Source organism: Micromonospora sp. NPDC048930, from assembly GCF_043197935.1.
In the GTDB taxonomy this organism is placed as follows: domain Bacteria; phylum Actinomycetota; class Actinomycetes; order Mycobacteriales; family Micromonosporaceae; genus Micromonospora.
The window spans coordinates 94,419-151,030 of sequence record NZ_JBICUB010000004.1 but is presented as its reverse complement, the minus strand read 5'-3'; the positions used below and the strand labels follow the sequence as shown (position 1 = coordinate 151,030).

General features: G+C 73.9%; 56 protein-coding genes (2 of these 56 cut by a window edge). 15 read left to right on the top strand and 41 right to left on the bottom strand.

What is annotated here, in order from left to right; all coding sequences use genetic code 11:
• From rlmN to ACGFI9_RS12835, 7 genes are all read right to left on the bottom strand, one after another.
• On the bottom strand, positions 1–256 hold the beginning of the coding sequence (gene rlmN / locus ACGFI9_RS12865) for a 23S rRNA (adenine(2503)-C(2))-methyltransferase RlmN (RefSeq protein ID WP_393178125.1). It extends 890 nt beyond the left edge of the window; 256 of the gene's 1,146 nt are visible here — the first part of the coding sequence; its start codon is at positions 254–256; its stop codon lies beyond the left edge, outside the window.
• Positions 257–360: 104 nt separating this feature from the next.
• Entirely contained in the window at positions 361–1,890 is a 1,530-nt protein-coding gene (locus tag ACGFI9_RS12860; protein WP_393178124.1) for a phosphatidate cytidylyltransferase, read from the bottom strand.
• Between the two features lie 366 nt (positions 1,891–2,256).
• On the bottom strand, positions 2,257–2,814 hold the full coding sequence (gene frr, locus ACGFI9_RS12855) for a ribosome recycling factor (RefSeq protein WP_148794906.1): 558 nt from the start codon (positions 2,812–2,814) through the stop codon (positions 2,257–2,259).
• A gap of 86 nt (positions 2,815–2,900) precedes the next feature.
• Entirely contained in the window at positions 2,901–3,668 is a 768-nt protein-coding gene (pyrH, locus tag ACGFI9_RS12850; RefSeq protein WP_091190591.1) for a UMP kinase, read from the bottom strand.
• Positions 3,669–3,834: 166 nt separating this feature from the next.
• A complete protein-coding gene (gene tsf, locus ACGFI9_RS12845; RefSeq protein WP_393178123.1) occupies positions 3,835–4,662 on the bottom strand; it encodes a translation elongation factor Ts in 828 nt (275 codons plus the stop codon).
• Between the two features lie 134 nt (positions 4,663–4,796).
• On the bottom strand, positions 4,797–5,624 hold the full coding sequence (gene rpsB / locus ACGFI9_RS12840) for a 30S ribosomal protein S2 (protein WP_393178122.1): 828 nt from the start codon (positions 5,622–5,624) through the stop codon (positions 4,797–4,799).
• Between the two features lie 377 nt (positions 5,625–6,001).
• Positions 6,002–6,892, bottom strand: coding sequence for a hypothetical protein (locus ACGFI9_RS12835; protein ID WP_393178121.1), 891 nt, complete (start codon positions 6,890–6,892; stop codon positions 6,002–6,004).
• Between the two features lie 197 nt (positions 6,893–7,089).
• On the opposite strand from ACGFI9_RS12835, the gene ACGFI9_RS12830 reads away from it, so the two are divergent.
• From ACGFI9_RS12830 to ACGFI9_RS12820, 3 genes are read left to right on the top strand one after another with little or no spacing between them, the layout of a single operon-like run.
• Positions 7,090–7,449, top strand: coding sequence for a YraN family protein (locus ACGFI9_RS12830; protein ID WP_393178120.1), 360 nt, complete (start codon positions 7,090–7,092; stop codon positions 7,447–7,449).
• 1 nt (position 7,450) lies between these two features.
• Positions 7,451–8,971, top strand: coding sequence for a YifB family Mg chelatase-like AAA ATPase (locus ACGFI9_RS12825; protein ID WP_393178119.1), 1,521 nt, complete (start codon positions 7,451–7,453; stop codon positions 8,969–8,971).
• On the top strand, positions 8,968–10,152 hold the full coding sequence (locus ACGFI9_RS12820) for a DNA-processing protein DprA (protein WP_393178118.1): 1,185 nt from the start codon (positions 8,968–8,970) through the stop codon (positions 10,150–10,152). The genes ACGFI9_RS12825 and ACGFI9_RS12820 overlap by 4 nt, the downstream gene beginning before the upstream one ends.
• Position 10,153: 1 nt before the next feature.
• Here the strand turns inward: ACGFI9_RS12820 and ACGFI9_RS12815 are convergent, their stop codons facing one another.
• On the bottom strand, positions 10,154–10,495 hold the full coding sequence (locus ACGFI9_RS12815) for a hypothetical protein (RefSeq protein ID WP_393178117.1): 342 nt from the start codon (positions 10,493–10,495) through the stop codon (positions 10,154–10,156).
• A 663-nt stretch (positions 10,496–11,158) separates the two neighbouring features.
• On the opposite strand from ACGFI9_RS12815, the gene ACGFI9_RS12810 reads away from it, so the two are divergent.
• Both ACGFI9_RS12810 and ACGFI9_RS12805 read left to right on the top strand, forming a co-directional pair.
• Positions 11,159–12,193: a tyrosine-type recombinase/integrase gene (locus tag ACGFI9_RS12810; RefSeq protein ID WP_393178463.1), complete on the top strand. Its 1,035-nt coding sequence runs from the start codon at positions 11,159–11,161 to the stop codon at positions 12,191–12,193.
• A gap of 236 nt (positions 12,194–12,429) precedes the next feature.
• Entirely contained in the window at positions 12,430–13,611 is a 1,182-nt protein-coding gene (locus ACGFI9_RS12805; protein ID WP_393178116.1) for an aminotransferase class V-fold PLP-dependent enzyme, read from the top strand.
• Here ACGFI9_RS12805 and ACGFI9_RS12800 read toward each other — a convergent pair.
• Positions 13,545–14,267: a murein hydrolase activator EnvC family protein gene (locus ACGFI9_RS12800; protein ID WP_393178115.1), complete on the bottom strand. Its 723-nt coding sequence runs from the start codon at positions 14,265–14,267 to the stop codon at positions 13,545–13,547. The two genes, ACGFI9_RS12805 and ACGFI9_RS12800, sit on opposite strands and share 67 nt — an antisense overlap.
• A 131-nt stretch (positions 14,268–14,398) precedes the next feature.
• Here ACGFI9_RS12800 and ACGFI9_RS12795 point away from each other — a divergent pair, with 131 nt between their 5' ends.
• Together ACGFI9_RS12795 and ACGFI9_RS12790 are read left to right on the top strand one after the other, a co-directional pair.
• Complete coding sequence (locus tag ACGFI9_RS12795) at positions 14,399–15,049, top strand: methyltransferase domain-containing protein (protein WP_393178114.1); 651 nt, start codon at positions 14,399–14,401, stop codon at positions 15,047–15,049.
• A gap of 58 nt (positions 15,050–15,107) precedes the next feature.
• On the top strand, positions 15,108–16,214 hold the full coding sequence (locus tag ACGFI9_RS12790; RefSeq protein WP_393178113.1) for a sulfite oxidase: 1,107 nt from the start codon (positions 15,108–15,110) through the stop codon (positions 16,212–16,214).
• 49 nt (positions 16,215–16,263) lie between these two features.
• Here ACGFI9_RS12790 and ACGFI9_RS12785 read toward each other — a convergent pair whose 3' ends face one another.
• The 12 genes from ACGFI9_RS12785 to proS all read right to left on the bottom strand — a co-directional run bounded on the left by ACGFI9_RS12785 (position 16,264) and on the right by proS (position 24,621).
• Positions 16,264–16,587, bottom strand: coding sequence for a DUF2469 domain-containing protein (locus tag ACGFI9_RS12785; RefSeq protein WP_007075222.1), 324 nt, complete (start codon positions 16,585–16,587; stop codon positions 16,264–16,266).
• Positions 16,584–17,498, bottom strand: a complete 915-nt coding sequence (locus tag ACGFI9_RS12780) for a ribonuclease HII (RefSeq protein ID WP_393178112.1) — start codon at positions 17,496–17,498, stop codon at positions 16,584–16,586. The genes ACGFI9_RS12785 and ACGFI9_RS12780 overlap by 4 nt, the downstream gene beginning before the upstream one ends.
• A complete protein-coding gene (locus ACGFI9_RS12775; RefSeq protein ID WP_393178111.1) occupies positions 17,492–17,983 on the bottom strand; it encodes an NUDIX hydrolase in 492 nt (163 codons plus the stop codon). Before ACGFI9_RS12775 ends, ACGFI9_RS12780 begins: the two co-directional genes overlap by 7 nt.
• A 48-nt stretch (positions 17,984–18,031) precedes the next feature.
• Entirely contained in the window at positions 18,032–18,664 is a 633-nt protein-coding gene (gene lepB / locus ACGFI9_RS12770) for a signal peptidase I (RefSeq protein ID WP_393178110.1), read from the bottom strand.
• Entirely contained in the window at positions 18,661–19,542 is an 882-nt protein-coding gene (lepB, locus tag ACGFI9_RS12765) for a signal peptidase I (protein ID WP_393178109.1), read from the bottom strand. The genes lepB (ACGFI9_RS12770) and lepB (ACGFI9_RS12765) overlap by 4 nt, the downstream gene beginning before the upstream one ends.
• Before the next feature lie 193 nt (positions 19,543–19,735).
• Positions 19,736–20,095, bottom strand: coding sequence for a 50S ribosomal protein L19 (rplS, locus tag ACGFI9_RS12760; RefSeq protein ID WP_393178108.1), 360 nt, complete (start codon positions 20,093–20,095; stop codon positions 19,736–19,738).
• Between the two features lie 170 nt (positions 20,096–20,265).
• On the bottom strand, positions 20,266–21,054 hold the full coding sequence (gene trmD, locus ACGFI9_RS12755) for a tRNA (guanosine(37)-N1)-methyltransferase TrmD (protein WP_393178107.1): 789 nt from the start codon (positions 21,052–21,054) through the stop codon (positions 20,266–20,268).
• A 15-nt stretch (positions 21,055–21,069) separates the two neighbouring features.
• Positions 21,070–21,612, bottom strand: coding sequence for a ribosome maturation factor RimM (gene rimM / locus ACGFI9_RS12750; RefSeq protein WP_393178106.1), 543 nt, complete (start codon positions 21,610–21,612; stop codon positions 21,070–21,072).
• Positions 21,612–21,872, bottom strand: a complete 261-nt coding sequence (locus ACGFI9_RS12745; RefSeq protein ID WP_030500803.1) for an RNA-binding protein — start codon at positions 21,870–21,872, stop codon at positions 21,612–21,614. The genes rimM and ACGFI9_RS12745 overlap by 1 nt, the downstream gene beginning before the upstream one ends.
• Positions 21,847–22,305 (bottom strand): 30S ribosomal protein S16, encoded by a 459-nt coding sequence (gene rpsP, locus ACGFI9_RS12740; RefSeq protein WP_393178105.1) that lies wholly within the window; start codon positions 22,303–22,305, stop codon positions 21,847–21,849. Before rpsP ends, ACGFI9_RS12745 begins: the two co-directional genes overlap by 26 nt.
• Positions 22,306–22,544: 239 nt before the next feature.
• Positions 22,545–23,165 carry a DUF402 domain-containing protein gene (locus ACGFI9_RS12735; protein ID WP_393178104.1) on the bottom strand — a complete coding sequence of 207 codons (621 nt, stop codon included), beginning with the start codon at positions 23,163–23,165 and terminating at the stop codon, positions 22,545–22,547.
• 49 nt (positions 23,166–23,214) lie between these two features.
• Positions 23,215–24,621, bottom strand: a complete 1,407-nt coding sequence (proS, locus tag ACGFI9_RS12730; protein WP_393178103.1) for a proline--tRNA ligase — start codon at positions 24,619–24,621, stop codon at positions 23,215–23,217.
• Between the two features lie 126 nt (positions 24,622–24,747).
• Between proS and ACGFI9_RS12725 the strand changes: the two genes are divergently transcribed.
• Positions 24,748–25,359 (top strand): TetR family transcriptional regulator, encoded by a 612-nt coding sequence (locus tag ACGFI9_RS12725; RefSeq protein ID WP_393178102.1) that lies wholly within the window; start codon positions 24,748–24,750, stop codon positions 25,357–25,359.
• A gap of 107 nt (positions 25,360–25,466) precedes the next feature.
• Here ACGFI9_RS12725 and ACGFI9_RS12720 read toward each other — a convergent pair whose 3' ends face one another.
• From ACGFI9_RS12720 to ftsY, 11 genes are all read right to left on the bottom strand, one after another.
• A complete protein-coding gene (locus ACGFI9_RS12720) occupies positions 25,467–26,546 on the bottom strand; it encodes an amidohydrolase family protein (RefSeq protein ID WP_393178101.1) in 1,080 nt (359 codons plus the stop codon).
• A 150-nt stretch (positions 26,547–26,696) separates the two neighbouring features.
• Positions 26,697–28,247 (bottom strand): signal recognition particle protein, encoded by a 1,551-nt coding sequence (gene ffh, locus ACGFI9_RS12715; protein ID WP_393178100.1) that lies wholly within the window; start codon positions 28,245–28,247, stop codon positions 26,697–26,699.
• A gap of 171 nt (positions 28,248–28,418) precedes the next feature.
• Positions 28,419–29,075 carry a response regulator gene (locus ACGFI9_RS12710; protein ID WP_393178099.1) on the bottom strand — a complete coding sequence of 219 codons (657 nt, stop codon included), beginning with the start codon at positions 29,073–29,075 and terminating at the stop codon, positions 28,419–28,421.
• 22 nt (positions 29,076–29,097) lie between these two features.
• On the bottom strand, positions 29,098–30,225 hold the full coding sequence (locus tag ACGFI9_RS12705) for a sensor histidine kinase (protein ID WP_393178098.1): 1,128 nt from the start codon (positions 30,223–30,225) through the stop codon (positions 29,098–29,100).
• A gap of 20 nt (positions 30,226–30,245) precedes the next feature.
• Entirely contained in the window at positions 30,246–31,067 is an 822-nt protein-coding gene (locus ACGFI9_RS12700) for an ABC transporter permease (RefSeq protein WP_393178097.1), read from the bottom strand.
• Positions 31,057–31,959 (bottom strand): ABC transporter ATP-binding protein, encoded by a 903-nt coding sequence (locus ACGFI9_RS12695; protein WP_393178096.1) that lies wholly within the window; start codon positions 31,957–31,959, stop codon positions 31,057–31,059. The genes ACGFI9_RS12700 and ACGFI9_RS12695 overlap by 11 nt, the downstream gene beginning before the upstream one ends.
• A gap of 80 nt (positions 31,960–32,039) precedes the next feature.
• The gene (locus ACGFI9_RS12690; protein ID WP_393178095.1) at positions 32,040–34,331 is read right to left on the bottom strand and encodes a [protein-PII] uridylyltransferase; all 2,292 of its coding nucleotides are present in this window, start codon (positions 34,329–34,331) and stop codon (positions 32,040–32,042) included.
• A 17-nt stretch (positions 34,332–34,348) separates the two neighbouring features.
• Positions 34,349–34,687: a P-II family nitrogen regulator gene (locus tag ACGFI9_RS12685; protein WP_007456507.1), complete on the bottom strand. Its 339-nt coding sequence runs from the start codon at positions 34,685–34,687 to the stop codon at positions 34,349–34,351.
• Positions 34,688–34,712: 25 nt separating this feature from the next.
• On the bottom strand, positions 34,713–36,107 hold the full coding sequence (locus ACGFI9_RS12680; protein ID WP_393178094.1) for an ammonium transporter: 1,395 nt from the start codon (positions 36,105–36,107) through the stop codon (positions 34,713–34,715).
• Positions 36,108–36,340: 233 nt separating this feature from the next.
• Positions 36,341–37,207, bottom strand: a complete 867-nt coding sequence (locus tag ACGFI9_RS12675) for an aminoglycoside phosphotransferase family protein (protein WP_393178093.1) — start codon at positions 37,205–37,207, stop codon at positions 36,341–36,343.
• A gap of 7 nt (positions 37,208–37,214) precedes the next feature.
• Complete coding sequence (gene ftsY, locus ACGFI9_RS12670; RefSeq protein WP_393178092.1) at positions 37,215–38,408, bottom strand: signal recognition particle-docking protein FtsY; 1,194 nt, start codon at positions 38,406–38,408, stop codon at positions 37,215–37,217.
• Positions 38,409–38,555: 147 nt separating this feature from the next.
• On the opposite strand from ftsY, the gene ACGFI9_RS12665 reads away from it, so the two are divergent.
• The 5 genes from ACGFI9_RS12665 (at position 38,556) to ACGFI9_RS12645 (ending at position 43,552) form a co-directional block, all read left to right on the top strand.
• The gene (locus tag ACGFI9_RS12665) at positions 38,556–40,268 is read left to right on the top strand and encodes an alkaline phosphatase D family protein (RefSeq protein ID WP_393178091.1); all 1,713 of its coding nucleotides are present in this window, start codon (positions 38,556–38,558) and stop codon (positions 40,266–40,268) included.
• A gap of 14 nt (positions 40,269–40,282) precedes the next feature.
• Positions 40,283–40,720 carry a MarR family winged helix-turn-helix transcriptional regulator gene (locus tag ACGFI9_RS12660; RefSeq protein ID WP_393178090.1) on the top strand — a complete coding sequence of 146 codons (438 nt, stop codon included), beginning with the start codon at positions 40,283–40,285 and terminating at the stop codon, positions 40,718–40,720.
• 121 nt (positions 40,721–40,841) lie between these two features.
• Entirely contained in the window at positions 40,842–42,461 is a 1,620-nt protein-coding gene (locus tag ACGFI9_RS12655; protein ID WP_393178089.1) for an MDR family MFS transporter, read from the top strand.
• Between the two features lie 3 nt (positions 42,462–42,464).
• On the top strand, positions 42,465–42,956 hold the full coding sequence (locus ACGFI9_RS12650) for a universal stress protein (protein ID WP_393178088.1): 492 nt from the start codon (positions 42,465–42,467) through the stop codon (positions 42,954–42,956).
• A gap of 65 nt (positions 42,957–43,021) precedes the next feature.
• Positions 43,022–43,552: a DinB family protein gene (locus ACGFI9_RS12645; protein WP_393178087.1), complete on the top strand. Its 531-nt coding sequence runs from the start codon at positions 43,022–43,024 to the stop codon at positions 43,550–43,552.
• 65 nt (positions 43,553–43,617) lie between these two features.
• Here the strand turns inward: ACGFI9_RS12645 and ACGFI9_RS12640 are convergent, their stop codons facing one another.
• The 3 genes from ACGFI9_RS12640 to ACGFI9_RS12630 form a co-directional block, all read right to left on the bottom strand.
• On the bottom strand, positions 43,618–44,235 hold the full coding sequence (locus ACGFI9_RS12640; RefSeq protein ID WP_393178086.1) for an HAD family hydrolase: 618 nt from the start codon (positions 44,233–44,235) through the stop codon (positions 43,618–43,620).
• The gene (smc, locus tag ACGFI9_RS12635; protein ID WP_393178085.1) at positions 44,232–47,831 is read right to left on the bottom strand and encodes a chromosome segregation protein SMC; all 3,600 of its coding nucleotides are present in this window, start codon (positions 47,829–47,831) and stop codon (positions 44,232–44,234) included. The genes ACGFI9_RS12640 and smc overlap by 4 nt, the downstream gene beginning before the upstream one ends.
• A gap of 316 nt (positions 47,832–48,147) precedes the next feature.
• Positions 48,148–48,342 (bottom strand): hypothetical protein, encoded by a 195-nt coding sequence (locus tag ACGFI9_RS12630; RefSeq protein WP_393178084.1) that lies wholly within the window; start codon positions 48,340–48,342, stop codon positions 48,148–48,150.
• Positions 48,343–48,713: 371 nt separating this feature from the next.
• Between ACGFI9_RS12630 and ACGFI9_RS12625 the strand changes: the two genes are divergently transcribed.
• On the top strand, positions 48,714–49,826 hold the full coding sequence (locus tag ACGFI9_RS12625; RefSeq protein ID WP_393178083.1) for a CAP domain-containing protein: 1,113 nt from the start codon (positions 48,714–48,716) through the stop codon (positions 49,824–49,826).
• 221 nt (positions 49,827–50,047) lie between these two features.
• Positions 50,048–50,842 (top strand): endo alpha-1,4 polygalactosaminidase, encoded by a 795-nt coding sequence (locus tag ACGFI9_RS12620; RefSeq protein WP_393178082.1) that lies wholly within the window; start codon positions 50,048–50,050, stop codon positions 50,840–50,842.
• Between the two features lie 122 nt (positions 50,843–50,964).
• Here ACGFI9_RS12620 and ACGFI9_RS12615 read toward each other — a convergent pair whose 3' ends face one another.
• The 6 genes from ACGFI9_RS12615 to ACGFI9_RS12590 form a co-directional block, all read right to left on the bottom strand.
• A complete protein-coding gene (locus ACGFI9_RS12615; RefSeq protein WP_393178081.1) occupies positions 50,965–53,169 on the bottom strand; it encodes an MMPL family transporter in 2,205 nt (734 codons plus the stop codon).
• A 250-nt stretch (positions 53,170–53,419) separates the two neighbouring features.
• Positions 53,420–54,277, bottom strand: coding sequence for a bifunctional DNA-formamidopyrimidine glycosylase/DNA-(apurinic or apyrimidinic site) lyase (mutM, locus tag ACGFI9_RS12610; RefSeq protein ID WP_393178080.1), 858 nt, complete (start codon positions 54,275–54,277; stop codon positions 53,420–53,422).
• Positions 54,270–55,058, bottom strand: a complete 789-nt coding sequence (gene rnc / locus ACGFI9_RS12605; protein ID WP_393178079.1) for a ribonuclease III — start codon at positions 55,056–55,058, stop codon at positions 54,270–54,272. The genes mutM and rnc overlap by 8 nt, the downstream gene beginning before the upstream one ends.
• Positions 55,055–56,029, bottom strand: a complete 975-nt coding sequence (locus ACGFI9_RS12600) for a phosphate acyltransferase PlsX (protein WP_393178462.1) — start codon at positions 56,027–56,029, stop codon at positions 55,055–55,057. Before ACGFI9_RS12600 ends, rnc begins: the two co-directional genes overlap by 4 nt.
• A 111-nt stretch (positions 56,030–56,140) precedes the next feature.
• Entirely contained in the window at positions 56,141–56,314 is a 174-nt protein-coding gene (rpmF, locus tag ACGFI9_RS12595) for a 50S ribosomal protein L32 (RefSeq protein ID WP_091268767.1), read from the bottom strand.
• A 5-nt stretch (positions 56,315–56,319) separates the two neighbouring features.
• Positions 56,320–56,612 carry the 3' portion of a YceD family protein gene (locus tag ACGFI9_RS12590; protein WP_393178078.1) on the bottom strand. 271 nt of this gene lie beyond the right edge of the window, so the window shows 293 of its 564 coding nt (coding positions 272–564); the start codon falls outside the window, past its right edge; its stop codon occupies positions 56,320–56,322.

Below are 56,612 nucleotides of genomic sequence, written 5' to 3'. Positions count from 1 at the left end.
TGAGCAGGGTGGGCAGCAGCGACCCGGCCAGCCGCTCGCGGGTGGCGGCCGGCAGATCGGTCATCTGCGCCGGATCGCGCACCAGGCGACCGAAGTAGTGGTTGGAGACCTGCTTCGCGCGGAACCCCGGCTCGCCGAGCTCGGTGACGAGCGCCCGCCGGCCCGGCAGGTCCAGGTCGGCGAGGTGACGGGGCGGCATCGCGGGCCGGCGGCCGCGGGCGTCGGGGTCCACGGGGATCAGGGGGAGGCTCGTCATGGCGCGTCCAGTCTGACACGCCCGGGCCGGGACGCACCCGTCCGTAGGTGCCGAATCGGCCCCGACCGGCCGGTGGATGCGCCCCCGCCCACGTGATTCATCCCTCAGCCCGCCGGTGGCACGATGACCGCCAGCAGCAGGTACGCCGTCGGCACCGCGAAGAGGATCGAGTCGAGCCGGTCCATCAGGCCACCGTGCCCGGGGAGCAGGTTGCTCATGTCCTTCACCCCGAGGTCCCGCTTGATCATCGACTCGGCGAGGTCGCCGAGGACCGCCGCGCAGGAGATCGCCACCCCGAACAGCGCGCCCCACCAGGGGGCGACGTCGAGGAGCAGCCAGAGCAGCAGGGCGCTGCCCGCGGCGGCCGCGGTCACCGACCCGGCGAAGCCCTCCCAGGACTTCTTCGGGCTGATCGTGGGGGCCATCGGGTGCTTGCCGAAGGCGACGCCGGCCGCGTACCCGCCGGTGTCGGAGAGCACCACGGCGACCAGGGTGGCCAGGACCCGCAGGTGGCCGTCCCCGGGCGCGGCGGCCAGCATCGCCGCGAAGCCGCCGAGGAAGGGCACGTAGACCGCGATCAGGGTGGCCGCGGTCAGGTCGCGTTGGTAGTTGCCGGGGCCGTCACCGAGCCGCCAGATCATCGTGCCGAGCACGGTGACCAGCAGGCCGAGGCTGAGCGCGTCCGGACCGGCGAACCAGCCCAGCCCCACGGTGATCACACCACCGGCCATCAGCGGCACCAGCGGCGGACGGGCGCCGCTGCGGCGGACCGCGCGGGCCATCTCCCAGACGCCGATCGCCACCGCGGCGGCGATCACGCCCAGGAACGCCGGCAGGTAGAAGAAGAGCGGCACCACGATCGCCGCGCCGAGGGCCACCCCGACGCCGATCGCGGCCGGCAGGTTGCGGCCCGCCCGGCCGGTCGCCGGCTGGGCGGTCGGCGGGCGGTCCGCGCTGGCCCGGCGCCGGCCCCGCGGGCGCCGGCCGGCCGGCGGTTCCGGGTCGGGCTCGTCCCGGATTGCCGCGAGCTGGGCGGTGGGTTCGTCCCGGACCGGGGGGATCTGGGCCGTCTGGTACTCCTCGTCCGGCCCGCCCGGACGGCCACCCCGCCGGTCGGCGTCGTAGCCCCGGCCACGCGGGTCGGGCTCGTAGCGCCGCTCGCGCGGGTCGGGTTCATGGTGCCGCTCGCGCCGGTCGCGGTCGTAGCCACGGTCTCGGGGGTCGTCGTAGCCACGCTCGCGAGGGTCGTCGTAGCCACGGTCTCGGGGGTCGTCGTAACCGGGGTCGCGGGGGCCGCCGCGGCCCGGGAAGCCCCGGTCCGCGTCCCGGCGGCCGCCGTCGCGGGGGCTCCGCTCGTCGTGGTGGCGCGGCTCGTCGCGCCAGCCGCGGTCGGGACCGGGGGATTCGTCGTACGGGCGGCGGTCGCGCGGGCCGGCGTACCCGTCAGCCGGCCGCCCGTACGGGTCGGCGAGCGGCTGGGGACGGCCGTGCGGTCCGGCGTACGCCTCGGGGCCGGCCGGTTGACGCCAGGGCCCGGGCTCGAGATCGGTCTCCGGCCAGGGCAGCGGGCCCCGGCGCTCCGGCCGGTCCCAGCCGCGCGGCTCGGCGGTGCCGTAGGGGTCGGGGTGGGACATCACGCACCGAGAGACGGTACGAGTGCCACCACATGACGCAAGATCAAGACCATCCCCTACAGGCGCGACTGCTCCGGTTGACCGGCCCGACGGCCGGCCGATTCCCGTCGTTCACCCGGTGGTGGGCGGGAATCGTGCCGAGCCTACTGCACCCGGGAACCCGGCACGGCGGACGATGGCCCCGGGACGACGACGGCACCGGGCCCCGCCACCCCCCGACGGCTCCAGGTCGCGGCGCGGCCTCGGACCGGTCCTCATCCGGTCGTGAGCCCCGCCGAGGCCGGATCGTGGCCGTCGGCCGGGCTGGAGTTGTCGTAGGCGGGGGCGGCGGCACACCGGTGCCGTGGCGGGTACGCGACGGGCCGCTCAGACCTCGAGCAGCTCGTTCTCCTTGTGCTTGACCAGCTCGTCGACGGTGGCGACGAAACGCTGGGTCAGGTCGTCCAGCTCCTTCTCGGCGCGGCGGCCCTCGTCCTCGCCGACCTCGCCGTCCTTGACCAGGCGGTCGAGCTCTTCCTTGCCCTTGCGCCGGATGTTGCGGACGGCGACCTTGGCCTCCTCGCCCTTGTGCCGGGCGACCTTGATCATCTCGCGACGCCGCTCCTCGGTCATCTGCGGGAGCAGGATGCGCAGCTGGTTGCCCTCGTTGTTCGGGTTCACCCCGAGGTCGGAGTCGCGGATCGCCTTCTCCATGGCGCCCAGCTGCGAGTTGTCGTACGGCTTGATGATCACCATGCGCGGCTCGGGAACCGCGATGGAGGCCATCTGGGGCAGCGGCGTCGGGCTGCCGTAGTAGTCGATGACGATCCGGGAGAACATCGCGGCGTTGGCGCGACCGGTACGGATCCCGCCGAACTCCTCCTTGGCGTGCTCGATGGCACGCTCCATCTTCTCCTCGGCCTCGAGGAGGGTGTCGTCGATCACCGGTCTCCTCGCCTCCTTCTGTCGCTCGTCGTGGCTGTGCTGGTGCTGCTGGGTCGGAGGACCGCTGCCGGCTCGGACCGGGCCGTTCAGGCGGTGATCAGCGTGCCGATCTTCTCACCGCCGACGGCCCGGACGATGGTGTCGTCGCCCTGGGCGCCGAAGACCAGCATCGGCAGGCCGTTCTCCATGCAGAGGCTGAACGCGGCGGCGTCGGCCACCCGCAGGTTGCGACGCAGCACCTCGGAGAAGGTGATCGAGTCGAGCTTGCTCGCCGTCGGGTCGATCCGGGGGTCGGCGGTGTAGACCGCGTCCACGCCGTTCTTGCTCATCAGCACCACGTCGGCGCGGATCTCCAGCGCCCGCTGGGCGGCGACGGTGTCGGTGGAGAAGTACGGCATGCCGGCGCCGGCGCCGAAGATGACCACGCGGCCCTTCTCCAGGTGCCGGATCGCGCGCAGCGGGATGTACGGCTCGGCGACCTGGGCCATGGTGATGGCGCTCTGCACCCGGGTCTCGATGCCCTCCTTCTCCAGGAAGTCCTGGAGGGCCAGGCAGTTCATCACCGTGCCGAGCATGCCCATGTAGTCGGCCCGCGCCCGGTCCATGCCGCGCTTCTGCAGCTCGGCGCCGCGGAAGAAGTTGCCCCCGCCGACCACCACGGAGACCTGCACGCCCCGACGGACCACGGTGGCGATCTGCCGGGCGATGCCCTGCACGACGTCCGGGTCGACGCCGATGGCGCCGCCGCCGAAGACCTCACCGGAGAGCTTCAGCACCACCCGGCGGGCCCGGCCGGGCGGAGGGGCGGTCGGATCATCCGCCGCCAGACTCCGGTCACTCACAACCTGCGTCATCCGCCCCGCCCTTTCCGTCGCGCACCCCGTGGGCGCCGCGTACCGCGTAACTGCCGTTGCCGACCCTATGTGACGAGGAGGCCGCGGTGCCTGTCACGTACACCGGCGGCCTCCTCGTCGACGTTTTTCCCTGCCTCCGGGCGCGTCATGCGCCCGGTGGCGCGGCTCAGGCCTGGCCGACCTCGAACCGCAGGAAGCGGGTGACCTCGATGCCGGCCTCGGCCAGCACCTGCTTCACCGTCTTCTTGTTGTCGGCGACCGAGGCCTGCTCGACCAGGACGAAGTCCTTGAAGAAGGCGTTCACCCGGCCCTCGACGATCTTCGGCAGCGCCGCCTCGGGCTTGTTCTCCTCGCGGGCGGTCTGCTCGGCGATGCGCCGCTCCGACTCGACGACGTCGGCCGGGACCTCGTCGCGGGTCAGGTACTTCGGCCGCATGGCGGCGATCTGCATGGCGACACCGCGGGCGTCGGCGTCGGCGGCCTCGTCGGTCTTGCCGGCGTACTGCACCAGCACGCCGACGGCCGGCGGCAGGTCCTGGCTCTTGCGGTGCAGGTAGACGGCGGTGGTGCCGTCGAGCTTGGCGAAGCGGTTGAGCACCAGCTTCTCGCCGATCTTGGCGGACTGCTCCTGGATCAGGTCGGCCACCGGCTTGCCGTCGATGGTGCTGGCGAGCAGCTCCTCGGCGTTGCTCACGCCGCTCTTCTCGCCGTGCTCGACCAGCTGCTGGGCCAGGGCGATGAAGGCGTCGTTCTTGGCGACGAAGTCGGTCTCGCAGTTGAGCTCCAGCAGCGACGTGCCGGAGTGCGCGATCAGCCCGTTGGCGGCGGTGCGGCCGGCCCGCTTGCCGACGTCCTTGGCACCCTTGACGCGCAGGATCTCGATGGCCTTGTCGAAGTCGCCCTCGGCCTCGGTCAGCGCCTTCTTGGAGTCCATCATGCCGGCGCCGGTGAGGTCGCGGAGCTTCTTGACGTCCGCGGCGGTGAAGTTGGACATGACTCTCTCTTCGGTGATTGAGACTGCGTGGGATGGTCTGGCTGCCGGTTACCCGGATCCGGGCCGGTTGTGCCCGGCGTACCCGTCGCGCCCCACCGGCCGGGAAATCGGACGGTGGGGACGCGACGGCGCGATCACTCCGCGGCGGCGGTCGCCGGCTGCTCGTCGGCCTTCTTCGGCTCCTCGAGCAGCTCGCGCTCCCACTCGGCCAGCGGCTCGTCGGCGCCGACCTGACCCGGCTCGGGCTTCTCGTCGGTGCCGCGGCCGCGGCCGGAGCGGGCGATCAGACCGTCGGCGACGGCGGCGGCGACGACCTTGGTCAGCAGCTCGGCCGAGCGGATGGCGTCGTCGTTGCCCGGGATCGGGAAGTCGACCTCGTCCGGGTCGCAGTTGGTGTCGAGCACGGCGATCACCGGGATGCCCAGCTTGCGGGCCTCGTCGACGGCGATGTGCTCCTTCTTGGTGTCGACCACCCAGACCGCGGCCGGGAGCTTCTGCATGTCCCGCAGACCACCGAGGGTCTTGGTCAGCTTCTCCTTCTCGCGGGAGAGCTGCAGGGTCTCCTTCTTGGTGTAACCGGCGGCGGTGCCGCTCAGGTCACCCAGGGCCTCCAGCTCCTTCATCCGCTGGAGCCGCTTGTACACCGTCTGGAAGTTGGTCAGCATGCCGCCGAGCCAGCGGTGGTTCACGTACGGCTGGCCGACCCGGGTCGCCTGCTCGGCGATGGCCTCCTGGGCCTGCTTCTTGGTGCCGACGAAGAGGATGCTGCCACCCCCGGCGACGGTGTTGCGCACGAAGTCGTACGCCTTCTCGATGTAGTCGAGGGTCTGGCGCAGGTCGATGATGTAGATACCGTTGCGCTCGGTGAAGATGAAGCGCTTCATCTTCGGGTTCCAGCGGCGGGTCTGGTGCCCGAAGTGGACACCGCTCTCCAGCAGCTGGCGCATGGTCACGACGGCCATGGTGGGTACTCCTAGTTTGTCCCTGGTTGTCCCGTCCGACCGGCGGCCGGACGCCTGGCGCCCGGTCGCCGGCCATGGTGGGCCCGACCAAGATCGGGACCAGGGAGGCCGTCGCCCCACGAGAGGTCCGTGGAGAGGGCACGCGAGGTCGACCGCGCGAGGCGGTCGCCAGTCGACCAGTGTACGCCCCTTCTCCGCGCCCCGGTCCCGGGGTGCGGGAACGCCCCATTTCGGGCACCTCCGGCGACCGCCGCCGGGCCGGCTTCGTGATCGACTCCGGCTCCCGCAGGCCGGGGCATCCGGACCGCGGCGACACCGCTACCTGCCGCGGAGTGGATCATCACCCCATCCGGCGCTCGCCGGCCCTGGGAAGCAGGTCAGCGGGCCGCGAGCGCCGCGGCGACGAAGAGCACCAGACCGACGGTCAGGTACGCCGTCGGGGGCCGGAGCCAGCCCCGGCTGCCGTCGGCGAGCGCCAGCCCGCCGGTGCGCAGCCCGTACAGCCCGGCACCGAAGATCGGCAGCCCGACCACCAGGAAGGTGCCCACCACGACGTGCGACGCGGAGACCGGGTCGCCCGTGACGCCGTGCGCCAGCACCCGCAGCGCCGGGATCTCCAGGACCAGCACCAGTACGGCCAGCAGCACCGCGAGGGCCGGGCGGCGGGTCCGGTAGACCCCGTCCCCCGGGGGCGGCGCGTCGAACCGGGGCGGCACCGACGGCATCGGGCCGGTCGGCATCTCCAGCGGGTGCGGTACGACGGCCGGATCAGTCGGCTGCGGGCCGGGCCGCTCCCCCACGGTCAGCGAGGTGGGCCTGCCGTTGCCCGGGCGGTCGGGGATCGGGGGCGGGGCGGCCAGGGTCGGTTCGGCGGGGCGGCCCGGATCGACGATCGGGTAGCCGCCCACCGACCCGGGCCGCAGCGGATCCACGCCGCCGTCCCGCGCCACGACGCCGTCGCCGGCCTCGTGGGCAGCTCGGCGGCCACCGTGCTCGCCGGGCAGTTCGCCGGAGATCTCCGCCGGGTCCGCCGCGCGGCGCGCCCGCCAGCCCTCGCGGTCGTCGCCCAGCGGGTCGGCCGCGCCGAACCGCCCGGCGTCGCCGTACCGCCCCTCGCCGGAGCCGCGCTGCTCCGGCGTGCGGAAGTCGTCGTCGCGGTAGCGCGGCTCGCCGGCCGCGCGCCAGTCCGGCTCGGCGTACCCGTGGTCGCCCCAGTGCGACCCCTGCTGGTCCTCGGGAAAGCTCCGTCGTCCGTCCACGACCGGCACGGTATGCGACCGGCCCCACCCGCACCATCCGCCCCCCGGGTCGCGTCGGCGCTGGTCAATGCCGGTCGGCGGGTCCGGGCGCGGTTGACTAGCACGGCAGCCTCATGATCGTCCGCCCGTCCACAACCGGCCCCGTCGTCCACAGGTGGTGCGCCGGGGGCGGTGGCAGCGGTCCGGCCGAACGCACCCTGGCCGGCATGACGAAGCGGAACCAGGCCGTCGGCGCGTACGGCGAGCGGTGCGCGGTCCGGCACCTCATCGAGGCGGGACTGCGCCCGGTCGCCCGGAACTGGCGCTGCCCCGACGGGGAGATCGACATCATCGCCTGGGAGGGTGAGGTGCTCGCCTTCTGCGAGGTGAAGACCCGCCGTACGGACGACTTCGGCACCCCGGCGGAGGCGGTGGTGCCGGCGAAGGCGCGGCGGCTGCGCGGCCTCGCCGCGCGCTGGCTGGCCGAGACCGGCACCAGCGCCGACGAGGTCCGCTTCGACGTGCTCGCCGTCCGGCTCCCCGCCGCTGGCCCGGCCCGGGTCGAGCACCTGAAGGGCGCGTTCTGAGATGAGCTACGCGAAGGTGCTCTGCGTCGGCCTCGTCGGGGTGACCGGACACGTCGTGGAGGTGGAGGCGGATCTCGCCCCGGGACTGCCGGGCGTGGTCATCTCCGGGCTGCCCGACACGGCCCTGCACGAGGCCCGCGACCGGGTCCGCGCCGCCATCGTGAACTCCGGCCAGAAGTGGCCGAACCGGCGGATCACCCTCAACCTGCTCCCGGCCACCCTGCCCAAGTACGGATCCGCGTTCGACCTGGCCATCGCGGCGGCCGTGCTCGGCGGCTCGGGCGAACTGCCGCTGCTGCCGCTGGACCGGACGGTGGTCCTCGGCGAGCTCGGGCTCGACGGCACCGTCCGCCCGGTCCGGGGCGTGCTGCCGATGGTGGCCGCGGCCGCGCGGGCCGGGCTGGACCGGGTGGTGGTGCCGGTGGGCAACGCCGCCGAGGCGGCGGTCATCCCCGGTGTCCGGGTCCGGGCGGTCGACACCCTGCACCGGCTGGTCGGGTTCGTCCGCGACGGCAGCCCGCTGCTGCCGCCGCCCGATGCCGAGCCGATCCCCGCCGGGGACGGGCCGGACCTGGCCGAGGTGGCCGGGCAGCGGCTCGGCCGGCGGGCCGTGGAGGTGGCGGCCGCCGGCGGTCACCACCTGGCCCTGCTCGGCCCGCCCGGCGCCGGCAAGACCATGCTGGCGGAACGACTCCCGTCGATCCTGCCCGAGCTGGACGACGAGGCCGCCCTCGAGGTCACCGCGCTGCACTCCATCGCCGGCCTGCTCCCGCCCGGGGGACGGTTGCTGCGCCGGCCGCCGTTCCAGGCGCCGCACCACACCGCGACGGTGCCGTCGCTGGTCGGCGGCGGGTCCGGCCTCGCCCGCCCGGGGGCGGTGTCGCTGGCCCACCGTGGGGTGCTCTTCCTCGACGAGGCGCCCGAGTTCAGCAAGGCGGCGCTGGAGGCGCTGCGCCAGCCGCTGGAGAGCGGCCTGGTACGGGTCGCCCGGACCCGGGGCGGCACCGAGTACCCGGCCCGGACACAGCTGGTGCTGGCCGCCAACCCCTGCCCCTGCGCGAAGCCCTCCGGCGACGCCGACTGCGAGTGCACTCCCCTGGCCCGGCGGCGTTACCTGGGCCGGCTCTCCGGGCCCCTGCTGGACCGGGTCGACGTGCAGGTCCGGCTGCTGCCCGTACGCGCCGCGGAGCTGCTGGAGACCGGCACGCCGAGCGAGTCGTCCGGGATCGTGGCCGCCCGGGTCGCCGCCGCGCGTCGGGCCGCCGCGACGCGCTGGGCGGACACCGGTCGCCGGGTGAACGCCGACATCCCTGGCCCGTACCTGCGCCAATCGCCCTGGCGGCTGCCCGGACGGGACACCCGGGAACTGCGCAAACGGCTGGACTCCGGGTCGCTGTCGGCACGGGGGTTCGACCGGGTGGTCCGGCTCGCCTGGACCATCGCCGACCTCGACGGGCGGGACCGCCCGGACGGCGGGGACATCGCCGAGGCCATCCACCTGCGCATGGGAGACGGCGCATGACCGCCACGGAGGACGTACGGCTGGCCCGGGTCGCGCTGACCTGGCTGGCCGAGCCGGGCACCTGGGCGGTGCACCGGCTGGTGGACGAGCTCGGTCCGGTCGCCGCGCTGGACCTGCTCCTCGACGGCGGGGCACCGGACCGGGCGCTCCGGTCGGCGGTCGCGGTCCGGTCCGCCGGGGAGGACGTCCGGGCGGTCGCCGAGCAGGCGCTGGCCCGCACCGAGCGGCTCGGCGCACGGCTGGTCACCCCCGAGGACGACGAGTGGCCCGTCCGGGTCGCCGAGCTGCGGCGGCTCCGGCTGGCCGGGACCAACCGCAAGGTCGACCTGGAGACCGCACCGCCGCTCTGCCTCTGGGCGCGGGGCGCCTGGCCGCTGGCCCAGGCGTTCGACCGGTCGGTGGCCGTGGTGGGTGCCCGGGCCGCCACGCCGTACGGCACGCACGTCGCCACCGAGCTGGGTTACGGGCTGGCCGACCGCGGCTGGACCGTGGTGTCCGGCGGGGCCTTCGGCATCGACTCGGCCGCGCACCGCGGCGCGCTGACCGCCGGCGGGCTCACGGTGGCGGTGCTGGCGTGCGGACTGGACCGTCCCTACCCGATGGGCAACACGGCGCTGTTCGACCGGATCGCGGAGACCGGCCTGCTGGTGAGCGAGTGGATGCCGGGCGCCGAGCCGCTGCGGCCCCGGTTCCTCATCCGCAACCGGGTCATCGCGGCTGCCACCCTCGGCACGGTGCTGGTGGAGGCGGCGGCGCGCAGCGGCGCCACCCAGACCCTGAACCGGGCGATCGGCGTGCTCCGGCCCGGGATGGTGGTGCCGGGCCCGGTCACCTCGGCCATGTCCGTCGGCGCGCACGAGCTGCTGCGCGAGGAGCCCAAGGCACGGTTGGTCACCGGGATCGCCCACGTGCTGGAGGAGGTGGGTCGGATCGGTCACGACCTCGCCCCGCCGGCCCGGGCGCCGGAACGTCTCCGGGACCGGCTCGACGACGAGGCCACCCAGGTGCTGGAGGCGCTGCCCCGGCGCAAGACCCTCGCCCTGGAGAGCGTCGCCACGCGCGCCGGGGTGGAGCTGCGCACCGCCATGCGGAAGCTGTCCATGCTGGAGGAACTCGGCTTCGTGGTCCGCCGCGACGACGGTTACGCCCTGGCCCCGTCCGGGGCGAGCCGACCGGCCTGAGTCAGTCCACCTCGAAGCGGATCTCGACGTCCCGGGTGTTCAGGCACCGTCGGGCGAGCAGCCCGAGCCGCCGGACCTGCTCGACCTCCGCCGGCGTCCGGGCCACCTCGGCGAGGCAGCGCAGCTCGGCGAGCAGCTGCGTGGCGGAACCGGCGCCCACCACCAGTTCGCCGAGCGGGTCGACCCGGTCCAGCAGCGGCGTACGTCCCCCGCCCCGCACCCGCTTGAGCAGGTCCAGCAGCACGTCGTCGGGGTCCGCCACCACCTCGGACGCGACGTACGACGGCCGGCGGCGGGCGGGTCCGGCGCGCACCAGCCGGTAGAGGACGGCATCCACACCCACGTCGGGTCCCCCTCCTCACGTGGGCGCCGCTTCCCCGGGATCGACGCCCGTTCCGTACGACTCGCGGTATCACCCTTCCGCGCCACCGCCCCGGGGCGCATGCCGTCGGTCACCACCCCGACTGCTCCCACGCTGCGGGAGGCACCTGTGCCGCTGGCGCCGGCAGCCGGGGGTCCGTCGTACCCGGCGCGGCCGCCACCGTCCTTTTCGTATGAACAGTTTCCCCTGTCCAGCCCCGGTTCGGCCACCCCGCACGGCGCGCCGCTCCGCGGCGACGACGCGGACCGGCTCCCGGGCGTCCGGCGGCGGTCATTGAACGGTCAGTCCGCCCGCATCGCGGGACATGCTCCGGTGGCGCACGGCCGCCCGGACCGAGCCTTCTTGCCGCGTCGATCTCGATCAGGATCGGCCGACCAGGTGTCCGACGGCAACGGGAACCGGCAGCCGGGCGGACTGGCGGCGCCGGCGACCAGCCGAGCCGGCACCCGCGCCGTAGGCTGGGCCAATGCCCGCCGACAGCAGCACGCGCCCCGGCACCGCCGGGTGTCACCGGCGGCCCGGCCACGGCAAGCCACTTCCCGGGGCCGGCCGGTACGCACGACAGGCCGGCGGGGCGGGCCGGTGAGCGGCACCCGGGCCGTCCACGAGGGGCTGCCGCCGGCGATGCGGGAGGCGGTGGACGACTTCGCCGATCACCTCGCCCGGGTTCGCAACCGGTCGGCGCACACCGTGCGGGCGTACGTCACCGATCTGGTCTCCCTGCTCGACCACGCGGTGCGGATGGGCTGCGCCGACCTGTCGGAGCTGGACCTCACGGCGCTGCGGAGCTGGTTGGCGAAACAGCGGACGATGGGCGCGGCGCGGACGTCCCTGGCCCGTCGGGCCGCCTCGGCACGGGCATTCAGCGCCTGGGCGCACCGCGCCGGCCTGCTCCCCACCGACGTGGCCGCCGCCCTGGCCAGCCCCCGGGCCCACCGGGAGCTGCCCACCGTCCTGCGGGCCGACCAGGCTGCCGCGCTGATGGACGCCCCGCGCCGGGCCGAGGAGCGGGCGCCGGGCGACGCGGACAGCGGACCGAACGAGGCCGCCGGCACGGACTCCGGCCGGCAGCCGCGAACCCCGCCGGACAGCGGAACGGGACACACGCCGGACGGCGGGGCGGAGCACGCCTCGGACGGCCCGGCGGTCGAGGAGGCGGTGCTGCTGCGCGACCGGCTGCTGCTCGAGCTGCTCTACGGGACCGGGGTGCGCGTCAGCGAAGCGTGCGGCCTCGACCTCACCGACGTCGACCACGCCCGCCGGGTGGTCCGCGTGCTCGGCAAGGGCGGGCGGGAGCGGGCCGTGCCGTACGGGGTGCCGGCCCAGCGCGCGCTGGACGGGTGGCTCGGCCGGGGCAGGCCGGCCCTGGCCGGTCCCGGCTCGGGATCGGCGCTGCTGCTCGGGGCGCGAGGCGGGCGGCTCAACCCGACCACCGCCCGCCGGATCGTCGCCGGGTACGCCGAAGCCGCCGGCCTGCCCCGGACGACCCCGCACGGGCTGCGGCACTCGGCCGCCACCCATCTGCTGGAGGGCGGCGCGGACCTGCGGGCCGTACAGGAGCTGCTCGGCCACTCCTCCCTGGCCAGTACCCAGATCTACACGCACGTGTCGGTGGAACGGCTGCGCACGGCGTACCGGCAGGCGCATCCGCGGGCCTGACCGGCGACATCGAGCGCCGAGCCGGGCGAGCCGGGGCGGCAGGTAGTCGGGCTGGTCGGTGAGGCCGGCGGCGTCCGGGACCGCGGGCGGCCGGCACCGGCGATCCGGCGTCCGCGTCGACGCCGTCCCGCTCCGGCGCGAACCCTCGGACCATGCGCCCGGCGCCTGGCTGCGGGGCGGGTGGGCGAGGCGGCGGAACCGCGAGTTGATGATCCACGACGGGCTACGATCGGCGGATGACGGTCCCGCAGCCGCCCGAGCCGATCCCCGGGGCTCGGCTGCTCTTCTCCCTCGACCCGTCGGTCAGCCACCTCAACCACGGATCGTTCGGCGCGGTACCGATCGGCGTGCAGCGCGCCCAGCAGCGGCTGCGCGACGAGATGGAGGCGAACCCGCTGCGCTTCTTCACCCAGGGCCTCGTCGACCGGATCACCCACACCCGGCGGCACCTGGCCGCGTTCCTGGGCGCGGACCCGGACGGCACGGCGCTGGTGGGCAACGCCACGACGGGCGTGGCCGTGGTGCTCCAGTCGCTCGGCCTGCGCCCCGGCGACGAGGTGCTGACCACCGACCACGGCTACGGCGCGGTCGGCTTCTCGGTGGAGCGGGAGTGCCGCCGGACCGGGGCGGTGTCCCGGTTGGTGCCGGTGCCGCTGGCCGCCACGGACGAGGAGGTGGTCGAGATCATCCGGGCCGGCCTGCGGCCGGGGCGTACGAAGCTGCTGATCGTCGACCAGATCACCTCGCCCACCGCCCGGCTCTTCCCGGCCGCCGCGATCGTCGGCGTGGCCCGGGAGCACGGGGTGCCGGTGCTGGTCGACGCGGCGCACGCCCCGGGCATGCTGCCGATCACGGTCGCCTCGATCGGCGCCGACTTCTGGGTCGGCAATCTGCACAAGTGGGCGTACGCGCCCCGGGGCACCGCGGCGCTGGTGGTGGCCGAGCCGTGGCGGGAGCGGATCCAGCCCCTGGTGGTCTCCTGGGAGCAGGGCAGCGGCTTCCCGACCCGGGTCGAATGGCAGGCGACGCTGGACTACACCTCCTGGCTGGCCGCCCCGGTCGGGCTGTTCACCCTGCGCAGCCTCGGCCTGGACCGGGTACGCGCGCACAACGCCGCGCTGGCCGCGTACGGGCAACGGGTGGTCGGGGACGCGCTCGGGGTCTCGCCGGCCGACCTGCCCGATCCCGGCGGACCGGCGGTCGCCATGCGGCTCGTTCCGCTGCCGCCCGGGATCGCCACCACGATCGACGCGGCGCGGGTGCTGCGTGCCCGGATCGCGGACCAGCTCGCCGCCGAGGTGTCGGTGGCCGGCTGGAACGGCCGGGGCTGGTTGCGCCTCTGCGGTCAGGTCTACAACAAGCCGGACGAGTACGACCGGCTGGCCGCCGGCCTCCCCGCGCTGCTCGCCCAGGCCTGATCCGCGGCGGCGCCCCCGATGACGCCGGGCGCCACGTCGGCGCCCGCGATGACGCCAGGTGCCGAGCCGACGCCGCCGGGTGCCGCGCCGGGCGGGGTGAGGTCGTCCGGGTCGAGTGGGAGCAGCCGGACCGGGCCGAGGCCGAGCAGGGCGAGCGGGTCGAGGTACTCCTCGCCCCGGCGCAGCCCCCAGTGCAGGCACGCCGCGGTGGGGCAGCCGGGGTGGCCGGCGAGCAGGGTGCCGATCGGCGTGCCGGCGTCCACCCGGGCGCCGGCGGGCAGCCCGGGGCGTACCGGTTCGTAGGTGGTCCGCAGCCCGTCGGCGTGCCCGACGGTGACCACCGGGCGCCCGGCGACCGGGCCGGCGAAGAGGACGACGCCGGGGCCGGCGGCGTGGACCGCGGTCCCCGGGCCGGCGGCGAGGTCCACGCCCCGGTGACCGGGCAGCCACGGCTGCGGCGGCGGGTCGAAGCGGCGCACCGGTCGGGGCGTGCCGGCAAGCGGCCACCGGAACCGGGTGGCCGGGCCGCCGGCGGCAAGGCCGGCCGCGGCGCGGCCGCTCGGCGCAGGACCGGCCGACGCAGGCTCGACGGACACCGGGACGACGAGCACCAGGGCACAGGAGACCGGGACGAGCCGGCGCAACAGGTTCCGCACGCCCGGCACCCTGCCGCAGGCCCACCACCCCTGGCCAGCGCGGAAGAGAACCACTGTGGACAGGGATCCCGCTGTGGACGGCCCCCCGCGCGGGAAACCGATCTGGTAGGCGGCCCACCTATGCTGGCCGCGTGACGAAGGACTGGTACGCCTGGCACGCCGACTACGACCAGCCGGAATCGGCCCTGTCCCGAAGGGTGGCCGAGCTGCGGCACCGGATCCGCGAGGCGCTGGACCAGGCGCCGCCCGGTCCGCTGCGGGCGATCAGCCTCTGTGCCGGCCAGGGGCAGGACCTGATCCCGGTGCTCGCCGCCCACCCGCGGCGCGACGACGTGACCGCCCGCCTGGTCGAGTTGGACCCGCGCAACGCCGAGGTGGCCCGCCGGGCCGCCGCCGAGGCCGGCCTGACCGGGGTGGAGGTCGTGGTCGGGGACGCCGCCCGGACCGACCGGTACGCCGACCTGGTGCCGGCGGACCTCGTGCTGGTCTGTGGCGTCTTCGGCAACATCGTCGACGCGGACATCCGGAACACGGTCCGGCACTGCGCCGCGCTCTGCGCCACCGGCGGCACGGTGTTCTGGACCCGGCACCGACGCGAGCCGGACCTGGTGCCCGCCATCTGCGACTGGTTCGCCGAGGAGGGCTTCGCGCCTATCGCGGTGAGCAGCCCCGCCGACTGGGTCGGGGTGGGTGTGCACCGCTTCACCGGCCCGCCCCGCCCGCTGGAGGCCGGCGCGACCATGTTCGAGTTCGTCGGCTACGACCGCCTCACCCACCCCTGAGCCTCGAACCGCCGCACCCAGCCCTGATCACGACCGCGCCACCCGGAGGAGCAGCGACATGACCACTGTGGACGACATCAGCCGGCCGTCCCGGGTCGCCGGGCCGGACGAGGCGATCAGTGCCGAGGAACTCCAGCTCGCCGCGCGCAACCACGGCATCCCCCTCGAGGCCCTGCGTTACGACGTGACCCCGGCCGGCCTGCACTATCTGCTCATCCACTACGACATCCCGGACCTGGACCCGGCGACGCACGTGCTGACCGTGGACGGGGCGGTGGAGCGGCCGCTGCGCCTGGACCTCGCCGCCCTCCGGGAACTGCCCCGGGTCACCCACCGCGTGGCGCTGGAGTGCGCCGGCAACGGGCGGGCGCTGCTGCACCCGCGCCCGGTCAGCCAGCCGTGGCTGGTGGAGGCGGTGGGCAACGCCGAGTGGACGGGCACCCCCCTGGCGCCGTTGCTGCGCGCGGCCGGGCTGCCCGCCGACGCGGTGGACGTGGTCTTCACCGGCGCCGACCACAGGGTGGAACGCGGCATCGAGCAGGACTACCAGCGGGCCCTGCCGGTCGCGGACGCGCTGCGCGACGAGGTGCTGCTCGCGTACGAGATGAACGGCGCTCCGCTGCTGCCACAGCACGGCGCCCCGCTGCGGCTGATCGTGCCGGGCTGGTACGGGATGGCGCACGTGAAGTGGCTGCGGAACGTCCGGGTGTGCACCGAACCGTTCGACGGCTACCAGAACGCGGTGGCGTACCGGCTGCGCCGGGACGCCGACGACCCGGGTGTGCCGGTGCCCCGGATCGAGCCCCGCGCCCTGGTGCGCCCGCCGGGGTTCCCGGACTTCATGTCGCCTACCCGGGTGCTACGGCCGGGGCCGTGCACGGTGGACGGCCGGGCCTGGTCCGGTCACGCGCCGGTCACCGCCGTGGAGGTGACCTTCGACGGCGGCGCGACCTGGGTGCCGGCGAGGCTGGCGGAGCCGGCCGGGGGTGAGTGGGCCTGGCGGCGGTGGCACGTCGAATGGCACCCGACGCCGGGGCGGCACGTGCTCGGGGCGCGGGCAACCGACGCCTCGGGGCGAACCCAGCCGGTCGAGCAGCCGTGGAACCGGGGTGGCTTCGCCAACAACCTGGTGCAGCGGGTCGAGGTGGTGGTGCTGGCGGAGTGATCCGCCACCGGCGGCCGGGGCGCGGAGCCGTCCCGGCGCCGGGATCGAATCAGCCGCCGAATCCGGAATCTGCGGGAAGCGAGATGTCGGGCTTTTCGAGCTCTTCGACGTTGACGTCCTTGAAGGTCATGACCCGGACATTCTTCACGAAGCGCGCGGGGCGGTACATGTCCCACACCCAGGCGTCGTGCATCTCGACCTCGAAGTAGACCTCGCCGTCCGAGTTACGGACGTGCAGGTCGACCTGGTTCGCCAGGTAGAACCGGCGCTCGGTCTCCACCACGTAGGAGAACTGGCGGACAATGTCGCGGTACTCCCGGTAGAGCTGCAGCTCCATCTCGGTCTCGTACTTCTCGAGATCTTCCGCGCTCATCGCACTCCGCCTTCCATGACCACATCTTCCCCCACCGGCGCCGGGGGTCGCGGCTGCTCGCCCAACGCCACGCCGACGGTACCCCCTGACGCGCCGGAGCGCTCCATCGGCTCGTCCGGGCCGCCGGGCGGCACCTCATCCTCGTCACCCGGCGCAAGCCCGTCCGGGACCCCGAGCGGAAGCTCGCCCGGCACGGACGCGGGACCGCCCGCATCCGGGCCGCCGCCGAGGACCGGCCGGCGGGCGCGCGGGGGCGCGCCGTCCCGCCCGGAGACGGCGGCCACGTTGACGTACGAGAAGCGGTGCTCCCGGCACGGCCCGAGCTCCCGCAGCGCCGCGGTGTGCTCGGGGGTGATGTAGCCCTTGTGCTCGGCGAAGCCGTAGCCCGGGTACCGCTCGTCCAGCTCCACCATGATCCGGTCCCGGGTGACCTTGGCCAGCACGCTGGCCGCCGCCACGCAGGCGGCCACCCGGTCCCCCTTCCAGACCGCCAGGCCCGGCACGTCCAGCCCGTCGACACCGAAGCCGTCGGTCAGCACGTACTCCGGGCGGGTGGTCAGCGAGGCCAGCGCCCGGCGCATGGCGGCCAGGTTGCACACGTGCAGCCCGCGCGCGTCGACCTCCTCGGCGGGGATGACCACCACCGCGTACGCCAGGGCCCGCGCCACCACCTCGTCGTAGATCCGCTCCCGGCTGGCCGGGGTGAGCAGCTTCGAGTCGGCCAGCCCCTCGATCTCGCCGCGCCGCCCCTCGGGCAGCACCGCCGCGGCGGCCACGAGCGGGCCGGCGCAGGCGCCCCGGCCGGCCTCGTCCGCCCCGGCCACGTGCCGGAAGCCGCGCCGTTGCAGGGCCCGTTCGAGGGCGTACAGCCCGCCGTCGCGGCGCACCACGGTGCGCGGCGGCGTCAGCACGCGGCACCGCCGTCGGTCGCCGACGCCGTGCGGGGGCCGAGCACCCGGGCCAGGCGGTCCGGCAGGTCCGGCGGGTAGTACCGCTCGGTGGTCGCGGCCAGCTCGTCGGCCGACCACCAGCGGTGCCCGTGCACGCTGGCCCGCTCCACCTCGTCGAACCCCGTCGTGTCGACCTCCCAGGACGCCACCCGGACCAGGAAGAACTCCTGCTCCTGGCGGTACCAGACGCCGTCGAACGGGAACTCGACCGTCTCGGACCACACCGGCGCGCCCAGCTCGGTCGGGGCGAGCCGCAGCCCGGTCTCCTCGGCCAGCTCCCGGGCCGCGCCCTCGGCCGGGGTCTCCCCGGCGTCGAGCCCGCCGCCCGGGGTGAACCAGTAGCCGTGGTCGGGGCGGCCCGGATCGGTGCCGGCGAAGAGCAGCACCCGGTCGGACGCGTCAACGAGCAGCACCCGGGCCGCGCGACGAGGGGTGTAGACGGTCACCGCCCAAGCCTGCCAGACGCCTCCGACGAACGCCCACGCCCTCCCGGGTCAGGGATTCGGGATGCCGTCGAACTGCTTCGGCACGGTGAGCCAGGTCGCCCGGCTGACCGGCCAGAAGATCGTGAAGGCCCGGCCGACCACCTGGTCCTCGGGGATGGTGGCCTCGTTGATGTCCTCGCCGGACTGCTGCCAGTGCTCCAGCGAGTCGCCGGAGGCCTCCCGGTGGTCACCCATCACCCAGAGCCGGCCCTTCGGCACGGTGATGTCGAAGTCCTGGTCCGCCGGCTTGTTGCCCGGGTAGATGAACGGCTCGTCGATCGGCTTGCCGTTGATGACCAGCCGCTCCTGGCCGCCGGTGCGATCGCAGCAGACCACGTGGTCGCCCCCGACGCCGATCACCCGCTTGATGAAGTCCTCGCCCTCCGGGTTGCCGCTCCAGTCGGTCGGCGCCTTGAAGACGATCACCTCGCCGCGGTGCGGCGAGCGGAAGTCGTAGACCAGCTTGTTGACCAGCACCCGATCGTCGATCTTGAGAGTGTTCTCCATGGACGGGGACGGGATGAAGAAGGTCTGCAGCACGAAGGCACGTACCAGCACTGCGACCAGGATCGCCACGCCCAGGAGAATGGGCAGTTCCTTCCAGAAGGAGCTGCGTGGCTTTTCGGTCTGCTCGTCAATCACGGGAGGAGCCTACGTCCCCGGGCGCGGCGCAGTCGCCCCGAACGCGCGAGAACGGAAGCCGCGGCCGTGACCGGGAGGATCAGCACCACACCGCCCACCGGATCCGGATCGACCGGCACGGGCCGGGCCGGCGCCGCGTTGGGTGACGGCAGGTCCGCGAAGGTCTCCGGTACGGGCAGGGTGGTCCACCGCTGCTGCGGCCACACGATCATGAAGGCCCGGCCGATCACGTTGTCGATCGGCACCGGACCCTGGCAGCGGGCGTCCTGCGAGACCAGCCGGTGGTCGCCCATCACGAAGATCTGCCCCGGAGGTACGACCACCTCGGTGAACTGCCGGGAGCGGCACTCCTTCGGGTTCGGCGGCAGCTCGACCGGCGAGTCCTCGGAGACGTACGCCGACTCGTCCAGCGGCACGCCGTTGACCACGACCCGGCCGTTGTCGCAGCACCAGACCTTGTCCCCGGGGACGCCGATCACCCGCTTGATGAAGTCCTTCTCCCCGGGCCGGCTGACCCCGACCAGGTCGCCGAAGGTGCGCCCGACCCTGCCGGCGAAGTTGGTCGGCGGCGCCGGGGCCTCCTGGGCGACCCACTTGTCGGTGCCGCGGAAGACCACCACCTCGCCGCGTACCGGGTCGCGGACGTCGTAGACGACCTTGTTGACCAGCACCCGGTCGCCGATGAGCAGGGTGTTCTCCATCGACCCGGAGGGGATGAAGAAGGCCTGGAGCAGGAAGGTGCGGATGAGCACCGCCAGGCAGAAGGCGACGATCAGGAGCAGCGGCAGCTCCTGCCAGAGAGGCATCTGGCGGCGGGTGCGCCGGGCCCGCCGGCGCCACGGGTCGACGGTGCCGTCCTCGTCAAGCATCTGCACCATGCCACTCTCCGGTTCGCGGAAACGACACTACCGCCCGGGAGCCTCGGCGTGAGGCCCCACGGGCGGTAGTGGACCGCTGTGCCACCGCGTCGAGCGACTGCGGTGCGCCGCCCTGCTGCGCCCGTACGACCAGAGTAATGGGAACTGGTCGATACGACATCCGCGCAGGTCAGGCGGCGTGGCGAGGAAAAATTCAGCTCGCCGGCTGCTTCTCGCGCAGCTCCTTGATCTTGGCCTTCTTGCCGCGCAGCTCGCGCAGGTAGTAGAGCTTGGCGCGACGCACGTCACCGCGGGTCACGACCTCGATCCGGTCGATCGCCGGGCTGTTGAGCGGGTAGGTCCGCTCCACGCCCACACCGAAGCTGACCTTGCGGACCGAGAAGGTCTCGCGCAGACCGTCACCCTGGCGGCGGATGACGACGCCCTGGAAGATCTGGACCCGGGACCGGTTGCCCTCGACGACCCGCGCGTGCACCTTGACGGTGTCACCGGCACGGAAGTCGGGCAGGTCGGCGCGCTTCGACTGGGCGTCAAGGGCGTCCAGGATGTTCATCGCTGCGTCCTCGTGAGGCTCACGGCGCATCGTCAGTCGATGCGCGGATGGGTGATTCTGACCCCCGGGTGGTGGCCGACCGATGCCGACCCCCGGCGGGGATCCACACAGCCGACCCCGGTCGAGGGTCCTCGCAGCCGGCCACGGCGTGGTCGGATGCGGCAACCCCTCTACTTTGCCACATCCCCCGACGGCGGCTGAAATCCACCCCGGTCCAACGCCGCCCGGTCCCGCTTGTCCAGGCTCTCCGGGGGCAGCGCGGCGAGCATGTCGGGGCGGCGGGCCGCCGTCCGTAGCAGCGCCTCGTCGCGCCGCCAGCGGGCGATCTTCCCGTGGTCGCCGGAGCGGAGCACCTCCGGCACCTCGTGCCCGCGCCAGGTCGCCGGCTTGGTGTACATGGGCGCTTCCAGCAGCCCGTGGGCGTGCGACTCCTCCTCCAGCGACCCGGCGTTGCCGAGCACCCCGGGCAGCAGCCGGGTGACCGCCTCCAGGATCACCAGCACGGCCACCTCGCCGCCGAAGAGCACGTAGTCACCGAGGGAGACCTCGGTCACCCGCATCCGGGTCGCCGCGTGGTCGAGCACCCGCTGGTCGATGCCCTCGTACCGGCCGCAGGCGAAGAGCAGGTGCGACTCGGCCGCCAGCTCGTGGGCCATGGCCTGGGTGAATCGCACCCCGGCCGGCGAGGGGACCAGCAGCCGGGGCAGGGTGGGCCCGTCCGGGCCGAGCTCCTCGGGGGCCAGGGCGTCCAGCGCCTCGCCCCACGGCTCGGGCCGCATCACCATGCCGGGACCGCCGCCGTAGGGCGTGTCGTCGACCGTGCGGTGCACGTCGTGGGTCCAGGTCCGCAGATCGTGTACGGCCAGCCGCAGCGTGCCGGTCGCGCGGGCCTTGCCGATCAGCGACAGGTCCAGCGGGGCGAAGTACTCGGGGAAGATCGACACGATGTCGACGCGCATGAAGGATGGCTCCCGTCAGAGGTCGAGCAGCCCGCCGGGCAGCTCCACCACCACGCGCCCGCCCGGGACATCGACCTCGGGCACGATCGCCTTCACGAACGGGATCAACGCGGTCCGTCCCTCGGGGCGGCGCAGCACCAGCAGGTCCGACGCGGGGGCGTGATCGATCCTGGCCACCTCGCCCAGGTGCTCGCCGGCCGGGGTGACCACGGCGAGGCCGACCAGCTGGTGGTCGTGCCACTCCTCCGGGTCCGCCGGCGGCGCGACGTCACCGCTGTCCACGCCGACCAGCGTGCCGCGCAGCGCCTCGGCGACGTTGCGGTCCAGCACGCCCTCGAAGGCGACCAGCAGCCGCCCCTGGTGCCAGCGCGCGGACTCGACGGTCAACTCCTCGGGCACCCGGTAGGCGCCGGGCTCCGGGGGCGCGACCGCCCCCGGCTCGGTGCGCAACACCGACCCGGGGGCGAAACGTGCTTCGGGCTCATCGGTCCGCACCTCGACGGTGACCTCACCGCGGATGCCGTGCGGCTTACCGATCCGGCCGACGATGAGAAGCATCAGTACGAGTCGACGATGTCGACGCGCACCCCGCGCCCACCGATGGAGCCGATCACCTGGCGCAGCGCCTTGGCGGTCCGGCCGGACCGCCCGATCACCGTGCCGAGGTCCTCCGGGTGCACGCGGACCTCGAGCCGCTTGCCCCGACGGGAGTCGACCATCCGCACCCGGACGTCGTCCGGGTGGTCGACGATCCCCTTGACCAGGTGCTCCAGGGCGGGACGCAGCGCCATGTCAGGCCTGCTCGCCGGACTCGGCACCGGTCTGCTCCTCGGCCTGCGCCGGAGCCTCGGCGGCCGGGGCCTCGGCCTTGGCGGCCTTCTTGGCCGGCTTGGCCGGGGTCTCCGCCAGGCCGGCGGCGGCCTTCGCCTCGGCCTCGTACGCCGCCTGGCGATCGGCCCGCTCGGGGGCGACCTTCAGCGGCGGCGGGGCCGGCAGGCCCTTGAACTTCTGCCAGTCACCGGTCTTCTCCAGCAGACGCTGCACGGCCTCGCTCGGCTGGGCGCCGACGGACAGCCAGTACTGCACCCGCTCCGACTTGACCTCGATCACCGAAGGGTCCTCCTTCGGCTGGTACACACCGACGAACTCGATCGCGCGACCGTCACGCTTGGTGCGCGAGTCGGCGACGACGATGCGGTACTGCGGGTTGCGGATCTTGCCCATCCGCAGGAGCCGGATCTTTACGGCCACAGTTGTTTCGCTCCTGTTGCGATCTCACCGGCCCGGTACGGGCGGTGTGCGGGTGAGCGCCGACCGGCACAGTGGGGTTGGGCCGGAGACTGCTCGGTGGACTGGCGACGTGCCCGGGTTAGAGGGCGCCGGACGCGCGCCGGATACCAGCGAACCATTCTGCCAGATCCGGCCCGGATCTCTCACACCGGACCCGGACACGTCACCCAGGCCGGGCACGAGGTGACGTACGCCACGGCTCAGCGGACCGGCGGACGATCCCAGCCTGGCGGCAGTTCATCCGGTACGTCCCATTCGGCGGGCGGGGCGAAGTCGCACCAGGTGCCGTCGAACGGGAACGCACCGGCCTCGGCGAGCCGGATCACCCGCTCCCCCTCGGCCCGGACCGCCTTCTCGTCGGCCACCCAGTAGTGCTCCGGGAAGGCGAGGCGCTCCACGAACTCCTCCTCGTCCTTCCACTCCCAGCTCAGGTCCGGGTGCACCACCACGTCCAGGTCCTGGTCCACCATGTCGACCCCGGCCACCGCGCCGTCGTCCCAGCGGACTCCGGGCTCCTCCAGGTTGACGTACCAGTTCTTGAACCTGCCCCGGTCGTCCCGGAACCACCAGACCGAGTGGGCGGCGCCGGTGGGCAGGAACTTCAGCACCGGCGGCCCGTTCCAGCGGCCCTGGGCCAGCCGGTAGGACGAGGTGATCCACTCGGCGAACGGCATGGCGCGCATGCCCAGCCCCGCCGCGGTCACCTCGTGCGCCACCGGCGCGCCCCGGGCGATCCACAGCAGCAGCCCACGGTCGTCGTCGAGGACGACGCGGGCCGACCGGACCCAACCGATCCGGCCGTGCCGCACGTTGCGGTGCATGATCAGCCGACCCGGCGCGAACCGGTCGACGGGACCGCCCGGGCGCACCTCAGTAGGCGCGGGCGAGGATGGCGACCAGGTCCGGCTCGTCCTCGGAGTCCGGCACCGAGCCGTCGGCCCGGAGCAGGCACCGGACGGTGACGCCCTGCCCGTTCGCCTCGGCCTCGCCCTCGACGCCGACCGCCGACCACGGCACCTTGGCCCAGCCGGTGGCCGCCGCCTCGATCGCCTCGGCCAGGGTGGCCACGTCCTGCGTGCGGGACTCACGGTTGGCGAGCGCCTGGTCGTGCAGCGCCTGCTGGTCCGCCTCGAGCGCGGCGAGGACCGCGCCGACCACGTCGGCCACCGGCGTGGCGGCCTTCGAGCCGTCCGTACGCCGGACCACCACCGCGTTGCCGGCGGCCAGGTCACGGGGGCCGACCTCGACGCGGACCGGGTAGCCGCGCAGCTCGGCGTCGACGGCGCGGCGGCCGAACGCGGTGTCGGTCCGGTCGTCCAGCGCCACCCGGACGCCGGCGTCGCGCAGCGCGTCGCGGAGCTTGGCCGCCGCCTCGCCGACCCCCTCGCCGTCCTTGACGATCATCACGTACGCCTGGACCGGCGCCAGCTTCGGCGGCACCCGCAGGCCGTTGTCGTCGCCGTGGCACATGATCAGGCCGCCGAGCATCCGGGTCGAGGTGCCCCAGGAGGTGGTCCAGGCGTGCTCCCGGCCGCCCTCGGCGGAGGAGAAGCTGATGTCGAACGCCTTGGCGAAGTTCTGGCCCAGCTCGTGGCTGGTGCCCATCTGCAGCGCCTTGCCGTCACCCATCATGCCTTCACAGGTGTACGTGGCGGTGGCTCCGGCGAAGCGCTCCCGGGCGGTCTTCAGGCCGACCACCACCGGAATGCCGAGCACGTTGACCATCAGGTCCTCGTACGCCTCGTGCAGGATCCGCCGGGCGTAGGCGCGGGCGTCCTCGCGGGTGGCGTGCGCGGTGTGCCCCTCCTGCCAGAGGAACTCGCTGGTGCGCAGGAAGATCCGGGGGCGCAGCTCCCAGCGGACCACGTTGGCCCACTGGTTGAGCAGCAGCGGCAGGTCCCGGTACGAGTCGATCCACTTGGCCATGAACTCGCCGATCACCGTCTCGCTGGTGGGGCGCACCACCACCGGCTCGGCGAGCTGCTTGCCGCCACCGTGGGTGACCACGGCCAGCTCCGGCGAGAAGCCCTCGACGTGCTCGGCCTCGCGCTTGAGGTAGCTCTCCGGGATGAAGAGCGGGAAGTACGCGTTCTCCGCGCCGGCCGCCTTGATCCGGGCGTCCATCTCGGCCTGCATCCGCTCCCAGATGGCGTAGCCGGCCGGTCGGATGACCATGGTGCCCCGCACCGGGCCGTTGTCGGCCAGCTTCGCCTTGGCGATCAGGTCCTGGTACCAGCGGGGGAAGTCCTCCGCACGGGGAGTGAGCACGCGTGCCATGACCGCACATCCTATGCGCCGCCCGCGCCCCCGCTGCGCTCGGGCGCGCCCGTGCCGCACGGCGCCGGACGGCAGGGCGATCGGTCGCCGCCCGGTGCGGCCCGACGGCCGTAGACTTCCGGCACCATGGACGAACCCCGGGACCTGGCCCGCCGACGGTTGCGGGACACGATCGTGGACGCCGCCCGCGCGCAGACCGTGGCCTCCGGCTGGGACGGCGTACGGATGGGCGGGGTGGCGACCGCCGCCGGGGTGAGCCGGCAGACCGTCTACAACGAGTTCGGCAGCAAGGCCGGCCTGGCCGAGGCGCTGGCCCGCCGGGAGGTGGACCGGTTCGTCGGCGAGGTCCGGTCGGCGCTCGACGCGCACGGCGCCGACGTGCGCGCCGGGGCGTACGCGGCGATCCGGCACACCCTGGCCGCGGCGGCGGACAACCCGCTGATCAAGGCGATCCTGACCAGCGCCCGGGGCGGCTCCGACGAACTGCTGCCCTACCTGACCACCCGGGCCGGGCTGGTGCTCGCCGAGTCCACGGCCGCGCTGCTGGAGTGGGCCGGGCGGTACCTGCCCGAGGCCGACCCGGCGGCCCTTTCCTTCGCCGCCGACACCATCGTCCGCCTGGTGGTGAGCCACATCGTGCTCCCCCAGGCCCCCGTCGACGACACCGCCGAGCAACTCGCCGACCTCGCCGTCCACCTCTTCCTCACCGCCACCACCCCACCCCAAGATCCGCGCTGATTCACGGAAAGAGTGCCTTCTCCGCGCTGGATGACCACCATTTCCGTGAATCAGCGCCTTCCACGGGCGGGGGCGGCGGCGGGTGGGTGGGTGGGTGGGTGGGTGGGTCAGCGGAGGATGCGGCCGCGGAGGACGATGCGGGACGGGGTGCGGACCACGCGCAGGTCGCGGCGGGGGTCCTCGGGGTAGACGACGAGGTCGGCGAGGCCGCCCTCGACCAGGCCGGGGAAGCCCAGCCACTCCCGGGCCCGCCAGGAGGCGGCGGCGAGCACGTCCTCGGTGGACATGCCGGCCCGTTCGTGCAGCAGCAGCATCTCCTCGGCGGCCAGCCCGTGGTCGATGCCCCCGCCCGCGTCGGTGCCGACGTAGATCGGCACGCCGGCCTCGTACGCCGACCGGACCACCTCGGGGAAGTGGTCGCGCAGGGCCAGCATGTGGTCGGCGTACCCGGGGAACCTGGCGCGGGCCTGGTCGGCGATGCCGCCGAAGGTCTGGATGTTGATCATCGTGGGCACCAGGGCGGTGCCCTGCCGGGCCATCAGGTCGATCAGGTCGAGGCTGAGCCCGGTGCCGTGCTCGACCGAGTCCACCCCGGCCCGGACCATGATCTCCACCGCCGACTCGCTGAAGGTGTGCACGGCGGCGCGGGCCCCGGCGGCGTGCGCGGCGGTCACGGCGGCCGTCATGGTGTCCGCGTCCCAGGCCGGCGCCAGGTCGCCCACCCCCCGGTCGATCCAGTCGCCGACCAGTTTGACCCAGCCGTTGCCGGCCGCGGCCTGCGCGGCCACCGTGGCGGCGACCTCGGCGGCGCCGACCTCCACCCCGATGTCGCGCAGGTAGCGCTTGGGCGGGGCGACGTGCCGGCCGGCGCGGGCCAGTCGTGGCAGGTCCGGGTCGTCGTCGAGTTCGGGGTACGGGTACGGGGAGCCGGCGTCCCGGATGGCCAGCACCCCGGCGTCCCGGTCGGTGCGGGCCAGCTCGCGGGCCTGGTCGAGCGAGGTGATCGGGGCCCCGCCCCGGGCGATGCCGATGTGGCAGTGGGCGTCGGTCAGGCCGGGCAGCACGAAGCCGCCGTCGGCGACGGTCTCCGCGCCGGGCACCGGTTCGAAGGTGACCCGGTCCTCGACCAGCCAGATGTCCCGGACCTCGTCATCGGGCAGGAGCACACCGCGCACATGCAGAGCCATGTGCACAGTCCTACCCGATCACTCGCGGCCCCGCGCCGGGAGCCCCGCCCTGCTCGTCGGGCGCGGGCACATCAGGGACCGTCCGGAGCCGCCCGGCGAACGACGACGGCCCCGCCACCGGCAGCGGTGGCGGGGCCGTACGGTACGCGGTCAGCGGGGGCGGTTGTCGCCCTTGCCGAGCTTGTTGAAGTCGATCTTCGGGAGCTTGAAGCCGGGCGGCAGGCCCTGGCCGCCGGCCAGGTCGCCCGGGTCCAGCCCCGGCGGAAGCTGCGGCATGCCGCCCGGGAAGCCGCCCGGCACGCCGGCGCCGGTACGCGGCCGGCCGCCACCCTTGGTGCCCTTGCGCTTGTTCTTCGGCGACTTGGTCGCCTTGCGCCGTCCACCGCCGGGCAGCCCCATCATGCCGCCCATCTGCTTCATCATCTTCTGCGCGTCGGCGAAGCGGTTGAGCAGCTGGTTGACGTCCATCACGGTGACGCCCGAACCGTTGGCGATGCGGGCCCGCCGGGAGCCGTTGATGATCTTCGGGTTGGTGCGCTCGGTCGGGGTCATCGACCGGATGATCGCGGTGACCCGGTCGAAGTGCTTGTCGTCCAGCTCGGCGAGCTGGTCCTTCATCTGCCCCATGCCGGGCATCATGGCCAGCACGTTGGCGATCGGGCCCATCCGCCGGACCGCGATGAGCTGGTCGAGGAAGTCCTCCAGGGTGAAGGTCTCGCCGCCCATCAGCTTGGCGGTCATCTTCTCCTTCTGATCGGCGTCGAAGGCCGCCTCGGCCTGCTCGATCAGAGTGAGGACGTCGCCCATGCCGAGGATCCGGCTGGCCATCCGGTCGGGGTGGAAGACGTCGAAGTCCTCCAGCTTCTCACCGGTGGAGGCGAAGAGGATCGGCTGCCCGGTGACCTCCCGGACCGACAGCGCGGCACCACCGCGGGCGTCGCCGTCGAGCTTGGAGAGGACCACGCCGGTGATGCCGACGCCGTCCCGGAACGCCTCGGCGGTGCGGACCGCGTCCTGACCCACCATCGCGTCGATGACGAAGATGACCTCGTCGGGCTGGACGGCGTCGCGGATGTCCGCGGCCTGCTGCATCATCTCGGCGTCGATACCGAGCCGACCGGCGGTGTCGACGATCACGATGTCCCGGCCGACCCGCTTGGCGTGCTCGATCGAGTCCCGTGCCACCTGGACCGGGTCGCCGACGCCGTTGCCGGGCGCCGGGGCGTACACCTCGACGCCGGCCCGGCCACCGAGCACCTGGAGCTGCCCGACGGCGTTCGGGCGCTGGAGGTCGGCGGCGACCAGCATCGGCTGGTGCCCCTGGGCCTTGAGCCAGCGGGCCAGCTTGCCGGCGAGGGTGGTCTTACCGGAACCCTGGAGACCGGCCAGCATGATCACGGTGGGCGGGTGCTTGGCGTACTGGAGCCGCCGCCCCTCGCCACCGAGGACGTTGATCAGCTCCTCGTTGACGATCTTGATGATCTGCTGGGCCGGGTTGAGCGCCTGGGAGACCTCTGCGCTGCGGGCCCGCTCCTTGACGTTCGCGATGAAGCCCTTGACCACCGGCAGGGCGACGTCGGCCTCCAGCAGCGCCATGCGGATCTCGCGCGCGGTGGCGTCGATGTCGGCGTCGGTGAGCCGACCCTTGCCGCGGAGCTTGGTGAAGATCCCGGAGAGGCGGTCACTCAAGGTGTCAAACACACGAACATCCCGTTTGTCGTTTTCGGCGGGCACGATCGGCCGGCACGCACACGGCCGGCTACCCGCAAGGGTAACGGTCCCGCTCTCGCGCTGCTTCCCACCGGCCCGACCCCCGCCGCGAGATCACCGATGGTCAGCGGCATTCCCCGGCAGCGCCGCCCGGCCGGACGGTCAGGACGCCACCAGGCCCGACTGGTACGCGAAGACGACCAGTTGCGCGCGGTCCCGGGCGCCCAGCTTGACCATCGCCCGGCTGACGTGGGTACGCGCCGTGGCCGGGCTCACCACCAGCCGCTCGGCGATCTCGGCGTTGCTCAGCCCCTCGCCGACCAGCCCGACCACCTCCCGTTCCCGGTCGGTGAGGGTGGCGAGCCGGGGATGCGGCCGGGGCACCCGGGCCGGCCGGGTGGCGAACTCCCGGACCACCCGCCGGGTCACCGAGGGCGACAGCAGCGCCTCCCCCTCGGCGACCAGCCGGATCGCCCGCAGCAGCTCGGCCGGGCGGGTGTCCTTGGTCAGGAAGCCGCTGGCGCCGTGCCGGAGCGCGTCGAAGACGTACTCGTCCAGCTCGAAGGTGGTCAGCACGACAACCCGGGTGGCGCTCAGCTGCGGGTCGGCGACGATCCGCCGGGTCGCCTCGATGCCGTCCACGCCGGGCATCCGGACGTCCATCAGCACCACGTCGGGGCGTTCCCGGCGGGCCAACTCGACGGCGTGCAGCCCGTCGGCCGCCTCCCCCACCACCGCGAGGTCGTCCTCGCTCTCCACCAGGGCACGCAGCCCGATCCGGACCAGGTCCTGGTCGTCCGCGAGCAGCACCCGGATCATGTGACCTCCTCGGCGGCGAGCCTCATGGAACACGCTCCAGCGGCAGTGTGGCGGACACGCGGAAACCGCCGCCCGGGACGGGGCCGGCGGCGAACGACCCGCCCAGCGCGGTGACCCGCTCCCGCATGCCGGCCAGGCCGAAGCCGCCGGTCCGGGCGGGACCGGCGGCGGCCCCGCGGCCGGTGTCGGTGACCTCGACGGTGACCTCGGCGGGCGCGTACCGGATCCGGACGGTGGCGGTGGCCGGGCCGGCGTGGCGCAGCACGTTGGTCAGCGCCTCCTGCGCCACCCGGTACGCGGCCAGGTCCACCGCCACCGGGAGCGCGCGCGGTTCCCCGTCCACCTCGACGGTGACCGGGACCCCGGCGCCGGCCAGCCGCTCGCGCAGCTGCGGGAGCTGGGCGAGCCCGGGGGCGGGGGCCCGTTCGTCGGCCGCCTCGTCCCGGCGTACCACGGTCAGCGTGACCCGCAGCTCGTCCAGGGCCTCCTTGCTGGTGCGGCTGATCGCGGTGAGCGCCGCCTCGGCCTGCTCCGGCTTGCGGGCGAGCAGGTGCAGGGCGATCTCGGCCTGCATGTGGATGGCGGCGAGGCCGTGCCCGACCACGTCGTGCACCTCCCGGGCGACCCGCAGCCGCTCCGCGTCGGCCAGCCGGCGGGCCTCGTCGACCCGGGTGCGCGCCGCGTTCTCCCGGACCAGCCGGACGGTGGTGCCGATCGCGAACGGCACCACCACCCACGCGGCCGCCGGCATCAGGCCGAGCAGGCCGGGCGAGCGCGTGCCGACGAGCACGTGTGCCAGCACCGCCACCAGCGCGGCACCCCCGGCCACCGCCGCGGTCCGCACCGGCCGGTACGCGGCGACCGTGTAGACCGCGACCAGGAAGGAGAGCAGGATCGGCCCGTACGGGTAGCCGAGCACCAGGTACGCGGTGACCGCCGCGGTGACCACCGCCAGGGTGGCCGGCGGCCAGCGCCGGCGCACCGCGAGGGCCAGCGCGGCGACCGCGACCAGCGGGTACGTGGCCCGGCCGGTCGGCACCCCCTCGTTGAGCCCGGCCGGCGCGGTGCCGACCAGCCCGATCGCGAGCAGCGCCAGGGCGAGGGCGGCGTCGAGGGCGACGCCGCTCCACCCGGTCCGGTCCCGCGCCACGCGTGCCTCCCCCACCCGGCTCAGCCGATGTCCCGCCGCCGCAGCAGCGCCGCGCCGACCGCCGCGAACACGATCAGGTACGCCGCGACGACCACCGCCGCCTGCCCGCCGCCGACGGTCGACGCGACGCCGGGGGTGTCCCCGGGCGCGCCGAGCGCGGCGGCCAGCGACCCGGCGTTCGGGCCGGGCAGCCCCTTCTGCACCTGTGCCACCCAGTCGAGCAGGGGCGCGGCGATCGCGGCGAGCAGGTTCTGCACCGCGAGCATCCACACCAGGCCCAGCCCGACCGGCAGGGCCACCGCACGGAGGGCGACGGCGAGCACGGCTCCGAGCATCGCCCACATCGTCGCGATGAGCCACCCCGCCCCGATGCCGGTGAGCAGGTTGCCCAGGGCGGGCCAGTGCACCGGCTGGGACTCGGCGGCCGCGATGAGCACGCTGGCGACCGCCCCGACCCCGAAGATGGCGAGCACCACGGCCAGCGCGGCGGCGGCGAGGGCGAGCAGCTTCCCGGCGTACACCTCCAGCCGGGACGGGCCCTGGGTGAGCACGGTCTTCCAGGTGGCCCAGCCGTACTCACCGCCGACGGTGAGCACGCCGAGGATCAGCACGATCGAACCGAGGAAGACGGGCAGCCCGCCGAGCGAGTTCCCGACCAGGTGGTCGGGGAGGAGCATGGGCAGGGTCCGGTCGTCGTTCGGCCCGTCGGTGCCGCCGGCGATGCTGGCGTACGGGAACAAATAGGTGAAGATCAGCGCGAGGGCCACCGCGATGGCCAGCAGCAGCCAGCTGGCCGGCCGGCGGACCAGCTTGATCGTCTCGGCGCGGAAGCTACGCGACATCGGCCGTTCCCTTCTCGATGAGGTCGAAGAAGACCTGTTCCAGGTCCCGTTCCCGGGGGCGCAGCTCACGGACGGCGACCCCGGCGCCGACGAGTTCGGCGTTGAGCCAGGCGGCCCGGTCGGGCGTCACCGCCAGCTCCAGCCCGCCGTCGACCACCCGGACGCGGTCCGCGCCGACCAGCTCCCGGGTCCGCGCCGCGGCCTCGTCCAGCGGGTCGGCGAGCACCCGCAGTCCGGCCGTGCCGCGCAGCTCGGCGACGGTCCCCTCGGCGATCAGCCGCCCCCGGGAGATCACCCCGACCCGGTCGCAGATCTGCTCGACCTCGCCGAGCAGGTGGCTGGAGACCAGCACGGTGCACCCGCCCGCGCCGAGCCGGCGGATCAGCGTGCGCATGTCCGCCATGCCGGCCGGGTCGAGGCCGTTGGTCGGCTCGTCCAGGATCAGCAGGCGCGGGTCCTTCAGCAGGGCGGCGGCGACCCCGAGCCGCTGCTTCATGCCCAACGAGTAGCCGGCGTACCGGTCGCCGGCCCGGTCGGTGAGATCCACCAGGTCGAGCACCAGCGCCACCCGGTCGGCGCCGACCCCGGCGTAGCGGGCCAGCACCCGCAGGTTGTCCCGACCGGAGAGGTACGGGTAGAAGGCCGGCCCCTCGATCAACGCGCCGACGCCGGTCAGCCGGCCGGCGCCGGGCGGGCGGCCGAGCAGCCGGACCGTGCCGCCGGTGGGACGGACCAGCCCGAGCAGCATGCGCAGGGTGGTGGTCTTCCCGGCGCCGTTCGGGCCGAGGAAGCCGTACACCTCCCCGGCCCGGACGGTGAGGTTGAGGTCCTGCACGGCGGTCAGCCCGCCGTACCGTTTCGTGAGCCCTTCGGTCTGCACTGGCAGGTTCATGCTCCGAGGGTCCCGCCGGGCACGGGTTCGCACGTCGGCCCGGCAGCGGCTCCCCGGCTACGTCACCGGACGTAGCCGGCTCAGACGGCGGCCAGCACGGCGGCCTCCATGCGGTCGCGATCCGCGGCGGGGGGCCAGCCGCCGACCAGGTAGAAGGCGTCCACCACGTCGCCGCCGAGGGTGGAGATCCGGGCCGCCCGGACCTGCGCGCCGGCCTCGTCGAGGGCGCAGGCGACCCGGTACAGCAGCCCGGCCGCGTCGGCGGCGCGCAGTTCCAGCAGCACCGCGTCGGTGGCCGCCTCCCGGTGCCAGACCACCCGGGGCGCGGCACCCTGGCCGCGGGCGGCGAGCGCCCGGCCGCGCAGCCGCTGGGTGACCGAGACGTCGCCGGTGACCGCGCGGCGCAGGTCGGCGGTGAGCGCGATCGGGTCGGGCGCCAGCCCGTAGCGGGGCTGCACCCGGCACTCGACCAGGGCCCGGCCGTCGACGGTGGAGGCGTCCGCGGAGACCACCTCCAGCCGGTGCAGGGCCAGGCAGCCGGCGACCGTCGCGAGCAGGCCCCGCCGATCGGCGGCGGCCACCGACACCCGGTCCTCTCCCACGTGTACGACCGGCAGCGGCCCCGTGACCAGCGCCGGGTCGGGGGCCGGCGGGGCGGGCAGCTCGCCGGTGTCCAGCGCGGTCCGCACCCGGGCGACCAGTTCGGCGACCAGCCGCCCCTTCCAGTCCGACCAGGCGGCCGGCCCGGTGGCGGCGGCGTCGGCCCGGACCAGGGCGTGCAGCAGCTCCAGGGTGGTGGTGTCGACGACCTGCTCGGCCACTGCGGCGACGGTCTTCGGGTCGGACAGGTCACGCCGGGTGGCCACGTCCGGCAGCAGCAGGTGTAGCCGGACCAGGGTGCCGATCAGCGTCGCCTCGGCCGCCGGCAGCCCGATCCGGGCGGCCACCGCCGCCGCGAGCGGCGCGCCGACGCTGCTGTGATCCCCGGGGAGTCCCTTGCCGATGTCGTGCAGGAGGGCGCCGAGCAGCAGCAGGTCCGGCCGGTCCACCTCTCGGGTGTGCCGGCTGGCCTCGTACGCGGTCTGCACCAGGTGCCGGTCGAGGGTGAACCGGTGCACCGGGTTGTGCTGGGGCAGGCTGCGCAGCCGGGTCCACTCGGGCAGCCAGCCGTCGATCAGGCCGTACCGGTCGCAGGTCTCCCAGGCGGGCACCAGGCCGGGACCGGCGCCGAGGAGGGTGATCAGCGCGGCCCGGGCGGGCGGCGGCCAGGGCGCGGGCAGCGGCGGGCAGTACGCGGCCAGCCACTCGCAGGTGGCCCGGGCGATGGGCAGCCGGGTGGTGGCCGCGGCGGCGGCGACCCGCAGCGACAGGCTCGGGTCGGGGCGGGCGCCGATGGCGGTGCGGGCGAGCACCAGCTCGCCGTCGTGTTCCACGACGTCCCGGGCGACCGGGCGGCGCAGCGGCCGGCCGTCACCGCCGCGGCGGCGGCCCGAGCGGAGCCGGTCGGCGGCCCGCCACGCGTCGTCGAGGGCGTGGCTGACGGTCCGGGCGTCCCCGGCGACCCGGCGCAGCAGCGCGTCCCCGTCACCGGTCTCGTCGCCGACATCGGACGCGCGCAGCCCGAGCAGCGCGGCGACGCCGTCGCGTTCCTGGGCGACGAGCCGGTCGACCCGGCGGCCGACCTGCTGGTGCAGGGCGTCCCGGGTGTCCAGCAGCCGCCGGTGGGCGGCGTGCACGGCGGGACGGAGCGCGTCGGTGACCCCGGCGGTGGCGATGGCCCGCAGGATGCCGACGTCCCGCAGGCCGCCGGCGGCCTCCTTGAGGTCCCCTTCGAGCAGGAAGGCCAGTTCGCCGTGGGTCTCCCAGCGGGCGGCCGTGATCTCCCGCAGCCTCGGCAGCTGCCGGACGGCGGTGCGCCGCCAATGGTCGGTGGCGGTGTGACTGAGCTGGTCGGCCAGGGCCCGGTCGCCGGCCACGTGGCGGGCGTCGAGCAGGCCGAGGGCCACCTTGACGTCGTCCTGGGCGACGGAGAGCGCCTCGGCGACGGTACGCACGGAGTGGTCCAGCCGCAGCCCGGCGTCCCAGATCGGATACCAGAGCGAGGCGGCAAGTTCGTCGATGCCGGGCACCCCGGCGTGCAGCAGCACCAGGTCGAGGTCCCCGTACGGCGCGCACTGCCGGCGGCCGAGCCCGCCGACGGCGACCAGGGCGATCCCGTCCCGGGGCGGGAAGATCGACCGGAGCCAGGCGTCGAGCGCGTCGGCCCGGCGGGCCCGGGCCTCGGCGCCGATCCCCCCGGGGACGCCGACGACCTCGTTGACCACGAGCGCGTCGTCCCCGGCGGGGCCGGGCGTCGTGGTCAACGAGGTCACGTCGGTCGGGTCCGGCGTCAGAGGGCGTCGAGGCCGCGCTCGCCGGTGCGGACCCGGACGACCTCCTCGACGCCGGTCACCCAGACCTTGCCGTCGCCGATCTTGCCGGTACGGGCGGCGCCCACGATGGCGTCGACGATCTTCTCGACGTCGATCTCGTCGGTGAGCACCTCGACCCGGATCTTGGGCAGGAACTCGACCGTGTACTCGGCACCCCGGTAGACCTCGGTGTGCCCCTTCTGCCGGCCGTAGCCCTGGACCTCGCTGACGGTCAGGCCGGCCACGCCGAGGGCGTGCAGGGCCTCCTTCACCGCGTCCAGCTGGTACGGCTTGATGACCGCGGTCACCAGCTTCATGTCCAACCCCTCCATCTCTGGAACGTTAACCGGCGACCTTCTCGCTGACCGACTCGGCGGGCTCGTCCGCCCCCGCGGCCGGTTCCGGGGCCGGCTTGGCGGCGCCGATCCCGGCCATCGCGAACGCGCCGCTGCTGCTGCCCGTGGTGGGCGACAGGTCGTACGCGCTCTCCGCGTGCTCGGCCACGTCGATGCCGGCGACCTCGTCCTCGGCGTCGGAGCGGAGCCCGATCAGGGCCTTGACGGCCAGAGCGATCAGCGCGGCCACCCCGAAGGAGTAGACCGAGACGATGCCGCTGCCCAGCGCCTGGCGGCCGAGCTGGGTGAGGCCACCACCGTAGAACAGGCCCTCGCTGCCACCCAGGCCCTCGATCGCCGAGTTGACCTGGAGGGTGGCGAACAGGCCGATGGAGAGCGAGCCGATCCAGCCGGCGACGAAGTGCACGCCGACCACGTCGAGCGAGTCGTCGAAGCCCAGCCGGTACTTCAGGCTGACCGCGACCGCGCAGACCGCGCCGGCCACCAGGCCGAGCAGCACCGACGGGATGGGGGCGATGAAGCCGCAGGCGGGGGTGATGGCGACCAGGCCGGCGACCGCGCCGGACGAGGCGCCGACCAGGGTCGGCTTGCCGCTGCGCAGCCACTCCACGATGGCCCAGCCGACCAGGCCGGCGGCGGTGGCGACCTGGGTGTTGACGAAGGCGACGGCGGTGGTGCTGTCCACGGTCAGCTCGGACCCGGCGTTGAAGCCGAACCAGCCGAACCAGAGCAGGCCGGCGCCGAGGGCGACCAGCGGCACGTTGTGCGGCTTGAAGCTCTCCTTGGGCCAGCCGATGCGCTTGCCGAGGACCAGCGCGAGGCCGAGACCGGCGGCACCGGCGTTGATGTGGACCGCGGTACCACCGGCGAAGTCCAGCGCCTTGATCTTGGCACCGATGAAGCCGCCACCCCAGACCCAGTGCGCGACCGGCACGTAGACCAGGGTGAACCAGGCGAAGGCGAAGAGCAGCCAACCGGAGAACTTCAACCGGTCGGACACCGCGCCGCTGATCAGGGCCACCGTGATGATGGCGAACATCATCTGGAAGACCATGAAGACGTACGTCGGGATGCCGGTGCCCGCGCCGAGGAAGAGCCACTCCTCACCGATGAACTTGGTCTCGGTCCCGAGGTACTGGGTGAAGCTGCCGATCACGTTGTTGAGCCCGGCGCTGTCGTTGGTGCCGAACGCCAGGGTGAAGCCGTAGATGACCCAAAGAACGGAGATGAGCCCGATGGCGCTGAAGCTCATCATCATCATGTTGAGTACGCCCTTGGACCGGTTCAGGCCACCGTAGAACAGGGCGAGACCCGGCGTCATGAGCAGCACGAGCGCAGACGACAGGAGCAACCAGGCGGTGTTGCCGGTGTTGATCTCCACGCTGCCTCCTCTCGGTGTGGATGTCCTCCCTCCGACTGAGTCATGGCAGCGTCGCCCGTCAGCCGGTTGCGCGGAAGCTTGCTCGGCGGCTGTTTCCTTCACCGACACCGCTCGATTTCCGACACGTGACGGGTTGTTTCCGGCGTGTGAAGTACGCCGATCATGCGGGAGGAAAACGGAAAGAGTGGCCGTTCCGACGAGGAACCGGCCACTCTTCCACCCCGATGGGCGGGTCAGCGGAGCGCGTACTCCAGGGCGTGCCGCTCGTAGTCGAGCAGCCGCAGGTCACGCATCGGCCGCCGGAGGTGGCCCTTGTGCACGATCCGGACGAACGCCGGCTCGCCGGCCGCGGCCATCCGGCGGATGCCCTCGACGTGGTCGACGATCCGCTTGCGGATGGTCCGGATCAGCCGGTGCCGGTCGCGCGGGATGAGCCCGTACGCGTCGGCGAAGAGCCGCAGCCGGCGCGGCCGGTCGGGGCGCTTCCAGCCAAGGGTGATGGAGTCCCGGTCGGAGAAGATCGGCACCCAGGTCCAGGCCGCGTACGCCACGTCGTAGATCCGGGCGCCGGGCGAGGCCAGGTCGAAGTCGATCAGCCCGAGGGTGCCGTCCGGCCGCCAGATCACGTTGTGCGGGGCGGCGTCGTGGTGGCAGATCACCTCGGTGTCCGGCGGGGGCGGGCCGAACGAGCGCCAGACCGCCCCCGGCGGCGGGGTGAAGCCGTACTGGGCGTCGTGGAACATCCGCAGCATGGTCGCCACGGTGACCAGCGCCTCGTCGGTGACCCAGTGCGGGGCCAGTGGGTACTCCCCGCACTCCCCCTCCAGGTACGACAGCACCTCCCGGTTCCGCTCGTCCATGCCGAGGGCGCGGGGGGCGCCGGTGAAGCCGACGTACTCCAGGTGGCGCAGCAGGGCGTGCACGGACGGGGTCCAGGGACCGGCGTTGCGCCGGACGGTGTCCCCGACCCGGACCACGGTGCTCACGTTCCCGCCGTGCAGCGGGATCTCCTGCGAAGTCACGTACGGTCTCCCGAGGCGTGGCGCCAGGTGGTGGCTGGGGTCGCGCCACTGCGGGTAGGCGCGATCGTCAGTCGTCACGTCGAGGCTACGCGTCCCGGGCGAGCGGCTCGGTGCCGAGCAACGCGTCGACGAACTGCGCCGGGTCGAACGGGGCCAGGTCGTCCGGGCCCTCGCCCAGGCCGACCAGCTTGACCGGGATGCCGAGCTTGCGCTGCACGGCGATCACGATGCCGCCCTTGGCGGTGCCGTCGAGCTTGGTCAGCGCCACGCCGGTCACGTTGACCACCTCGGTGAAGACCCGGGCCTGCTCCAACCCGTTCTGGCCGGTCGTGGCGTCCAGGATCAGCAGGGTCTCGTCGATCGGGCCGTGCTTCTCCACCACCCGCTTGACCTTGCCCAGCTCGTCCATGAGGCCGACCTTGTTCTGCAGGCGGCCGGCGGTGTCGACCAGCACGGTGTCGACCCTGGTGTCGATGCCCCGCTTGACCGCGTCGAAGGCGACGCTGGCCGGGTCGGCGGCCTCGGGCCCGCGGACGGTCTCCGCGCCGACCCGGCCGCCCCAGGTCTCCAGCTGGTCGGCGGCGGCAGCCCGGAAGGTGTCGGCCGCGCCGAGCAGCACGGTCCGCCCGTCGGCGATCAGCACCCGGGCGATCTTGCCGCAGGTGGTGGTCTTACCGGCGCCGTTGACCCCGACGACCAGCACCACGGCCGGCACGCCCTCCTTCGGGGCGGTCCGCAGCGACCGGTCCAGGGTCGGGTCGAGGGCGTTGACCAGCTCGGCGGCGAGCAGCGCGCGCAGCTCACCCGCGGTACGGGTGCCGAGCACCCGGGTCCGCTCGCGGAGCCGGTCGACGATCTCCCGGGTGGCGTCGATGCCGACGTCGGCGGTGATCAGGCTGTCCTCGATCTCCTCCCAGGTGTCCTCGTCCAGCCGGTCCCGGCTGAGCAGGCCGAGCAGGCCCTTGCCGAAGACGTTCTGCGAGCGGGACAGCCGGGAGCGCAGCCGGACCAGCCGGCCGGCGGTCGGCTCGGGGACCTCGATGGTGGGCAGCGGCGGCGCCTCGACCACCGGCGGCGGCTCGACCAGGACGCCGGTGGACAGGTCGGCCTCCGGGGCCTCGACCGGCGGACCGGCCAGGTCCTCCTCGGCCCGGGTCTCGACCTCCGTCTTCGGCAGCGGCGGCTCGGGGCGCCGGCGCAGCCGGGGCACCACGAGGCTGAGGCCGCCGATGATCAGCACGCCGAGCAGGGCGAGTACGACGAGGAGGTATTCCTTCATGCCCGAAATCCTGTCAGATGGCGGCGACGGCGTCCCACTCACCGCCTCGGCACGCGAACAAGCTGCGGGTACGCTCGCGGCTGGTAGGCGTGCCGCAACCGCCGGCCGGGTAGGGGAAGATTGAACGATCTTCGTCGGAGGTACGCCGTGCCCAGTTCCCGCCTGCTCATCGGTCCGTTGCTACGGCGGGTCGTCGGCACGCGGGCGACCGTCTGGGTGGAGACCAGCGCCCCCGCGCAGGTCACCGTCCGCACGGCCGGCGGCGCCCGGGGCAGCTCGCCCACCTTCTCGGCGTACGACCACCACTACGCGATCGTGGTGGTGGAGGGGCTGACCCCGGACAGCACCACCAGCTACGAGGTGCTGATCGACGACGAGGTCGCCTGGCCGGTGCCGGAGAGCGGCTTCCCGGCCAGCGTGATCCGGACCCGCGCGGCGGACGACCGGGAGCAGCCGGTCAGCCTGATCTTCGGCTCGTGCCGGGAGACCACCCAGCACGCCACGGCCCGCAAGCTGCCCCCGGACGCGCTGGACGCGTACGCCCGGCGGCTGATGGCCGACCCGGACCCCGCCGCCCGGCCCGACCTGCTGGTGCTCCTCGGCGACCAGGTCTACGCCGACGTCACCTCGCCGACCGTGCGCCGGCTGCTGCGGCGGCGCCGGCGCCGGCCCACGGCGGCCCCGGCGACCCAGGTGGTCAGCTACGACGAGTACACCAAGCTCTACCTGGAGTCCTGGCGCGACCCGGAGATCCGCTGGCTGCTCTCCACCGTGCCGAGCGTGATGATCTTCGACGACCACGAGATCATCGACGACTGGAACACCTCGGCGTCCTGGCGGGCGGACATGCGCCGGCAGCCGTGGTGGGCCGAGCGGATCCGCAGCGGGCTCGCCTCGTACTGGGTCTACCAGCACCTGGGCAACCTCGCGCCGGACGAGATCGCCGCCGACCCGGTGTACGCCAAGGTGATGGCCGCCGAGGACGCCACCGGCGTGCTGCACGAGTTCGGCGAGCGGGTGGACCGGGAGGCCGACGTCGCGCACGACACCGAGCGCTGGCGGGCCGTGCAGTACCAGTGGAGCTACGCCCTGGACCTGGGGCGGACCCGGCTGGTGATGCTGGACAACCGGTCCAGCCGGGTGCTGGAGTCGGGCAACCGGGCGATGCTGCCGCCGGGTGAGTGGTCCTGGTTCCTGGACCGGGCGCACGGCGTCTACGACCACCTCGTCGTCGGCGCCTCGCTGCCCTGGCTGCTGCCGCCCGGCATCCACCACGTCGAGGCGTGGAACGAGCGGCTGGCCGATTCCCGCCGGCCCTGGGCGGCGAAGGTCTCCGAGCGGCTCCGGCGGGCGCTGGACCTGGAGCACTGGGCGTCGTTCCGGCGCTCGTTCGACGCCCTCGGCGAGCTCTTCGCCCGGCTGGGCAGCGGCGGCGCGGCCGGGCCGGGGGCCCGGGTCGGCGCGGGTCCGGCGTACGCGGCCCCGGCGTCGATCAGCGTGCTCTCCGGGGACGTGCACCACTCGTACGTGGCCCGGGCCCGGTTCGCCGACCGGAGTGTCCACACCCCGGTGCACCAGCTCACCTGCTCGCCGATCCACAACCAGGTGCCGGCCGCGATGCGTCCGCTGATGCGGCTCGGCTGGAATCCGGGGCCGGCCGCCGCCACCCGGGCCCTGGCCCGCTCCGCCGGGGTACGCCGGCCCTCCGTGCGCTGGAGGAAGCTGGCCGGGCCGTACTTCGGCAACGCCATCGCCACGCTGACCCACCGGGGCCGTGCGGCGGAGGTGCTGATCGAGGGCACGACCAGCGACGGCCACCTGCGCACCGTGGCGCGGCAGCGGCTCAGCGACGAGCCGTGAGTACCCTTTCCTGCGTGGACGATCACCTGCCGGAGAGCCTGCGCGCGGTGGAGCACGAGCTGACCGCGCTGCTGCGCCGCGGGCGCGCGCTCTCCTGGGAGATCGCCCGGGAGGTGCATCCCAACCTCGAGCCGAACGCGTACGGGTTGCTGCTCTGGCTGCGCCGGTCCGGCTCGATCCGGCTGACCGACCTGGCGGCCAAGCTCGGCATCGGCAAGGGCACCCTGAGCCGGCAGATCAACGGCCTGGAGTCGCTGGGCCTGGTCCGCCGGGACCCGGACCCGACCGACCGGCGGGCCGCCCAGCTCAGCCTGACCGAGGAGGGCACCCGGCGGTTCGACACGGCCCGGGCGGCCCGGCTCGGGCAGATCCGGCGAACCCTCGAAAGCTGGCCGAAACAGGACGTCGAGGACTTCGCCCGGCTGATGCACAAGTTCAACGAGACTTTCTGACGCGCCGCGCCCGGGCCGGAGGAATAAGACCTGCGCCACGCGCGGTTGTTGCTTGAGGCAACCAAGCCTTACGGTTGCCGGAGACAACCTTTTCTCCCGACATGTCCGGAGGCACTCCACGATGACCCAGGCGACAGCGCCCACCCGGGCGACCGCCGTCGGCATGACCCACCGGCAGATCCTGGAGGCGCTCTCCGGCCTGCTGCTGGGCATGTTCGTCGCGATCCTCTCCTCCACGGTCGTCTCCAACGCGCTGCCGCGGATCATCACCGAGCTGCACGGCGGCCAGTCCGCGTACACCTGGGTGGTCACCTCGACGCTGCTGGCGACCACCGCGACCACCCCGATCTGGGGCAAGCTCGCCGACCTGACCAGCAAGAAGATCCTGGTCCAGCTCGCCCTCGCGATCTTCGTGCTGGGCTCGGTGCTGGCCGGGATCTCCCAGTCCACCGGGCAGCTCATCGCCTGCCGGGTGGTCCAGGGCGTCGGCGCGGGCGGCCTGACCGCCCTGGCCCAGGTGATCATGGCGACGATGATCGCCCCGCGCGAGCGCGGCCGCTACAGCGGCTACCTCGGCGCGGTGATGGCGCTCGGCACCATCGGCGGCCCGCTGATCGGTGGCGTCATCGTCGACACCGACTGGCTCGGCTGGCGCTGGTGCTTCTACGTCGGCGTGCCGTTCGCCATCCTCGCCCTGGTGGTGCTCCAGAAGACCCTGCACCTGCCGGTGGTGAAGCGCTCGGTGAAGATCGACTGGTGGGGTGCCACCCTGATCACCGCGGCCGTCTCGCTGCTGCTGATCTGGATCACCCTGGCCGGCGACAAGTACGACTGGATCTCCTGGCAGAGCGCCGTCATGGTGGCCGGGGCGCTGCTGCTCGGCGCGCTCGCCATCCGGGTGGAGCAGCGGGCCGGCGAGCCGATGATCCCGCCGCGCCTGTTCCGCAGCCGCACCATCACCCTCGCCGTGGTCGCCAGCATCGCGGTCGGCGTGGGCATGTTCGGCGCCTCGGTCTTCCTCGGCCAGTACTTCCAGATCAGCCGCGGCGAGAGCCCGACCATGTCCGGCCTGATGACCCTGCCGATGATCCTGGGCCTGCTGGTGGCCTCCACGGTGGTCGGCCGGATCATCACCAACACCGGCCGCTGGAAGCGGTACCTGGTCGCCGGCTCGATCCTGCTCACCGCAGGCTTCGCCACCATGGGCACGCTGCGCGCGGACACCCCGTACTGGCGGATCGCCATCTTCATGGCGCTGATCGGCCTCGGGCTTGGCATGACCATGCAGAACCTGGTCCTGGCCGTGCAGAACACCGTCGCCACGCACGAGCTCGGCGCGGCCAGCTCGGTGGTCGCCTTCTTCCGCAGCCTCGGCGGCGCGATCGGCGTGAGCGCCCTCGGCGCGGTGCTCGGCCACAAGGTCAAGGACTACCTCGCCGAGGGGCTGGCCGGACTGGGCATCAAGGCGTCCAGCTCCGGCAGCGGCGGTACGCTGCCCGACGTGCACACCCTGCCCGCCCCGATCCGGGCCGTCGTGGAGGCCGCGTACGGGCACGGGGCCGGGGACATCTTCCTGGCCGCCGCCCCGTTCGGGCTGATCGCCCTGATCGCGGTCGTCTTCATCAAGGAGGTGCCGCTGCGCCGGCACACCGGCGACGCGATCTCCGCCGAGGTCGACCGGGAGTCGACCGTCGCCGCGGGCGCCGGTGCCCCGGTGGTACGCACCGGAGCCGGGGACTGACCCATGAGCGCCTCAGTCGAGCGTGAGGAGTACGGGCCGGAGCACCGTCCGCTGCCGTTCGAACGCGGCACGGACGGGCCCCGGGTGGTGCTGGTCGGCGTGGACGGCAGCCGCACCTCGCTGCGGGCCGGCTCGTACGCGGCGGGCCTGGCCCGCCGGCAAGGCGCCGGGCTGGTGGTGGTCTTCGTCAGCTCACCTGCCCCGTACGCCGGGATCATGTCCGGCGTGGTGGCCGGGGCGGTCCAGCAGACCCATGACGAGCTGGCCACCGAGCTGCGTGAGGAGTGCCGGCGCGGGGCCGAGGAGCTGGGCCTGCCGGTCACCTTCCTGTGCCGGCGCGGCGACGCGTACGCCGAGCTGTGCAAGGCGGCCGACGAGCACCGCGCGGACCTGGTCGTGGTGGGGTCGTCCGAGCAGGCCGGCCACAAGCTGGTGGGCTCGGTCGCGACCCGGCTGGTGCGCACCGGCCGCTGGCCGGTCGTGGTGGTGCCCTGAGACGCAAGGAAGGGCCCCTTGTTAACGCGTCGCGTTGTGCCGGGGCCCCTCCTAACATCCTCGGGATGACGTGGACAGCACCCGAGATCGACCGCCGACACGAGCCGTACGTCGCCGACGAGCGCACCATGCTCCAGGGCTGGCTCGACTACCACCGCGACACCCTGCTGCACAAGTGCGCCGGCCTGACCGCCGAGCAGCTCCGGACCGCCAGCGTGGAGCCGTCCGGGCTGACCCTGCTCGGCCTGGTCCGGCACCTGGCCGACGTGGAGCGCTGGTGGTTCCGGATCCGGTCCGCCGGCGAGGACATCCCCGGCCTGTACGACGGCGACGAGGACCCCGACGCCGACCTGAACGCCATCGCCGAGGCCGACCCGGAGGAGGCCTTCGCCACCTACCGGGCCGAGGTCGAGGCGGCCGACCGGGCGGTCGCCGGCCTGCCGCTGGACCACACGTTCCCGCGTCCCCGCCGGGACGGCAGCACGGACGAGATGAACCTGCGTTGGGTCTACGTCCACATGATCGAGGAGTACGCCCGGCACAACGGCCACGCCGACCTGATCCGCGAGCGGATCGACGGGGTCACCGGGGACTGACCGGCACGTCGGCGAGGTGGCGGGATCCCGGCCCGCGGAACACCGCCACCTCGGCGCGGCGCAGCTCAGTACGCCAGCGCGGCGCGCAGGTAACGCAGGTCGTTCGGGCCGGTCCAGCGGTGCGCGGAGAGCCCGGCCACCCGGGCGCCGGCCACGGCCCGGTCCTCGTCGTCGACGAAGAGCACCCGCGACGGCGGGGTCTCCAGCGCCTCGCAGGCCGCCTGGAAGTACTCCTTCGCCGGCTTGTTCACCCCGACCACCGAGGAGTTCACCACCGCGTCGAACTCGTCGGTGAGGCCGAGCGTGGCCAGGTCGGCGTCGAGCTGGTCGGTGGCGTTGGTGCCCAGCCCCACCCGTACGCCCGCCTCCCGCACCTGGCGGACGAACCCGAGCACCTCCGGGTCGACCTCGCCCCGGTAGCGCTGCCACTTCCCGACCGCGGCGCGGGCCCGCTCGGCACCCACCGACGGGGTGAGCGCCTCGGCCACGCTGGTCATCCACTGGGCGTGGCTGACCTGGCCGGTGAGCACCGGCTGGAGCAGCCCCCAGGACATCGCGATCTCGCTGAGGACGCCCTCGGTGAGCCCGTACTCCCGCTCGACGCCGGCGGCCACCGCCGGGTCCCAGCGGCGCAGCACGCCGTCGAAGTCCACCAGGAGCGCCGTGGCGCGTTCCCGACTCACTCGTTCGTCTCCTGCCCGTCGTCGTCGGCCCGGTTGAGCCGTTGGCTGATCACCTGGGTGACCCCGCTGCGCATGGTCACGCCGTACAGCGCGTCGGCGATCTCCATGGTCCGCTTCTGGTGGGTGATCACGATCAGCTGGCTCTTCTCCCGCAGCTGCGCCAGCAGCGTGATCAGGCGGCCGAGGTTGACGTCGTCGAGAGCCGCCTCCACCTCGTCCATGATGTAGAACGGACTGGGCCGGGCGCGGAAGATCGCCACCAGCATGGCCACCGCGGTCAGCGACCGCTCGCCGCCGGAGAGCAGGGACAGCCGCTTGATCTTCTTGCCCGGTGGCCGGGCCTCCACCTCGACGCCGGTGGTCAGCAGGTCCTCCGGGTCGGTGAGCACGAGGCGTCCCTCGCCGCCGGGGAAGAGCACGGTGAACACCTGCTCGAACTCCCGGGCGGTGTCCTCGAACGCGCTGGCGAAGACCTCCAGGATCCGGTCGTCCACGTCCTTGACGACGGTGAGCAGGTCCCGCCGGGTCGCCTTGAGGTCCTCCAGCTGCTCGGAGAGGAACTTGTAACGCTCCTCCAGCGCGGCGAACTCCTCGAGGGCGAGCGGGTTGACCTTGCCGAGCAGGGCCAGCTCCCGTTCCGCCTTCGCGGCCCGCTTCTCCTGCACCGGGCGCTCGTAGCGGACCGGCTCGGGCACCGGCCGGCCTTCCTTCTCCGCCAGCGCGACATCGGCCTGGGTGGGCGGGACGAGCTGGTCCGGGCCGTACTCGGCGACCAGCGTCTCCACGTCGAGGCCGAAGTCCTCGGCGGCCTTGGCCTCCAGCTGCTCGATGCGCAGCCGCTGCTCGGCGCGGGCCACCTCGTCCCGGTGCACCTGGCTGGTCAGCCGTTCCAGCTCGGCGCCGAGCCGCTTGGCCGCGCCGCGTACCTCGGACAGCTCGGCCTCACGGGCGGCGCGCTCGCGGGCGACCTCGTCCCGGTGCTCCTCGGCCCGGGCGATCGAGACGCCGAGCCGGGTCAGCGCCTCGCGGGCGCCGCCGACCACGGCCCGGGCGATCTCCGCGCCCCGGGTGCGGGCCGCGCGCCGGGCGGCGGCGCGCTCCCGCGCGGCCCGCTCGGCGTTGGCCTGCCGCGCCAGCGAGTCGGCCCGGCCGGCGATCGAGGAGACCCGCTCCTCGGCGGTACGCACCGCGAGCCGGACCTCCATCTCGTTCTGCCGGGCCTGCGGCACCATCGCGGCGAGCTGGTCGCGCTCCTCGGTGGACGGTTCGGCGTCGAGCGGGGTGGCCTCGGCCAGCCGCAACCGCTCCTCCAGCTCGGCGAGGGCCTGCAGGTCGCGTTCCCGGGCCGCCTCGGCGCGGGCCCGGGACTCGCCCAGCCGGTCGGTCTCCGCCTTCGCGGACCGGGCAGCCGCGCCCAGCTCGGCCAGCCGTCGGGCGGCGGCGTTGCGGTGGCTCTCCGCCTCCCGCTTCGCCGCGGCGGCGTGCTGCACGGCCTCCTTCGCGGCGGCCACCTCGGCGCGCGCCTCGACCAGTTGCTCGCGCAGTTCGGCGCTGGTCCGCTCGGCGGCGGCCCGGTTGGCCCGGGCCTCCTCGACGGCCGCCTGCACCTCGATGAAGCTGGGCGCCTTGGCCGACCCGCCGGCCGCCGCGTACGCCCCGACCACGTCGCCGTCCGGGGTGACCGCGCGCAGCTCCGGCTTGCCGGCGACCAGATCGGCCGCGGCGGAGAGGTCGTCGACCAGGACCACGTCGCGCAGCGCCCGGTGCACGGCCGGGCGGATCTCGGCGGCACACTCCACCAGGTCGGGCGCCCACCGGGCGCCGTCGGGCAGCTTCGGGCGCAGCGCGTCGGCCGGGCCGTCCATCCCGGGTCCGGCGGGGCTGCCGACCAGCAGGCCGGCCCGGCCCGCGTCGGAGATCTTCAGCAGCCGCATCGCCTCCACGGCCTCGTCCACGCCGCTGACCGCGACCGCGTCGGCGAGCCCGCCGAGCGCGGCCGCGAGGGCCGCTTCGTGGCCGGGGGCGACGGTGAGCAGGCCGGAAAGGCTGCCGAGCAGGCCGGGCACCTGGTCGGCGCGGGCCAGCAGGGCCCCGGCGCCGTCCTTGCGGCGCAGGCCGAGGGCGAGCGCCTCCTCCCGGGCCTTCCAGGTGGCCGCGTCCTTCTCGGCGGTGCGCTCGGCGTCGGACAGGCTGCGGACGGCGGCCTGCGCCTGTTCGTGGACGGCGACGGCCTCGGCGTGCCGGGCGTCCAGGTCGGCGTTGTCCCGGTCCGCCTCGGTGGACTGCTCGGCGACCGCGTCGAGCTCCGCCTGGGCCTTCTCGGCGCGGGCGAGGGCGTCGGCGTGCGCGGCGGCGAGCCGTTCGATCTCCTCGCCGGCGCTGGTGGTACGGGCCCGGGCCGAGTTGACCTGCCCGGTCAGCCGGGCCAGCCCCTCGCGCCGGTCGGCGATGGCCTTGGCGGCGGCGACCAACTCCCGCTCGGCGGCGGCGAGCTGCCGTTCCAGTTCCTGCCGGTGCTCGACCGCCTCGGCGAGCCGGATCTGGTCCTCGGTGAGCGCCGCGCGCAGCTCCTCCTCCTGCTCGCGGACCCGCCGGGACTCGGCCTCGAGCTGGTCGGGGTCGCGGCCGGGGCGCTCGTCGTCTGGGGTGGCGCTGAGGTGGCGCAGCCGTTCCCGGGCGAGCTGCTCGATGGAGCGGAACCGCTCCTGGAGCGCGGAGAGCTTGTACCAGGTGTCCTGCGCGGCGGCGAGCAGCGGGGCGTCCTCGGCGAGGGCCGCCTCCAGCTCGCCCAGGCGGGCCTGCACCTCGGTGTGTTCCGCCTCGATCTGCTCGCGCCGCTCGCGCACCGCCGTCTCGTCGGCGATCTCCTTGTCCAACGTGGTACGCAGGGTGTGCAGGTCGTCGGCGAGCAGGCGCAGCCGGGCGTCGCGCAGGTTGGCCTGGATGGCGGCGGCCCGGCGGGCCACCTCGGCCTGCCGGCCCAGCGGCTTGAGCTGGCGGCGCAGTTCCGCGGTGAGGTCGGTGAGCCGGTTGAGGTTGGTCTGCATCGCGTCGAGCTTCCGCAGCGCCTTCTCCTTGCGCTTGCGGTGCTTGAGGACGCCGGCCGCCTCCTCGATGAACGCCCGCCGGTCCTCCGGCTTGGCGTGCAGCATCCCGTCGAGCCGGCCCTGCCCGACGATGATGTGCATCTCCCGGCCGATGCCGGAGTCCGACAGCAGCTCCTGGATGTCGAGCAGGCGGCAGGAGTCACCGTTGATCTCGTACTCGCTCTCGCCGGAGCGGAACATCCGGCGGGTGATGGAGACCTCGGTGTACTCGATCGGCAGCGCGCCGTCGGTGTTGTCGATGGTGAGGGTGACCTCGGCCCGGCCCAGCGGCGCCCGCCCGGCCGTGCCGGCGAAGATGACGTCCTCCATCTTGCCGCCGCGCAGCGCCTTGGCGCCCTGCTCGCCGAGCACCCAGGCGATGGCGTCCACGACGTTGGACTTGCCGGAGCCGTTCGGGCCGACCACGCAGGTGATCCCGGGCTCCAGCTTCAGCGTCGTCGCGGAGGCGAAGGACTTGAAGCCCTTCACCGTCAGGCTCTTGAGATGCACCTTCTCGATCCTCGTCCGGTGGCCGCCGTACCGTCGCCGGCTGCGCGGACCTGGTGAACCCGCAGACTAACCCGTGGCCGGGAACACGCTGCTACGCGACCCACCCCACGCCGGGAGTGTCCGGTTTCCCGCCGCTCCGGTCACCGGTCGGAAAGTGCAAGATCATAATGCCGGCCAGCAATTTCGGATGGGCCGACCAAGATCGGAAGAGCGGGCCCGGAAAACATAAATGCGGTACACAAAGCTGCGCGCCGGCACTGCGGTGTCGGCGCGCGATTTCGTGTGGTGCTATTCAGTTTTTCCCGAGGACCGGAGATCAGGTCAGTGCGGGCTCGGCCAGCCGGAGGAGGTCGTCGGTCTCCGCCGCAGCCGCCGCCAGCCGATCGTTGTCGGCGCGCAGACGTGTGATCTCGAACTCCAGTGCCTGGACCCTGGCACGCAGTCGGGTGACCTCGTCGAGCAGACGCCGGTCGGGCGCTGCACCTACGTGGCCGTAGAGGGCCTTCGCCATGCTGACTCCTTGATATGCGCTGCCGGAAAGGCCGGCCAACGCGCGCCCATTGGTTCGCGGCTGTCATCCCGCGAAATCCGGGCATGACTGGGCGCGACTGGCGACACCTATATATTGAGCCGTACACCCCTCCTTCGTCAAGTTCTCGCAGGCCGTAGATCATCTTTGCGTCGGCCTGTCCACTCGCCGGGGGGCTGCCGTAAGGCGCGGACACGCTCTGTCCGGACGAGATAACTGTACGCCCGGAAATGTGTGAACGCCTCACCCTCGGTGTCGGGTTCCCCTTAACTCTCTCTTAGCCAGGTTGCCGCAGTTCACGGGGCACCCGTAGCGTCACCCCGGCCCGCAACCGACCCGTGGAGGGGACAGGCGTGTACCGCTGGACCGACCCGAGCGAACCGGAAGGCGTTCCAAGACGCCCCGAGCCACCGACCGACGAGGGACCGGCCTGGCTCACCGACCGGCCCGAGCCGCGGTCGTCCTACCTGTTCGGCGACGAGCCGGAGCAGCCCGGTGCGGACTGGGCCGACGCCCCGACCGGCGTCTGGCACGCCGACGCCGGGGATTCTCCGTGGCGGAACGCCCCCACCGACCACCCGCCGCACGCCGACCGGACCGGGTACGTCCCGGCCGTCGACCACACCGCCGCGTACCCGCCGGTCGACCCGTACGAGCGGGGCACCGGGGAGCAGCCGGCCACCACCTGGCGTCCGGCCGCCGCCGAGCCGGCCGGGGAGGGGGGCCGGCACCGGCAGAAGCGCCGCTTCCCCCGGCCCCTGGTGATCGGTGGGGCCGCCGCCGCGGCGACCCTCGTGGTGAGCCTCGGAGTGGGTGCCGTGATGCTGCCGAGCAGTGACGAGCAGGCCGAGCCGACGTCGGCCGACGGCGCGATCGCCGCCGCCCCGGCCGCCCCGGGCAGCACCGGCGCCGCGCCCGGCGACGCCCTCGCCGCGCCCTCCCCCAGCACCTCGCCGAGCAGCCTCCGGCCCAGCCCGACCCGGACCGCCACCCCGAAGCCCAGCCGGACCACCGCCCCGTCCCGGCAGTTGCAGCGCAGCACCGCGCCGAGCAGCACCGCCCGGACCGCCACCTCAGCCGGGATCACCGCCGAGCTCCAGCAGGTCGTCGACCTGGTCAACAAGGAGCGGGCGAAGGCCGGCTGCAAGGCGCTGGCCATCGACGACAAGCTGATGCTGGCCGCCCAGCGGCACAGCCAGGACCAGGCCGACCACAAGACCATGTCGCACGACGGCAGCGACGGCAGCGACGTCGGCGACCGCCTCGACCGGGTCGGCTACGCGTGGCGGGCGTACGGCGAGAACGTCGCCTGGAACCAGCAGACGCCGGCCGCGGTCATGGACGCCTGGATGAACAGCCCCGGCCACCGGGCCAACATCCTGAACTGCTCGTTCACCGAGATCGGCGTCGGCGTGGCGCGGAGCAACGGGCCGTACTGGACGCAGGACTTCGGCACCCCGCGCTGATCCGCGTCGTGACCGGCCCCGCGCTCGTTTGACCGGTTGAGGTACGCCGGCCCGGCCGGCGCGTGCCGGTCGGGGCCGGCGTGCCGGACCGCTCGGCGTACCGGTTGGGGGGCGGCGAGGAGCCGCCCGCGACCCGGGAGCTGTCGATGCGGATCCGGCCGACGTGGGCCGTACCGCTCCCCCGGTCGGCCCGCGTCCCACGGTGCGGGCCGAGCCGGGGCGTGGCGGCACTGCTGACCATGCTCCTGCTCGGCCCGCTGCCGGGATGCCGCGAGCCGATCGTCCCGCCCGGGGCGCCCACCCCGTGGCCGAAGGCGCTCGCCCGGCACTGGCAGTGGCAGTGGCAGCTCGCCGGCCCGCTGGACGTCACCGCCGACGCGGACGTCTTCCTGCTCGACCCGGTCCGCACCACGTCCACCGAGACCACCGCGCTGCGCGCCCGGGACCGCCGGCTGGTCTGCCAGGTGCACGTCGGGTCGTACGCGACCACCGACCCGGACGCCGACCGGTTTCCGGCGGACATCCGCGGCACGCCGGTGGTCGGCCGGCCGGGCAGCCGCTGGCTGGACGTACGCCGGTGGGACGTGATCGGGCCGGTGCTCGCCGACCGGTTCCGGCTCTGCCGGGGCAAGGGCTTCGGCGCGGTGGCGCTCGACGACGCCGACGCCTACCTGCACCGCTCCGGCTTCCCGCTCTCCTTCGACGACCAACTGCTGTTCAACCGGCGGGTGGCCCGGCTCGCCCGCTCCCTCGACCTCTCCCCAGGGCTGATCGACGACGTGCCGCAGGTGGCCGCGCTGGCCCCGGACTTCGACTTCGCGGTCAACCAGGAGTGCGTACGCCGCCGGGAGTGCGCCAAGCTGCTGCCCTTCGCCGACGCGCACAAGCCGGTCTTCCACGTCGAGTACACCGGCGACCCGGCCGCCTTCTGCGTCACCACGGTCGGCTACGGCTTCGCCTCCATCCTCAAGGACCGCACCCTCGACGCCTGGCGCGACCCCTGCCCCCTCCCCTGACCCGCTCGGTCGGGCTGCCGTGATGCCTGGCGCGGCTCGGGCGCGGCACGCCGAGGTCGGGCGGGACAGCGCGGAGGGCCGGGCCGCGGCACGCGGTCCGGCCCTCCGGTGGGACGGCTGGGTCAGCGGGCGCCGACCAGCTCCGGCGTGGGCGCGGGCGGCTCGGTCGGCGGAGTGGCGGCGCGACCGCGCAGGAAGCGCGGGGCCCACCAGTTCGCGTCGCCCAGCAGGGTCATCAGCGAGGGCAGCACCACGGCCCGGATGATCGTGGCGTCCAGCAGGATCGCCGCGGCCAGCCCGATGCCGAGCTGCTTCATGTCGATCGTGCTGAGCGTCGCGAAGATCGAGAAGACGCCCACCATGACGATCGCCGCGCTGGTCACCACGCCCGCCGACGAGGTGATCCCGTACGAGACGGCCTCCCGGTTCGACAGGCCGGAGCGCACGCCCTCACGGATCCGGCTCACCACGAAGACGTGGTAGTCCATGGAGAGCCCGAAGAGCACCACGAAGAGGAATAGCGGCAGCCAGGTGACGATCGCGCCGATCGAGGTGAAGCCGAGCAGATCCTCCGCCCAGCCGCCCTGGAAGACCAGCACCAGCAGGCCGTACGCGGCCCCGGCGGAGAGCAGGTTCAGCAGGATCGAGGTGAACGCGACCACCACCGACCGGAAGGTCCACGCCATCACCAGGAAGGTCAGCGCCAGCACGAAGGCCGCCACCAGGGGCAGCTTCTCCCAGACGTGCTGCGCGTAGTCCTCGCTGGCGGCGACGCCGCCGCCGACCGCGTACTCGACGCCGGGGATGCCGCGCAGCGCGGCCGGGACGAGGTCGTCGCGGAGTTCGTGCAGCGACCGGGCCGCCTCGTCGGTCCGGCTGGCGTACGGGGTGGCCACCTCCAGCACGGACACCCGGCGGTCGGCCGACACCTGGATCTTCGGGCCGTCCCCCTCGGCCGGCGCGAAGAGCGGGTCGGTGGCGGCCCGGCCGGCCAGGGCGGTCAGCGCGGCGTGCACCCGGTCGGCCTGCTCGGCCGGCGCCCGTACCGCCACGGTGTGGCTGGTGCCGTTGCTCGGGAAGGCGGCGGTGAGCCGGTCGTACGCCTGCATCGCCGCCGTGGTGCGGGGCACGTCCTCCATGCCGGGGAACTTCAGCTTCATGCCGAGTGCCGGGGCGGCCAGCGCGAGCAGCAGCCCGACCGAGACGACCAGGGTGGCCAGCGGCGCGCGCAGCGCGGGCTTCAGCACGGCCGGCCAGAACCGGGGCCGGGCCGGCTGCCCGTGCCGCCCGGTACGCGGCGCGGTGAGCCGCCACAGCAGCGGCACCCGGGGCCGGTCGACCCAGCGGCCGAGCTTGGCGAGCAGCGCCGGCAGCACGGTCAGCGAGCCGATCACGGCGACGGCCACCACCAGGATCGAGCCGACCGCCAGGGACGAGAAGATGGCGTCCTGGGCCAGCAGCAGCCCGCCCATCGAGATGATCACGGCGGTGCCGGAGACCACCACGGCGTGCCCGGAGGTCTCCGCCGCGATCTCCACCGCGTCCAGGCCGGCACGGCCCTTGGCCCGTTCCTCGCGTTCCCGCCGCACGTAGAAGAGCGAGTAGTCGACGCCGACCGCCATGCCGATCAGCAGGATCACGCTGGCCGTGGTGTCGGTCGCCGGCACCAGGTGCGAGGCGAGGGTGGAGAGCCCCATCGCCGCGGCCACCGAGGAGAGCGCGAGCAACACCGGCACACCGGCCGCGATCAGCGCGCCGAACGCGATGATCAGGATGGCCAGGGTGACCGGCAGGCTGAGCAACTCGGCCCGCTTGAAGTCCTTGCCGAGGGTGTCGTTCAGCGCCTGGCTGATCGACGGCCCGCCGACCTGCTCGACCCGTAGCGCCGGGTGCGCCTCCTGCACCTTCGCGGTGGTGTCCCGCAGCGGCTGCACCCGGTCCTCGGCGGTCTCCGGGTCACCTGACATGGTGATCGGCAGCAGCAGCGCGTTCCCGTCGCGGGACGGCAACGGCGTACCCACCGAGGCGACCCCGTCGACCTGCCGCAGCCGCGCCGCGGCATCGTCGGCGGCGGCCTTCGCCGCGGCCTGGTCGAGCGCCCCGGACCGGGGCGTGATCAGCACGTTCTCCGTGGCCGGCTCGTGGAAGCCGCCACTGTCGACGATCACCTCGGCCCGCCCGACCTCGCCGATCGCCTGGTCCTCGTCGGTCGCCTCGTTCAGGCCCGCGGCGTTGCCGCCCACGAAGCACACCGCCACGAACACGATCCACAACGCGATGGCCCGCCACGGGTGCTCCGCACTCCACCGTGCCAACCGCACGGTCACCGGTCGCCTGCCCATACCTGGGTTCCCCCTCCACACGTCGGCCCCCTGCCGACCGTGCTGACGCTAGGCAGCGGGCGACGCCGGGACATCGGGGAACGGCCCCGGCTCGTCCCCGATCCGTCCGGCCCCGGCCGACCGGGCCGATCCGGCTCGGCCAACCGGACAGAACGGGATTTTCAGGGTACGACGGGGGGACGCGCCCGGAACCGCCCGACGAGGCACACCCGGGCAACCCCGAGCCGACTCGGGGTCATCCCCGGAGGGCACCCCGGGGGCGGGGCTGGCAGCGCGGGCAACTGTACGAGGACCGGTTCATGAACGCCTCGCGCCGGATCGGGGCACCGCACCGCGGGCAGGGCTCCCCCTCGCGGCCGTACGCGTTCAGCGACCGGTCGAAGTAGCCGCTCTCGCCGTTGACGTTGACGTACAGCTCGTCGAAGCTGGTGCCGCCCTGCTTGATGGCCTCGCCCAGCACGTCGCGCACGTGCCCGAGCAGCCGGCCGGCCGCCGGCTGCGTCAACGCGTCGGTGGGGCGGGCGCCGTGCAGCTTCGCCCGCCACAGCGCCTCGTCGGCGTAGATGTTGCCGACCCCGGAGACCAGGGTCTGGTCGAGCAGCGCCCGCTTGATCTCCGTACGCTTCCGGCGCAGCGCGGCCACGAAGTCGGCGTCGGAGAACTCCGGGTCCATCGGGTCCCGGGCGATGTGCGCGATCTCGGCCGGCAGCTCGGCGCCGCCCTCGGAGACCGACAGCCCGCCGAACGTCCGCTGGTCGACGAAGCGCAGCTCCGGACCGTCGTCGGCGAACCGGAACCGGACCCGCAGGTGCAGCTCGTCGGCCGCCCCGACCGGCTGCAGCAGCAGCTGGCCGGACATGCCCAGGTGCCCGATCAGGGCGTCCCCGCTGTCCAGCGGCAGCCACAGGTACTTGCCCCGGCGGCGGACGCCGGTGATCGTCCGGCCGGTCAGCACGTCGGCGAAGTGCGCCGCGCCGGGCTCGTGCCGGCGGATCGCCCTGGGGTGGCGTACCTCCACCGAGGTGATCGTCCGCCCGATCACCCACTGGGCCAGGCCCTGCCGGACCGTCTCGACCTCGGGCAGCTCAGGCACGGCCGGCCCCCGCCCCGGCATCCTCGACCTCGGCACCCTCCGCCGCGGCCCTCGCGGCGGCCTCGGCCTCGGCCTGCTCGGTCAGCGTCCGCCAGGCCGACTCGGCGGCCCGCTGCTCGGCCTCCTTCTTGCTGCGCCCCTCGGCGCCACCGTACCGGTTGCCGGCCACCACCACCCAGGCGGTGAACGTCTTCAGGTGGTCCGGGCCGGTGCCCTCGATCCGGTACTCCGGGACGCCCAGCCCGAGCGCGGCGGTCAGCTCCTGGAGGCTGGTCTTCCAGTCCAGCGCGGCACCCCGGCCGGCCGACTCGGCCATCAGCGGGTCGAAGAGCCGGTGGATCACGAGGGCGGCGGTGTCCAGGCCGTACTGGAGGTAGATCGCGCCGAGCAGCGCCTCCAGGGTGTCGGCCAGGATGCTGGCCTTGTCGCGGCCGCCGGTGGCCTCCTCGCCCTTGCCCAGCAGCAGGTACGCGCCCAGCCCCGCCGGGCCGAGCCCGCGCGCCACGTCGGCCAGCGCGCGCATGTTCACCACGCTGGCCCGCAGCTTGGCGAGCTGGCCCTCGGGCAGGTCCGGGTGGTTGTGGAAGAGCGCGGTGGTGATCACCACGCCGAGGACCGAGTCACCCAGGAACTCCAGCCGCTCGTTGGTGGGCAGGCCGCCGTTCTCGTACGCGTAGGACCGGTGGGTCAGCGCGCGCTCCAGCAGCTCCGGGTCGAGCGACACCCCGAAGGCCGCCTCCAGGTGGCCGACGGGAGCACGCCGCCGCTTGTCGTTGGTCATGGTGCTACCTCGGTGTCGATGGGTGCGGGATCTTGTGGCAGGCCGGCGAGCAGGGCCGAGACGGTGTCGGTGGCGCCGCAGCGCCACAGGTGGGCGGCGAGCGCGATGCCGGAGGCGACGTCGTCGGGCCGGGCCGCGCCGTGGCAGACGACCACCGTGCCGGCCACGCCGAGCAGGGCCGCCGCGCGGGGGGCACCGCCGCTCGCCGGCGGCCCGCCGGCCATGGCGTACGCGCCCTCGATCGCCTTGAGCAGCACGTTACCGGTGAACCCATCGGTCACCACGACGTCGGCGCGGGTGCCGACGGAGACGTCGTACCCCTCGACCAGGCCGACGTAGCGGGCGTCGCAGGGCAGCGGCACGGCGGCGAGGGCGGGATCGGCGGAGCGGCGCAGCCGGTCGCCCTTGCCCGCCTCGGTGCCGACGGAGAGCAGGCCGACCCGGGGCGCGGCGACGGCGTGGGCCACCGCGGCGTACGCGGCGCCGAGCACGGCGTGCCGGGCGAGGGTGGCCGGACCGGGTTCCAGGGTGCCGCCGACGTCCAGCAGCACCACGGGGCCGGCGACGGCGGGCAGGGTGGCCACCAGGGCCGGGCGGCGTACCCCGGTCCAGCGACCGAGGCCGAGCGCGGCGGCGGTGACGGTGGCGCCGGTGGAGCCGGCGGAGACGAGCGCGTCGGCGAGCCCCTCGCGGACGGCGGTGACCGCCGCGCGGACGGTGCTCTCCGCACGCGCGGCAGTGGGGTGGTCGGCCATGCCGACGGCGGTCCGCACCGGGCGGACCGTGACCCGGGCACGCTGCTCCGGATCGAGCGCACCGATCAGCCCGTCGGCGACCTCGGTCGGTCCGACGAGCAGCAGGTGCAGGTCAGGGTCGGTGCGCACCGCTCGCAGAGCGCCGTCAACCACGACGGCGGGAGCATCGTCCCCGCCGAGGAGGTCAACGGCGATCCGCGCGGTGCCCGGCTCCACCGGTACGCCGGCCGAGGGCCGGCCGGCGGCGGAGGGAGCCGGGGCACCGGGCGAGAGCCATGGTGCGCGCGCCACCCGACCGGTGGTCGGGGACGTCACTCGGCGTCCAGGTCAGACCTCGAGGACCTGGCGGCCGTTGTAGGTGCCGCAGACGGAGCAGGCGGCGTGCGGGAGCTTCGCCGACTTGCACTGCGGGCAGGCCACGGTCGCGACCGCCGCGGTCTTCCACTGCGCCCGACGGGCCCGGGTGTTGCTGCGCGACATCTTGCGCTTGGGGACGGCCACGGTTCTTACTCCTCTGTACGGGTCAGTTGCGACAGGCCCGCCCAACGCGGGTCGATCTGCTGATGGCTGTGGTCGGCCGGCAGATCGTCCCAGTGCACCCCGCAGTCGGGGCACAAGCCTGGGCAGTCCTCCCGGCAGAGCGGGTTGGTCGGCAGTGCGAGCACCACCGCGTCCCGCAGCGCCGGCTCCAGGTCGATCAGATCGCCCTGCATCCGGCCCACCTCGTCCTCGTCGGTCGTGTCGTCCGTGGTGCTGTTCTCGTACGCGTACAGCTCCTGGATCGTCACGGCCACCGAGT

Bases quoted from the DNA above. Each gene is read 5' to 3' on its own strand.
- ACGFI9_RS12860 (WP_393178124.1), bottom strand. From the start codon at position 1,890: ATGTCCCACCCCGACCCCTACGGCACCGCCGAGCCGCGCGGCTGGGAC.
- pyrH (WP_091190591.1), bottom strand. From the start codon at position 3,668: ATGACGCAGGTTGTGAGTGACCGGAGTCTGGCGGCGGATGATCCGACC.
- tsf (WP_393178123.1), bottom strand. From the start codon at position 4,662: ATGTCCAACTTCACCGCCGCGGACGTCAAGAAGCTCCGCGACCTCACC.
- rpsB (WP_393178122.1), bottom strand. From the start codon at position 5,624: ATGGCCGTCGTGACCATGCGCCAGCTGCTGGAGAGCGGTGTCCACTTC.
- ACGFI9_RS12830 (WP_393178120.1), top strand. From the start codon at position 7,090: ATGACGAAGCGGAACCAGGCCGTCGGCGCGTACGGCGAGCGGTGCGCG.
- ACGFI9_RS12825 (WP_393178119.1), top strand. From the start codon at position 7,451: ATGAGCTACGCGAAGGTGCTCTGCGTCGGCCTCGTCGGGGTGACCGGA.
- ACGFI9_RS12820 (WP_393178118.1), top strand. From the start codon at position 8,968: ATGACCGCCACGGAGGACGTACGGCTGGCCCGGGTCGCGCTGACCTGG.
- ACGFI9_RS12810 (WP_393178463.1), top strand. From the start codon at position 11,159: ATGCGGGAGGCGGTGGACGACTTCGCCGATCACCTCGCCCGGGTTCGC.
- ACGFI9_RS12805 (WP_393178116.1), top strand. From the start codon at position 12,430: ATGACGGTCCCGCAGCCGCCCGAGCCGATCCCCGGGGCTCGGCTGCTC.
- ACGFI9_RS12790 (WP_393178113.1), top strand. From the start codon at position 15,108: ATGACCACTGTGGACGACATCAGCCGGCCGTCCCGGGTCGCCGGGCCG.
- ACGFI9_RS12785 (WP_007075222.1), bottom strand. From the start codon at position 16,587: ATGAGCGCGGAAGATCTCGAGAAGTACGAGACCGAGATGGAGCTGCAG.
- lepB (WP_393178109.1), bottom strand. From the start codon at position 19,542: ATGGTGCAGATGCTTGACGAGGACGGCACCGTCGACCCGTGGCGCCGG.
- rplS (WP_393178108.1), bottom strand. From the start codon at position 20,095: ATGAACATCCTGGACGCCCTTGACGCCCAGTCGAAGCGCGCCGACCTG.
- trmD (WP_393178107.1), bottom strand. From the start codon at position 21,054: ATGCGCGTCGACATCGTGTCGATCTTCCCCGAGTACTTCGCCCCGCTG.
- rimM (WP_393178106.1), bottom strand. From the start codon at position 21,612: ATGCTTCTCATCGTCGGCCGGATCGGTAAGCCGCACGGCATCCGCGGT.
- ACGFI9_RS12735 (WP_393178104.1), bottom strand. From the start codon at position 23,165: ATGCACCGCAACGTGCGGCACGGCCGGATCGGTTGGGTCCGGTCGGCC.
- proS (WP_393178103.1), bottom strand. From the start codon at position 24,621: ATGGCACGCGTGCTCACTCCCCGTGCGGAGGACTTCCCCCGCTGGTAC.
- ACGFI9_RS12725 (WP_393178102.1), top strand. From the start codon at position 24,748: ATGGACGAACCCCGGGACCTGGCCCGCCGACGGTTGCGGGACACGATC.
- ACGFI9_RS12720 (WP_393178101.1), bottom strand. From the start codon at position 26,546: ATGGCTCTGCATGTGCGCGGTGTGCTCCTGCCCGATGACGAGGTCCGG.
- ACGFI9_RS12710 (WP_393178099.1), bottom strand. From the start codon at position 29,075: ATGATCCGGGTGCTGCTCGCGGACGACCAGGACCTGGTCCGGATCGGG.
- ACGFI9_RS12700 (WP_393178097.1), bottom strand. From the start codon at position 31,067: ATGTCGCGTAGCTTCCGCGCCGAGACGATCAAGCTGGTCCGCCGGCCG.
- ACGFI9_RS12695 (WP_393178096.1), bottom strand. From the start codon at position 31,959: ATGAACCTGCCAGTGCAGACCGAAGGGCTCACGAAACGGTACGGCGGG.
- ACGFI9_RS12685 (WP_007456507.1), bottom strand. From the start codon at position 34,687: ATGAAGCTGGTGACCGCGGTCATCAAGCCGTACCAGCTGGACGCGGTG.
- ftsY (WP_393178092.1), bottom strand. From the start codon at position 38,408: ATGAAGGAATACCTCCTCGTCGTACTCGCCCTGCTCGGCGTGCTGATC.
- ACGFI9_RS12655 (WP_393178089.1), top strand. From the start codon at position 40,842: ATGACCCAGGCGACAGCGCCCACCCGGGCGACCGCCGTCGGCATGACC.
- ACGFI9_RS12650 (WP_393178088.1), top strand. From the start codon at position 42,465: ATGAGCGCCTCAGTCGAGCGTGAGGAGTACGGGCCGGAGCACCGTCCG.
- ACGFI9_RS12645 (WP_393178087.1), top strand. From the start codon at position 43,022: ATGACGTGGACAGCACCCGAGATCGACCGCCGACACGAGCCGTACGTC.
- ACGFI9_RS12630 (WP_393178084.1), bottom strand. From the start codon at position 48,342: ATGGCGAAGGCCCTCTACGGCCACGTAGGTGCAGCGCCCGACCGGCGT.
- rnc (WP_393178079.1), bottom strand. From the start codon at position 55,058: ATGACCAACGACAAGCGGCGGCGTGCTCCCGTCGGCCACCTGGAGGCG.